General features: G+C 59.9%; 53 protein-coding genes (2 of these 53 cut by a window edge). 38 read left to right on the top strand and 15 right to left on the bottom strand.

All coding sequences use genetic code 11. The features are described 5' to 3' along the window. The 8 genes from PL640_RS11150 to PL640_RS11115 form a co-directional block, all read right to left on the bottom strand. A protein-coding gene (locus PL640_RS11150; RefSeq protein WP_271361905.1) for an agmatine deiminase family protein crosses the window boundary here: on the bottom strand, positions 1-777 show its 5' portion. It extends 330 nt beyond the left edge of the window; 777 of the gene's 1,107 nt are visible here — the first part of the coding sequence; it begins with the start codon at positions 775-777; its stop codon lies beyond the left edge, outside the window. A 264-nt stretch (positions 778-1,041) separates the two neighbouring features. Further along, positions 1,042-1,971: a sugar phosphate isomerase/epimerase family protein gene (locus tag PL640_RS11145; RefSeq protein ID WP_271361904.1), complete on the bottom strand. Its 930-nt coding sequence runs from the start codon at positions 1,969-1,971 to the stop codon at positions 1,042-1,044. 56 nt (positions 1,972-2,027) lie between these two features. After that, positions 2,028-2,969: a sugar phosphate isomerase/epimerase family protein gene (locus tag PL640_RS11140; RefSeq protein ID WP_271361903.1), complete on the bottom strand. Its 942-nt coding sequence runs from the start codon at positions 2,967-2,969 to the stop codon at positions 2,028-2,030. Positions 2,970-3,050: 81 nt separating this feature from the next. Continuing rightward, entirely contained in the window at positions 3,051-4,223 is a 1,173-nt protein-coding gene (locus tag PL640_RS11135; protein WP_271361901.1) for a Gfo/Idh/MocA family protein, read from the bottom strand. A gap of 82 nt (positions 4,224-4,305) precedes the next feature. Further along, entirely contained in the window at positions 4,306-5,208 is a 903-nt protein-coding gene (locus PL640_RS11130; protein WP_271361900.1) for a sugar phosphate isomerase/epimerase family protein, read from the bottom strand. Positions 5,209-5,231: 23 nt separating this feature from the next. Next, positions 5,232-6,053 (bottom strand): ATP-binding cassette domain-containing protein, encoded by an 822-nt coding sequence (locus tag PL640_RS11125; protein WP_271362098.1) that lies wholly within the window; start codon positions 6,051-6,053, stop codon positions 5,232-5,234. Between the two features lie 9 nt (positions 6,054-6,062). Next, entirely contained in the window at positions 6,063-7,067 is a 1,005-nt protein-coding gene (locus PL640_RS11120; protein ID WP_271361898.1) for an ABC transporter permease, read from the bottom strand. A gap of 106 nt (positions 7,068-7,173) precedes the next feature. After that, on the bottom strand, positions 7,174-8,139 hold the full coding sequence (locus PL640_RS11115; RefSeq protein ID WP_271361897.1) for a substrate-binding domain-containing protein: 966 nt from the start codon (positions 8,137-8,139) through the stop codon (positions 7,174-7,176). 148 nt (positions 8,140-8,287) lie between these two features. Between PL640_RS11115 and PL640_RS11110 the strand changes: the two genes are divergently transcribed. Further along, on the top strand, positions 8,288-9,328 hold the full coding sequence (locus tag PL640_RS11110) for a LacI family DNA-binding transcriptional regulator (RefSeq protein WP_271361896.1): 1,041 nt from the start codon (positions 8,288-8,290) through the stop codon (positions 9,326-9,328). 10 nt (positions 9,329-9,338) lie between these two features. On the opposite strand, the gene PL640_RS11105 is transcribed toward PL640_RS11110, so the two are convergent. The 4 genes from PL640_RS11105 to PL640_RS11090 form a co-directional block, all read right to left on the bottom strand. After that, positions 9,339-9,887, bottom strand: a complete 549-nt coding sequence (locus PL640_RS11105) for a sarcosine oxidase subunit gamma (RefSeq protein WP_271361895.1) — start codon at positions 9,885-9,887, stop codon at positions 9,339-9,341. Then, positions 9,880-12,843, bottom strand: a complete 2,964-nt coding sequence (locus PL640_RS11100) for a sarcosine oxidase subunit alpha (protein WP_271361894.1) — start codon at positions 12,841-12,843, stop codon at positions 9,880-9,882. Before PL640_RS11100 ends, PL640_RS11105 begins: the two co-directional genes overlap by 8 nt. After that, positions 12,840-13,115 carry a sarcosine oxidase subunit delta gene (locus tag PL640_RS11095; protein ID WP_271361892.1) on the bottom strand — a complete coding sequence of 92 codons (276 nt, stop codon included), beginning with the start codon at positions 13,113-13,115 and terminating at the stop codon, positions 12,840-12,842. The genes PL640_RS11100 and PL640_RS11095 overlap by 4 nt, the downstream gene beginning before the upstream one ends. A gap of 77 nt (positions 13,116-13,192) precedes the next feature. Further along, on the bottom strand, positions 13,193-14,443 hold the full coding sequence (locus tag PL640_RS11090) for a sarcosine oxidase subunit beta family protein (protein ID WP_271361891.1): 1,251 nt from the start codon (positions 14,441-14,443) through the stop codon (positions 13,193-13,195). Between the two features lie 90 nt (positions 14,444-14,533). Here PL640_RS11090 and PL640_RS11085 point away from each other — a divergent pair, with 90 nt between their 5' ends. The 23 genes from PL640_RS11085 (at position 14,534) to PL640_RS10975 (ending at position 37,049) form a co-directional block, all read left to right on the top strand. Further along, entirely contained in the window at positions 14,534-15,508 is a 975-nt protein-coding gene (locus PL640_RS11085) for a GlxA family transcriptional regulator (protein WP_271361890.1), read from the top strand. Positions 15,509-15,542: 34 nt separating this feature from the next. Then, on the top strand, positions 15,543-16,223 hold the full coding sequence (locus PL640_RS11080) for a helix-turn-helix domain-containing protein (RefSeq protein ID WP_161991349.1): 681 nt from the start codon (positions 15,543-15,545) through the stop codon (positions 16,221-16,223). Positions 16,224-16,319: 96 nt separating this feature from the next. Further along, on the top strand, positions 16,320-17,225 hold the full coding sequence (locus tag PL640_RS11075) for a class II glutamine amidotransferase (protein WP_271361887.1): 906 nt from the start codon (positions 16,320-16,322) through the stop codon (positions 17,223-17,225). 37 nt (positions 17,226-17,262) lie between these two features. After that, entirely contained in the window at positions 17,263-17,949 is a 687-nt protein-coding gene (locus tag PL640_RS11070; protein ID WP_271361886.1) for a GXGXG domain-containing protein, read from the top strand. A gap of 16 nt (positions 17,950-17,965) precedes the next feature. Next, positions 17,966-19,294 carry an FMN-binding glutamate synthase family protein gene (locus PL640_RS11065; protein ID WP_065117324.1) on the top strand — a complete coding sequence of 443 codons (1,329 nt, stop codon included), beginning with the start codon at positions 17,966-17,968 and terminating at the stop codon, positions 19,292-19,294. 84 nt (positions 19,295-19,378) lie between these two features. Next, entirely contained in the window at positions 19,379-20,686 is a 1,308-nt protein-coding gene (glnT, locus tag PL640_RS11060) for a type III glutamate--ammonia ligase (protein ID WP_271361884.1), read from the top strand. 88 nt (positions 20,687-20,774) lie between these two features. Then, positions 20,775-21,659 carry a formyltetrahydrofolate deformylase gene (gene purU, locus PL640_RS11055; protein ID WP_142841608.1) on the top strand — a complete coding sequence of 295 codons (885 nt, stop codon included), beginning with the start codon at positions 20,775-20,777 and terminating at the stop codon, positions 21,657-21,659. A 159-nt stretch (positions 21,660-21,818) separates the two neighbouring features. After that, complete coding sequence (locus tag PL640_RS11050; protein ID WP_065117327.1) at positions 21,819-22,514, top strand: GntR family transcriptional regulator; 696 nt, start codon at positions 21,819-21,821, stop codon at positions 22,512-22,514. Positions 22,515-22,697: 183 nt separating this feature from the next. Further along, positions 22,698-23,558, top strand: coding sequence for a transporter substrate-binding domain-containing protein (locus PL640_RS11045; RefSeq protein WP_065117328.1), 861 nt, complete (start codon positions 22,698-22,700; stop codon positions 23,556-23,558). Positions 23,559-23,633: 75 nt separating this feature from the next. After that, positions 23,634-24,323 carry an amino acid ABC transporter permease gene (locus PL640_RS11040; protein ID WP_046799979.1) on the top strand — a complete coding sequence of 230 codons (690 nt, stop codon included), beginning with the start codon at positions 23,634-23,636 and terminating at the stop codon, positions 24,321-24,323. 29 nt (positions 24,324-24,352) lie between these two features. Continuing rightward, entirely contained in the window at positions 24,353-25,084 is a 732-nt protein-coding gene (locus PL640_RS11035) for an amino acid ABC transporter ATP-binding protein (RefSeq protein WP_110758157.1), read from the top strand. A gap of 98 nt (positions 25,085-25,182) precedes the next feature. After that, positions 25,183-26,361: an iron-containing alcohol dehydrogenase gene (locus PL640_RS11030; protein WP_271361882.1), complete on the top strand. Its 1,179-nt coding sequence runs from the start codon at positions 25,183-25,185 to the stop codon at positions 26,359-26,361. Positions 26,362-26,478: 117 nt separating this feature from the next. Beyond that, on the top strand, positions 26,479-27,081 hold the full coding sequence (locus PL640_RS11025) for an amino acid synthesis family protein (protein WP_271361881.1): 603 nt from the start codon (positions 26,479-26,481) through the stop codon (positions 27,079-27,081). Between the two features lie 11 nt (positions 27,082-27,092). Then, positions 27,093-27,938, top strand: coding sequence for an alpha/beta fold hydrolase (locus PL640_RS11020; protein ID WP_271361880.1), 846 nt, complete (start codon positions 27,093-27,095; stop codon positions 27,936-27,938). Then, positions 27,935-28,873, top strand: a complete 939-nt coding sequence (locus PL640_RS11015; protein WP_271361879.1) for a flavin reductase family protein — start codon at positions 27,935-27,937, stop codon at positions 28,871-28,873. The genes PL640_RS11020 and PL640_RS11015 overlap by 4 nt, the downstream gene beginning before the upstream one ends. Beyond that, entirely contained in the window at positions 28,870-29,910 is a 1,041-nt protein-coding gene (locus PL640_RS11010; RefSeq protein WP_142841603.1) for an LLM class flavin-dependent oxidoreductase, read from the top strand. The genes PL640_RS11015 and PL640_RS11010 overlap by 4 nt, the downstream gene beginning before the upstream one ends. Positions 29,911-29,913: 3 nt before the next feature. Further along, a complete protein-coding gene (locus PL640_RS11005) occupies positions 29,914-31,380 on the top strand; it encodes an aldehyde dehydrogenase (protein ID WP_271361877.1) in 1,467 nt (488 codons plus the stop codon). Between the two features lie 4 nt (positions 31,381-31,384). Continuing rightward, on the top strand, positions 31,385-31,699 hold the full coding sequence (locus PL640_RS11000; protein WP_269698962.1) for an NIPSNAP family protein: 315 nt from the start codon (positions 31,385-31,387) through the stop codon (positions 31,697-31,699). 57 nt (positions 31,700-31,756) lie between these two features. Then, positions 31,757-32,767, top strand: a complete 1,011-nt coding sequence (locus tag PL640_RS10995) for an ABC transporter substrate-binding protein (RefSeq protein WP_174031965.1) — start codon at positions 31,757-31,759, stop codon at positions 32,765-32,767. Positions 32,768-32,874: 107 nt separating this feature from the next. Then, positions 32,875-33,702, top strand: a complete 828-nt coding sequence (locus tag PL640_RS10990) for an ABC transporter permease (protein WP_271361875.1) — start codon at positions 32,875-32,877, stop codon at positions 33,700-33,702. Between the two features lies 1 nt (position 33,703). Then, on the top strand, positions 33,704-34,504 hold the full coding sequence (locus PL640_RS10985) for an ABC transporter permease (protein ID WP_174034618.1): 801 nt from the start codon (positions 33,704-33,706) through the stop codon (positions 34,502-34,504). After that, positions 34,501-35,583 carry an ABC transporter ATP-binding protein gene (locus PL640_RS10980; RefSeq protein ID WP_271361873.1) on the top strand — a complete coding sequence of 361 codons (1,083 nt, stop codon included), beginning with the start codon at positions 34,501-34,503 and terminating at the stop codon, positions 35,581-35,583. Before PL640_RS10985 ends, PL640_RS10980 begins: the two co-directional genes overlap by 4 nt. A gap of 11 nt (positions 35,584-35,594) precedes the next feature. After that, on the top strand, positions 35,595-37,049 hold the full coding sequence (locus PL640_RS10975; RefSeq protein ID WP_271361872.1) for an NAD-dependent succinate-semialdehyde dehydrogenase: 1,455 nt from the start codon (positions 35,595-35,597) through the stop codon (positions 37,047-37,049). 17 nt (positions 37,050-37,066) lie between these two features. On the opposite strand, the gene PL640_RS10970 is transcribed toward PL640_RS10975, so the two are convergent. Next, complete coding sequence (locus PL640_RS10970) at positions 37,067-37,681, bottom strand: TetR/AcrR family transcriptional regulator (RefSeq protein WP_271361871.1); 615 nt, start codon at positions 37,679-37,681, stop codon at positions 37,067-37,069. Positions 37,682-37,980: 299 nt separating this feature from the next. Between PL640_RS10970 and PL640_RS10965 the strand changes: the two genes are divergently transcribed. From PL640_RS10965 to PL640_RS10950, 4 genes are all read left to right on the top strand, one after another. Further along, on the top strand, positions 37,981-39,057 hold the full coding sequence (locus PL640_RS10965; RefSeq protein ID WP_271361869.1) for an efflux RND transporter periplasmic adaptor subunit: 1,077 nt from the start codon (positions 37,981-37,983) through the stop codon (positions 39,055-39,057). After that, positions 39,057-40,142: an efflux RND transporter periplasmic adaptor subunit gene (locus tag PL640_RS10960; RefSeq protein WP_271361867.1), complete on the top strand. Its 1,086-nt coding sequence runs from the start codon at positions 39,057-39,059 to the stop codon at positions 40,140-40,142. Before PL640_RS10965 ends, PL640_RS10960 begins: the two co-directional genes overlap by 1 nt. Next, a complete protein-coding gene (locus tag PL640_RS10955) occupies positions 40,139-43,210 on the top strand; it encodes an efflux RND transporter permease subunit (protein WP_271361866.1) in 3,072 nt (1,023 codons plus the stop codon). The genes PL640_RS10960 and PL640_RS10955 overlap by 4 nt, the downstream gene beginning before the upstream one ends. Positions 43,211-43,372: 162 nt before the next feature. Further along, complete coding sequence (locus tag PL640_RS10950) at positions 43,373-44,089, top strand: FadR/GntR family transcriptional regulator (protein WP_142841591.1); 717 nt, start codon at positions 43,373-43,375, stop codon at positions 44,087-44,089. Here PL640_RS10950 and PL640_RS10945 read toward each other — a convergent pair. After that, entirely contained in the window at positions 44,058-45,485 is a 1,428-nt protein-coding gene (locus PL640_RS10945) for an aspartate ammonia-lyase (RefSeq protein ID WP_271361865.1), read from the bottom strand. The genes PL640_RS10950 and PL640_RS10945 overlap by 32 nt on opposite strands. A gap of 267 nt (positions 45,486-45,752) precedes the next feature. On the opposite strand from PL640_RS10945, the gene PL640_RS10940 reads away from it, so the two are divergent. The 10 genes from PL640_RS10940 (at position 45,753) to PL640_RS10895 (ending at position 56,697) form a co-directional block, all read left to right on the top strand. Further along, positions 45,753-47,213, top strand: coding sequence for an amino acid permease (locus tag PL640_RS10940; RefSeq protein ID WP_271361864.1), 1,461 nt, complete (start codon positions 45,753-45,755; stop codon positions 47,211-47,213). Continuing rightward, complete coding sequence (locus PL640_RS10935) at positions 47,210-48,163, top strand: asparaginase (RefSeq protein ID WP_271361862.1); 954 nt, start codon at positions 47,210-47,212, stop codon at positions 48,161-48,163. The genes PL640_RS10940 and PL640_RS10935 overlap by 4 nt, the downstream gene beginning before the upstream one ends. 149 nt (positions 48,164-48,312) lie before the next feature. Beyond that, entirely contained in the window at positions 48,313-48,468 is a 156-nt protein-coding gene (locus tag PL640_RS10930; protein ID WP_156316058.1) for a hypothetical protein, read from the top strand. A 12-nt stretch (positions 48,469-48,480) separates the two neighbouring features. Continuing rightward, positions 48,481-48,570, top strand: a complete 90-nt coding sequence (kdpF, locus tag PL640_RS10925) for a K(+)-transporting ATPase subunit F (RefSeq protein ID WP_035226808.1) — start codon at positions 48,481-48,483, stop codon at positions 48,568-48,570. Between the two features lie 33 nt (positions 48,571-48,603). Further along, positions 48,604-50,307, top strand: coding sequence for a potassium-transporting ATPase subunit KdpA (gene kdpA / locus PL640_RS10920; RefSeq protein WP_271361860.1), 1,704 nt, complete (start codon positions 48,604-48,606; stop codon positions 50,305-50,307). A 9-nt stretch (positions 50,308-50,316) separates the two neighbouring features. After that, positions 50,317-50,481, top strand: a complete 165-nt coding sequence (locus PL640_RS10915) for a hypothetical protein (RefSeq protein WP_174031935.1) — start codon at positions 50,317-50,319, stop codon at positions 50,479-50,481. A 44-nt stretch (positions 50,482-50,525) separates the two neighbouring features. Continuing rightward, a complete protein-coding gene (gene kdpB / locus PL640_RS10910; protein ID WP_271361859.1) occupies positions 50,526-52,610 on the top strand; it encodes a potassium-transporting ATPase subunit KdpB in 2,085 nt (694 codons plus the stop codon). Positions 52,611-52,622: 12 nt separating this feature from the next. After that, positions 52,623-53,189 carry a potassium-transporting ATPase subunit KdpC gene (kdpC, locus tag PL640_RS10905; protein WP_271361858.1) on the top strand — a complete coding sequence of 189 codons (567 nt, stop codon included), beginning with the start codon at positions 52,623-52,625 and terminating at the stop codon, positions 53,187-53,189. A 55-nt stretch (positions 53,190-53,244) separates the two neighbouring features. Next, positions 53,245-55,947 carry a sensor histidine kinase gene (locus tag PL640_RS10900; protein ID WP_271361857.1) on the top strand — a complete coding sequence of 901 codons (2,703 nt, stop codon included), beginning with the start codon at positions 53,245-53,247 and terminating at the stop codon, positions 55,945-55,947. A gap of 60 nt (positions 55,948-56,007) precedes the next feature. Continuing rightward, the gene (locus tag PL640_RS10895) at positions 56,008-56,697 is read left to right on the top strand and encodes a response regulator transcription factor (RefSeq protein WP_271361856.1); all 690 of its coding nucleotides are present in this window, start codon (positions 56,008-56,010) and stop codon (positions 56,695-56,697) included. Positions 56,698-56,730: 33 nt separating this feature from the next. Here PL640_RS10895 and PL640_RS10890 read toward each other — a convergent pair whose 3' ends face one another. Next, positions 56,731-57,671, bottom strand: the 3' portion of a protein-coding gene (locus PL640_RS10890) for a threonine aldolase family protein (RefSeq protein ID WP_142841583.1). 112 nt of this gene lie beyond the right edge of the window; the window shows 941 of its 1,053 coding nt (coding positions 113-1,053); its start codon lies off the right edge, out of view; it ends in the stop codon at positions 56,731-56,733.

The raw sequence follows: 57,671 nt of genomic DNA, 5'->3' as shown, positions 1-57,671 counted from the left end.
GTCGTGGTCGATCTTGTCTCCCATCTGGATCAGCAGTTGCCCCGGCCTGACGAAACGGGCGAGCGCATCGATGTGGTAATCGGTGATGTCAGCTCCGATGATTCCGGGTGCCCACACCATCTTGCGTGCGCCCATCGTGTCGAGGAGAAGCCGTTCGATTTCTGCCTTGTCGCCGCGGTTGCGATTGGCATTGATGAAGCTGCTTTCATGGGCGATCAACGTACCGTGGCCGTCGGTTTCCACCCCTCCAGCCTCGCCCACCAGCCCTGCATCAAAAACCGGAAGGCCCATACGTTCGGCTATCCGCGCGGCAATCTTTCCATCGGCATTGTGGGTTTGCTTGTTGCCCCAGCCGTTGAAGTTGAACTGCGTGATGGCGAGCCCGCCCTTGCCATTTACAACAAAGGACGGCCCGGAATCGCGGCACCACAGATCATCGGTCGGGATGTCCCATAATTCGACGTTGCGCGACACCTGTTTGCGGATCGCGCCATGGTACTGCGCCGCGGCCAGCATCACGACCGGTTCGAACTCCGAAATGGTATTGGCGATTTTCGCGATGGTTTTTTGAAGGTCATCAAGGAAATCGGGATCGTCATGCACGGCGGGGTTCACCGGCCACTGCATGAAAGTGCGTTCATGCGGTTCGGTTTCCTCAGGATACCAAAATCCGGCGGCACGGGCCGATGGGCCTGTCGTCCGGCCCTGATGGGACGAGGCCGAAAGGCCAGCGGTGGCAGCAGCGGCAAAAAGCAGTGTCTGGCGGCGGGTCATCATCGTATCACCATGAAAACACAAAGAAAACGATCGCTTCAGCTTATGGGTGCGCATCTTGGATTTGCCCAAAGCTGCTGTCAACAAAGCTAATTCGTTCTGAAACTTCTGCTCATATTCCAATGTGGCTTTTACATGGATGTGACGGATAAAAGCATGGGTTTTCAGGCTGAAAGATTCTTATGTGCCGGAAATGACCATTATTTCGATCGCGATAGTGTGTTGGCTAGACCTCACGCGGGGCGTCACGGTTTTACTCCGTTCGGTTCAGAAACCGCTTTTGGCAAGAAACGCCCTGCTGGCCGCCAGATCGTTCAGAATGCTGCCGGCATTACGCGGGTCGCGTTCCTGTTCGATGGTGATATAACCGCCGTAACCGAGTTCCGTTAGAAGGCTGCGGATCGCTGGGTAATCGAGAGAGCCGCGGCCGATCGGGCACATCACGCCCTTGGCGCAGGCGTCGAAGAAGCGGATGTGTTCTGCCATCACCTCCTTGAAAACCGCGGCGTCGATATCCTTGAAATGAATATAGTCGACGCGGTCCCAATAACGGCGAAGCGTGGCGACGGGGTCCATGCCGGAATAGGCCATATGGCCGGTATCGAGGCATAAGCCCGCAAGATTGGCGGGAATGTCCTTGACGATCTGCTGCAACTCGTCGGCAAATTCGATATAGCCGCCAGCATGGGGATGGATGGTGGCGCGCACGCCATAGGTGTCACGGGCAAGCGTCGCAATGGCGCGGATGTTTTCGACCATGCCCCGCCATGCGGCTTCATCGAGGCGTGGTGCGCGGTCGGAATGGCCAGCGGCATAGTCTCGCTCATCATGGCCCCAGTCCATCACCGTCAGGTAGGGGGCGGGAAAACGCTGGCCGGTATGGGTTTCCGGCTTTGGCAGGCGGGTGATCAGTGCGCAGATCTCGTCGGTCTGGCGCAGCAGGTTGTCGCGGTTGTCGGGTGAGACCAGATCGTCGAAGATCGTGCCGGCAACGATCTTCAGGCCGCGCTCGTCCAGCGCCTGTGAAACGCGCTTGAGATCAAGCGGCAGATAGCCATAAGGGCCAAGTTCCAGACCACCGAAACCGGCAGCCTTCGCCTCATCCAGCACCTTTTCCCAATGGGGCAGATGGGGGTTTTTGACGTCATCGACGCCCCAGCAGCAGGGAGCGGTGGTGATGGTGATCGGGTTGGTCATGGCATCCTCGTAGTGCGATTGGTGCCGGGCCGCATTCTGCGGCCCGGGAGCTCGTCTCAGCGGCTGATGGTCGCTTGCAGGGCGTCGATGGAGGACTGGATGCCCGCCTCGGTGGACATGGTGAAATCCTCCATTTCGAGGCTCACCCAGCCATTGTAGCCGGCCATGCGCACGACGGAGAAGAACTCCTTCCACCATTGCAGGTCGCGGCCGGCGCCGACAGCCACATAGTTCCAGCTGCGATTGGCGACATCAGTCACCTCTTTCAGCTCCAGGAGGCCGTTCACATCCGCCAACCCGCGTTCGATGCGGGTGTCCTTGCCATGGCAATGGTGGATCGCGCCGCCGAGTGCCCGGGCAGAGGCGATGGGATCTGCCCCCATCCACATCAGGTGTGACGGATCGAGATTCATGCCCACCGTCGGGCCAACCTCATTGCGCAGCCGAAACAGGGTTTCCGGGTTCCAGACGAGCATGGCCGAGAAATTCTCGAGTGCATATTTTTCAACGCCGGCTTCCTTGGCGAGCTTCACGAGCCCATGCCAGAGCGGGAAAGCGCGGTCTTCCCATTGATAACGGTCGCGCTCCGGCATCTCGGTCGGCCAGCTCTTGGTGTAGACGAGCCAGTTCGGCACCGTATCACCGGGAGCTGCCTCCGGCAGGCCGGACATGGTGACGATCTTCGTCACGCCGATCTCTCCGGCCAGCCGGACGGTGTCCTGCATTTCCTTAAGGTGGCGCCTGCCCATGTCGCCGGGATCGAGCGGATTGGCGGAGCAATTCAGCGCAGCGATTTCGAGGCCGCGGGCCTCGATTTCCTTGAGTTTGGACTTGAGCAGCCCCCTGTCCGCCAGAAGTTCGTCCGCGCGGAAATGCGGGCCGCTGGACCAGCCGCCGCCGGTCATCTCGATGCCCTCGACGCCGAGCGCGACACATTTGTCGAGCATATCGGTGAAGGGCAGGTTTGCCATGACATCAGTACAAATTGCGAGTTTCATCGTGTTGTCTTTCTAAAAAGGCAGGGGACGCGCTTGAGGAGGAGAAGGACGGGAGCGTGGTCCGGCGCGCCCCCAAACTGGTCATGCGAAATCGACCCAGGCGGCGCCGGCATCGGCCGAGCGGACGCAGTTTTCCAGCCAGCGAACGCCTTCGGTGCCAGCCGTGATGCCGGGATAATGGTGGGTCTTCAGAAAGGCCCTGTCACCGCGATTTGCCGCATCGATCGCCTGGGCAATCCAGAGATAGATGTTCGACCAGCTATCACCGAGACCTTCGGTATGCAGCGCGCCCATGCGGTCGACGGCGAGGCTTTCCTGTTCCAGATAGGGCATGCCGTGATGCAGGATGCGGCCGGGTTCGCCCTGAACCTCGTAGATCAGCTGGTCGGGATGGGAATCGGACCATTCAAGCGACGCCTTGGAGCCGACGAAGCGGTAACGCTGCGATCCCATATTGCCGGCATTGACGGAGGAAACCCAGAGGCGGCCGCGTGCGCCATTGTCATAATGCATCAGAACGGTGGCGTGGTCCTCCAGCGGCGCGCGGGTGGGGATGAAAGCCTTGCGGTCGCAGAGCAGGCGTTCGACCTTCATATGCGGCAGCACGACTTCCGAGAGATAATAAAGATGCGTGCCGATATCGCCCAGCACGAAAGTCGGGCCGGCGGTGCGGGGATTGGTGCGCCATTTGACGGCCTCGCCCGCGCCCACATCGTCACCGGCATTAAAGCCGTGGGTATACTGCAGGTCGACGATGCGGATGTCGCCCAGCATTCCTTTTTTGACCATGGCCGCCATCTGGTGGACGAGCGGGTGCCCGGTAAAACCATAGGTAACGCCGACGATCAGGCCCTTCTGTTCGGCCAGCCGCGCCACCTCGTCGCATTCCGCCACGGTGAAGAATAACGGTTTTTCGCAGATGACATGCAGCCCTGCCTCAAGGCAGGCTTTGGTGATCTCGTAATGGGTGAAATTGGGGGTGGCGATGGAGACGACGTCAACACCGTCTTCGCGTGCCGTTTCGCCGGCAATCAGCGCCTTGTAATCCGCATAGCAGCGTTCCGCCGCAACGCCGAGATTGACGCCGAAGTCTCGGCCTCTTTCGGCATCGAGGTCGAATGCGCCGGCGACGAGCTGGTAGTTGCCGTCGCGAAGCGCACCGGTGCGGTGCTTGTAACCCACCTGTCCCGTGCGTCCGCCGCCCACCATGGCCCAGCGCAGCGGGCGTGAAATCAGTCTTTCTCCGTTGATCATGTCGGTCGTCTTTCCATTTGATGTTGCCAATGGCCGTGGCCGTAGGCTGGATCCGCCTCAGCTTCAGCGCCGGTTTGCCGCGTTATTTCTTGAAATAGAGGTCGATATAGTCCTGCATCTTGCTGCGCATGAACCGGCTCGATTCATCCGCCCTGTCTTCCCAGGCGAAGACGCAGGAGGTCATGATGCCGTCGAAGCCGATTTCGGAAAGTGTGCTGAAGAAGTCGTCCCATGGCACTTCACCCTGGCCGATATTGAGATGCTGGTGCACCCGCGCCTGCGTGCCCGGCGGGTTGAGGATATAACGAAGCCCGGAGCTGGCCTTGTGATTGAAGGTATCGCCGACATGCACATGGGCGAGCACATCCTTCGCCTCGCGCAGCATCGCCTTGGTGTCGTCACCGAAATAGAAGGTGTGCGGCGCGCAATAGAGGAATTTGACGTTCTTGGAATTGACGGTGCGGATGATGTCGAGCGCCGGCTGCAGCGTCTCGCACCAGTCTTCCGGATGCGGCTCGACATGCAGGTTGATGCCTTCGCGTTCGAAGATCGGCACCAGTTCTTCCATCGAGCGCCACCAGGCGTCCTCGCAGGCCTCGATCATCGAGCCGGTATGGCAGCAGTAGCAGGAGCCCTTGTCGGGATGCGGTCCGCGGCCGAATTCGGAATTCATCGTGTCGACCTCCAGTTCGATGGCGATCTCGATGGCGCGCTTCCAGTGTTTCACCGCCGCCTGCCGTTCGATCTCGTCATTTGAGGCCCAGCGATACATCGGCAGCAGCGCAGCGATGCCGACATCGGCGTCTTTCAGCGCCTTCTTGAAGGACCTGATGCGCTCGGGAAAGACACGCGGCGCCTTGAACCATTCGAGGAAATCGGCGCGGGGGCTGAGTTCGATCCAGTCGAAGCCAAGCTCCTTCACCTTGGCGGGCAGCTCATCGAGGCTGGTGAAACGGTGCATGTGGGGGTCGATGGCGATTTTCATCGGTCTTGATCCTTCTCTATGTCTTAACTGGATGGCGGCTGCGGCGGATGGCCGTCATGGCTGGCCATGTAATTTTCCACCTCAGCCCCGAGATCGGCGAGCGCTTCACCGCCGGCCATCAGGTCGGTGATCTCCTCGCGGGATTTTTCGCCCTTGCGGAAATTGGCGGCGACTGCGCCGCGGATGAGGACGGCGAAATGGTCGCCGACGGCGATGGCGTGGGTGACCTGATGGGTGATGAAGATCACCGCGATCCCCCGCTTGCGCGCTTCAAGGACGATGCGCAGGACATGGGACGCCTGTTTCACGCCCAGCGCCGCCGTCGGCTCGTCGAGGATCAGAACGCGTGCGCCAAAATGCACCGCGCGGGCGATGGCGAGCGATTGCCGCTCGCCGCCGGAGAGCCCGCCGATAAGGCGGTCGCCGTCATCGATGCGGGTGATGCCGAATTCCTGCACCGCCTTGACGGCGATTTCATTGGCCTTCTTGCGGTCGTAGATGAGGAAAGGCCAGAAACCTTTCGTGGGTTCTGCGCCAATGAAGAAGGAGCGGCCGATGCTCATCAGCGGAAAGGTTCCGCCAAACTGGTGCACGGTGGAAATGCCCATGCGCTGCGCATCGCGCGGCCCGTCGAAATCGACCGGCTTGCCATCCATCAGCAACTCACCGGAACTGGGCTGATAAACCCCGGCCAGTGTCTTGATCAGTGTGGATTTTCCAGCACCGTTGTCGCCCAGCAGGCAGAGCACCTCGCCGGCGCGCACCTTCAGCGAGATATCGTGCAGAACATCGATGGGACCGAAGGACTTGTTGACGTTTTTGAGTTCGAGAATGGGTGTGGTCATCATCCAGCCTCACTTCTTCTTCGGCGAATAGGTGAGCGCCATGACGCGAAAGGTGTTGTTCATCAGCACTGCGAGCAGCAGCATGACGCCGATGATGAGGCTCGACCAGTTGCGGTCAAACGAAGTGAAATAGATGCCCTGGTTGACGATGGCGAAGGTGATGGTGCCGAGAAAAATGCCGATCACCGAACCGAAACCGCCCGTCAGCAGCACTCCACCCACGACGACCGCGATGATGGAGTTGAAGATGAAGGTCATGCCGGCTGAAACCTGGGCGACATTGAAGAGGATTGCCTGACAGACCCCGACGAAGGAGGCGCTGACGGAGGAAAGGACGAAAAGTGTCACCGTCAGCTTGTCTGTGGGAATACCGGCATTGCGGGCACTCACGCGGTCGCCGCCCATGGCGAAGATCCAGTTTCCGAAGGGCGAATAATGGACGTAGAAGATATAGATCGCCGTCAGCAGCAGCCACCAGACGATGCTGACCTGAAAACTGCCGCCGATGAAATGTCCGAAGAGAAATTTAGCAATGGGGCCGGATTGCGCCGGGCTCAGCGCCACGCTGGTCGTGCCGGTCAGCAGCACGGAAAAGCCGAGGATTAGCCCCTGCACCGCAAACAGCGTGCCGAGCGTGACGATCAGTGACGGCACCACGGTCCGTATCACCAGAAAACCGTTGATCAGCCCGACAAGCATCCCAAGGCCAAGCGCGCCGATGATGCCGAGCCAGATTGGCATGCCGTAATAACCGGTGATGATGGCGACCGTCAGAGCGCCGGCCGGGATCATCGCGCCGATGGAAATGTCCAGCTCGCCGGAAATCATGAGAAGGCCGACGGGAATGGCGACGATGCCGAGATTGGCGGCGACATTCAGCCAGCTTGCGGCACCCGCCGGTTTCAGGAATTCGATGCTGCCGAAGACAACGAAGAAGACAAGAACGAAAACAAGGCCGAGAAAGGCGCCTGATTCCGGGCGGCGCAGAAGGTCGCCCAAAGAGAGATTTTTCACGTCGTTCACTCCAATATTGGCCCTAAGTGCCGAGGGGATATCCTTTTGTCGTCAAACCCCGACCCCCGGGTTTCGTTGGGGATCGGAGGTGGCTACGGATAACCGCTCAGCGCGCTCCCTTGGCGACGCCGGCAAGCGTGGTCTGGATGTTGGATTTGTCGACGATGTTCGGTCCCGTTAGCAGCGGGGCTGTCGGCAGATCGGTTCCGAAATCGATGGCCGAGGCCAGAAGCGTTACCGCCAGCAATGATTGCAGATAGGGCTGCTGGTCGATTGCGAAACCCTGCGTCCCGTCTTTGATCCGGTCGAGGCCGGACTGGTTGAGATCGAAAGTGCCAAGCAGGGCCGTTTCGGTTTTGCCGGCCTGCATGATGCCGATGGCGGCGGAATCCGCATCGCCCGCCGAAATGGTCAGGACGCCGTCGATCTTGCTGTCCTGTAGCAATGTCGCCTTGATCGCCTCGGCGACGGCGGTGGCGTCGCCGAAGCTGGTGGCCGGAAGCGGCAGCTGCTTGCCGGCGCCGCCAGCCTTGGTGATGCCGTCGATGACGCCCTTGCAGCGCGCCTCCTGATTGGCGGCGCCCGGAACGGTATTGACGCAGATGACGTTGTTTTTGCCCTGCTTGGCGAAATATTCGCCTCCGGCCACACCCGCCAGATATTCGTCGGAGCCGATATAGTTGATCGCGCCGAGTTCCTTGGCCTTTTCGTGCCCACCGGCATTCATGAGAATGACCTTGATGCCGGCATTAATGGCTTCCCGGATCGCCGGGTCTTCGCCTTCCGGTACCCAGTTCGGGATCACGAGACCATCGACCTTCTGGCTGATGGCGGTCTGGATCAGCTGCACCACATCGGGCGCAAAATTGTCGTAGGTTTGCAGGCGCAGATAATTGACCTTGCCGCCATTTGCCTCGACCACGAGGCGTGCGTCGTCCAGACCTTTTTTGATGAGGTTCCAGAATGCGTCGTCGTTCTTGCCACCGACAACGGCGATATTGGCCGCACACGCGCCGGATGCCATTACCAGCGATGCAGCACCCGCGATGAGAAATTTCCTGAAAAATGCCATTGTTTCCTCCCTGCCCATTCTCCCGATGGGCCAAAATGACAGGATGATTTATATCTTTCATTTTCTTAAGAATGGAATTTATATTTCATTTAATGTTGCATTTCGTATCATTCTATGTCATTCATTGATGATACGATTGTGAGGTGCCATGAATCGCCCGACCATTACCGATCTCGCCAAGGCAGCCGGTGTCAGCATCTCCACGGTTAACCGGTTGCTGCACGGTTCGACCGCCGTGCGTCAGGATACGATCGACCAAATTCTCAAGGCTGCAGAGGAAATCGGTTTTTATGGTCTCGGCACCATCAAGGACCGCCGTCGTGAGGCCATGCCCCATTACAGGCTGGGTTTTCTGCTGCAGCAATCCCATCGGCCGCTCTACCGGTTGTGGGCGGAGGGGATCGTTACCGCCGCACGCCAGAGGCCGGACAGCGTCATCGAGCCGGATGTCGTGTTCGAGGACGATCTCTCACCGGAGGCCGTTTCCGCCAATCTCCTGAAGATGGGGCAATCCTGCAGCGCGATCGCGGTGGTGACGGCCGATCATCCGCTCGTCAGCCAGGCAATCGACGAGCTGCGGGGCAGGGGCGTTCCCGTGGTAACCTACGTGTCTGATCTGTCGGCGGCGAGCCGCGCGGGGTTTGTTGGAACCGATAGCTGGAAACGCGGTCGGACTGCGGCCTGGTTCCTCAGCCAGACGGTAAAGGGCGAGGGGGTGGTCGTGCCGCTGATCGGCAGCAACCGCTATCAATGTCAGGATGTTTCGGATGCCAGCTTCCGCTCTTATATCCGTGAGAATACACCTGAATTGCAGGTGGCGGAAACACTGCTGACCTTCGAAGAGCCTGAAAATGCCTATGTCATCATCCGCGACATGATCGCTTCCGAACCCGGCCTCAAGGGGATTTATGTCAATGGCGGTGGCATATCCGGCGTTCTGCGGGCACTTCGGGAACTGCCCATGGAAAAGCAGCGCGGCATAAAGATCGTCTGCAACGATATCGGCCCGGAAACGCGCAAGGGTCTCAATGAGGGGCTGATTACCGCCTCTCTGCCGCTTCCCCTCGACAGGATGCCGCAGCAATTGATCGACGTGATGTTACGGCGCGTCGAGAATGGCGACACATCCTCCGTCGAACAGCGGATCGTTCCCTTTGAAATCCTGACGCCCGAAAGCATCTGGACCTAGGCCGATAAGATCACTGGAATTCAAGGCTCATCCGGGCAAGATCGTCCCACAGGCTTTCGGCAAAACCGCGTAAAACAATGACTTCGAACACCTGCCCATCAAGCCGGGTGAGATGCGCGGCGATGTGGCCGATCAGCGTCGTGGCGGAGCGTCCCGCCGGAAAAGCCGCGATGGAAAGATCGACCGCCGTTCCTTTTGCCAGCACCCGCTCGGCCATCCTGCCTTCGATACGAATACGCACGCGTCCCTGGCTCTGGTCCACACCCGTCGCCTGCGGCTCAAGCGTTGCAAGAAACGCCTTCATCTCCGCGTGGGACAGCGGCTCTTCGCCGACGATGAACCATTGGCCGGGAGAGACCGCCCGCACATCGCCTTTTGCGAGGCTGCGCAGGCGGACTTCCATATCCGCTGTGCCGGGCGAGGCCAGCACATGAATGATCGCGCCTTCCGGCAGGGGAGAGAGCTTGATGGCGGTTGAAGCAATCGCTGCCTTTTTGCCCAGCACCGGGCGGAGCGTCGGCCGGAAACCAGATTTGAAATCGGGCTTGAAATCAGACATGGAGCTTCTCGTTCTCAGGGTCGAAGAAAACCGGATGGCACAGGCGGGCGGCGGTGAATTCATTGCGCAGACCGTTCCAGACCACGACTTCCTCGCCATGCCGCGCGGGGCCATTCTTGACAAGGGCGAGGCCGATGGTCGAACCGAGATGGGGTGAAAACGCGCTTGAGGTCACATAACCCTGATCGTTTTCCAGCGTTGCCGCCGCATCCCTTTCGAGAATATGCGAACCGGTGCGGAATGACTGGTTTTTATCCAGCGGCACGACGCCGACAAGGCTTGGACGGTCGGCAGCGGAAAGCCCCTCGCGCTCGAGCATTCGACGGCCGATGAAATCGGCCTTGGTGGCGGAGACCATTTTGCCGAAACCGAGATCGGCGGGCACCACCGTGCCGTTTATTTCATTATGGGTGACATGGCCCTTTTCGATTCGCAGCACGCCAAGCGCCTCGACGCCATAGGGCATGATATTCTCCGGCTCGCCGGCTTCCATCAGGGCATCGGCGACGCTTTCACCGTAACCGGCCGGGACGGCAAGCTCGTAAGCCAGTTCGCCGGAGAAGGAAATCCGGAACAGGCGTCCATGCAGCTGCCCGCCAAACAGGGAGACTTCCCGGGCTGCAAGGAAGGGAAAGGCTTCATCGGAAATATCTTCATCGGCGATTCTTTGCAGAATTGTGCGCGCCTTTGGTCCGGCAATCGCCATCTGCGCCCATTGATCGGTGACGGAGGCAAGTCGCACGTCGAGATCCGGCCAGAGTGCCTGGGCGCAGAATTCCAGATGGTTCATGACACCCGCCGCATAGGCCGTGGTGGTCGTCATGAAGAAACGATTCTCCTCCAGCCGGCTGGTGGTGCCGTCATCATAGATCATGCCATCTTCACGCAGCATCAGGCCATATCGCGCCTTGCCGACCGGCAGCTTGAGAAAGGAATTGCAATAGACCCGGTTGAGGAATTCGGCGGCGTCCTTGCCGCAAATCTCGATCTTGCCGAGCATCGATACATCGCAGAGGCCGGCATTTTTGCGGACATTCAGAACCTCACGATCGACACTTTCCCGCCAGTCGTTTTCGCCGCTGCGGGGAAACCAGGAGGAGCGATACCATAGGCCGGTTTCAACGAAGATCGCTCCATTTCTCTCGGCCCAGCCATGCAGCGGCGATTTACGCACCGGCTGGAAATGCTGGCCGTGATAAGCACCGGTGAGCGCGCCAAAGGAGACGGGCGTATAAAAAGGCCGGAAGGTGGTGGTGCCGACTTCGGCCGGCGAAACGCCGCGCGCCTCGGCCAGTAGCCCGATGGCGTTGACGTTGGAAAGCTTGCCCTGATCAGTCGCCATGCCGTTCGTCGTATAGCGCTTGGCCAGTTCCACATGGCCGTAACCTTCGCTGACGGCGAGACCGAGATCCTTGCGATGAACATCATTCTGGTAATCGACAAAGGCTTTGGCCCTGATGCCGGGGATCGACCAGAGCGGCTTTGCGGACGGGGCGACGATATCGTTTTCCACAACGCCGAATGTCGGTGTGGTCGTTGCAAAACCGAGATCCTGCGCAAGCGCCGCACCCTTTCGCGCGCCGTCTTCAAGGCAGGCGGCGATGCCATTGATCGCGGATACCGCGCCGGCGAGTTCGAGCCCCTTGAGATTTGCGGGGGCAAGGAAGGCAACATTGTCTTCCGACCAGACCGGCTTTCCGCCGCGATGGCAGGCAAGATGGATGACGGGGCTGAAACCGCCCGACATGGCGAGCGCATCGATATTCATGCTTTCCGTGCGGCCATTGGCATAAATTTCCATGGCGGAAAGTGCCTTGCCGCCCCTTGCGTTCGAGACGACACCACCCTTGATGACACGCGCCTTGCCTTCGTAGCCCGGATTACTTTGCTCGCGGCTGTCGATGATGGCGGCAAGAGTGACACCCTGTGCTTCCAGATCGCGGGCAAGCGCATAACCGCTGTCATTGGTGGTGAAAATTGCCGTCGCCGTGCCGGGGCTTACGGCATAACGGTTGAGATAGCTGCGCATGGCACTGGCCATCATCACGCCGGGAATATCATTGCCACCGAAGACCAGCGGCCGCTCTTCCGCGCCCGTGGCGAGCAGCGCACGTTTGGCGACGATGCGCCACAGGCGCTCCACCGGCACGTGGGCTTCCGGGTTGGCCACATGTTTTTGCACACGCTCCAGCGCGCCAAAGACATTACCATCGTACCAGCCGAAGGCCGTGGTCCGCGTCAGCATCGTCACATTCGGCAGGGTTTCGAGTTCGGCGACGCATAGCGCCGCGAAATCCGTAGCGCTCTTGCCGCCGATGGTCGCGGTTTCGGAAAGGAGCCCGCCGCCCGCCACGGAATGTTCATCGACAACAATGACGCGTGCGCCGGCGCGCCCAGCGGCAAGGGCTGCGGCAAGCCCTGCCGCGCCGGAGCCAATCACCAGCAGGTCGCAATGCGCCCAGCATTTGTCATAGGCGTCCGGGTCTGCCGCGTAGCTTGCCTTGCCGAGACCGGCCGCCTTGCGGATGAAGGGCTCGTAAATTTTTTCCCAGAAGGCGGCAGGCCACATGAAGGTCTTGTAATAGAAACCCGCGCCAAGGAAGGGCGAAAGAAGGCCGGTCAATGCGCCGATATCGAAATCGAGAGAGGGCCAGCGGTTCTGGCTTTTCGCTTCCAGCCCGGCATAAAGCTCCTGCATGGTGGCGCGCGTGTTCGGCTCCGTGCGCCCGCCGCTGCCGATCGTCATCAGGGCGTTCGGCTCGGCGGCACCCGCCGTCAATATGCCGCGCGGGTGGTGATATTTGAAACTGCGGCCGACGAGCTGCTGGCCATTGGCGAGCAGGGCGGAGGCGAGACTGTCGCCTGCGAAACCCTGCATCACCTTGCCATCGAAGGTGAAGGAAAGCGGCTGGGTGCGGTCAATCAGACCGCCGGTCTTCATGCGGCTGGATGTCATGCGCTTGTCGCTTCCTTCTCTCCGGCGGCGTCCCGGCAGGCGGACATCTCATGGGTGACGGTGTCGCGGGCGACGATCAGCCAGCGGCGGCAGCCGGAGGTGTGGTGCCAATATTCCTCATAGGCGCCGCGCGGATTGTCACGCAGATAGACATAATCGAACCATTCCTCAGCACCGGCATCCGCTGCCGGTCGCTGAAGGGCAGCGCCCTTGATGGTGAATTCTTGCCTGGGTCTTGGCCCGCAATGCGGGCAGGGCACGAGACTTGCCATTTCAGATGTCCTTGATCCGCCAGATAGCGGGATGCCGAAAAGTATGGGCGGTTTTCGCCTGAAATCCCGCGACAGATTTAGTGAAGGTTGGGCTGTGCGCCCTGACCCTTTTCATCGATGAGATAACCGCGTCGGAAGCGGTCCAGCCGGAAGGCCGTTGCCGTTTCCTGCGATGTGCCGCGCGCCAGAAGATGGGCGAAGCAAAAACCTGAAGCGGGCGTCGCCTTGAAGCCGCCGTAACACCAGCCGGCATTGAGATAGAGATTGTCGATCGGGGTTTGGTCGATGATTGGTGAACCATCCATCGACATATCCATGATGCCGCCCCAGGAGCGCAGGACCCGGACGCGGGAAAGCGCCGGTATCATCGCCTTACCGGCTTCGGCGACATGTTCGACCGTCGCCAGATTGCCGCGTTGGGCATAGGAGTTGTAGCCGTCAATATCACCGCCGAAGACGAGGCCGCCCTTGTCCGATTGCGAAACGTAAAAATGGCCCGCCCCGAAGGTGACGACGCCATCGATGAAGGGCTTCAGCCCTTCCGACACAAAAGCCTGCAGCACATGGCTTTCGATCGGCAGTTTCAACCCGGCCATGGCGGCCGCCTGCGATGAATTGCCTGCTGCCGCCAGCGCCAGCTTGCCGCAGCCGATGAAGCCGCGGCTGGTCTCCACACCCACGACCATGCCGTTTTCACGGCGAATACCCGTCACCTCGCAGCCCTGAATGATATCGACGCCCCGGCTATCTGCACCGCGGGCATAACCCCAGGCAACGGCATCATGCCGCACCGTGCCACCGCGCTTTTGCAGCAGGCCGCCCTGAACCGGAAAGCGGGCATTGTCGAAATCGAGAAACGGCAGCATTGCCTTGACCGAGGCGCGGTCCAGAAGTTCGGCATCGACGCCGTGCAGCCGCATGGCATTGCCGCGCCTTGTATAGGCATCGCGCTGTGCATCCGAATGGAAAAGGTTCAGTACGCCGCGCTGGGAAACCATGGCGTTGAAATTGAAATCCTGCTCCAGCCCTTCCCAGAGCTTCATTGAAAGCTCGTAGAATGGGTTGTTGCCCGGCAGCAGGTAATTGGAGCGGATGATGGTGGTGTTGCGGCCGACATTGCCGGAGCCGATATAGTTTTTCTCCAGCACCGCGACATTGGTGATGCCGAATTCCTTGGCAAGGTAATAGGCCGTCGCCAGCCCGTGCCCGCCGCCGCCAACGATGATGACGTCATAATGCGGTTTCGGTAATACATCCCGCCATGCGGGCTTCCATGATTTATTGCCAAGAAGGCCATTCATGAAAATGGAAAAGGCGGAATAGCGCATCTGGCGTACCTCGAACGATATCACGCAAGCTTACCGACACGGTTCAAAAGGAGATTGCAGGAAAGGGACATTATGAATTAGAAAAGAGACATGACCGTCATCGAGCAAAAAAATACCCAGCATATCGGTTTTGTCCTCGTCCCGAATTTTGCGCTGATGTCCTACGCCTCGGCGGCGGAGCCGCTTCGGGCCGCCAATCTCATTGCCGGGACTGATCTCTATGAGGTCGTGCCTTTGTCCTTCGGCGGTGAAGCCGTCAGAAGCTCGTCGGGAATCCTCGTCGATTGCCAGTCACTCGCCATGGTGGGCGAGCGATGCCATACGATCTTCGTCTGTGCCGGCGGTGGGCCGCAGGACTGGGTGGTGGGGGAAGGTTCTTTTGGCATGCTGCGGCGGCTGGCGCGCCAGGGCGTCAGGATTGGTGGCATTTCCAGCGGTGCTTACCTGCTGGCGGCGGCGGGCCTGCTGGATAATCGCGATTTCACTATCCACTGGGAACACGCGCCGGTACTCCGGGAAGCCTTCGCCCATCTCACGCCCAGACAGGCCCGCTTCGTCATCGATGGGGACCGCATTACCTGCGCCGGCGGCGTTGCGCCCCTCGACATGATGCATGCGATGGTTTCGCAGAGAATGGGCGCCCATTTCGCAAGGCGTGTCAGCGACTGGTATCTGCACACGGCGGTCGCCGAACCCGGCGCGCCGCAGCGTGGCTCCTCGGCGGAACGTCATGGCACCCACCATCCGGCCTTGCTGACCGTGCTGGAAAAAATGGAAACGACCATCGAAAGCCCGCTTGACCGGCAGACCATGGCAAAGCTCGCCGGAACCAGCGCGCGGCATCTCGACCGGCTTTTCGCGAGCCATCTGAAGTCGACATTTCTGGAGACCTACCGCGCCATTCGCCTTGACCACGCCCGGCGATTGCTGGAGCAAAGCCCACTTTCCATCGCGGAAGTGGCCTTCGCCACCGGTTTTTCCAGTGCGGGCCATTTTTCGGGTTGCTTCAAGGCCCGCTTCGGTCAAACACCGAATGCCATGCGACAAAGATTTCCCCGGAATTAAAATAGTTTTCCTGTAAAGAAGGGAAAACACGAAAATGCCGGAGGAACCGATGGCCAAGGATACCACCAAGACCGAGCAGGCGCAGTTCCTGTCGCAGGACCCGCATGCCGTTCGCGAGCCGAGGGTCAACAATCTGGAAATGGCGATCGGTCATGAAGTGCGCGCCTATCGCAAGAAACTCGGCATTACGGTCACCGATCTTGCATCGGCCACCGGTGTTTCCGTGGGCATGCTTTCCAAGATTGAGAACGGTAATATCTCGCCATCGCTCACCACGCTGCAGACGCTTTCAAAGGCGCTGGGCGTGCCGATCACTGCGTTCTTTCGCGGTTTCGAGGAGCCGCGCAGTGCGACCTTCGTCAAAGCGGGGCAAGGGGTGAATATCGAACGCAGGGGCACCCGGGCCGGCCACCAATACAGCCTGCTCGGCCATATCGACAACAATACCAGCGGCGTCACCGTCGAGCCCTATCTCATCACGCTCACCAAGGATTCGGATGTGTTTCCGACCTTCCAACATGAGGGAATGGAGTTTCTCTACATGCTGGAAGGCGAGGTGGTCTATCGCCACGGCGAGCAGCTTTTCACCATGCAGGCTGGTGACAGCCTGTTTTTCGACGCCGATGCGCCGCACGGGCCGGAGGAATTGGTAAAGCTCCCCGCCCGTTATTTGTCGATCATTTCCTATCCGCAAAGGCGCGTGACCAGTGATTAAAAATTTGCCTTAGAAGAAAAAAATATTCCTGATAGTTGACGAATTGGAATTCCATATGTTAGCCCTTCATTCAGAAACGAATGGAGGTGCCTGTCGATGTGCGGCATTGTTGGACTATTCCTGAAAGACAAAAGCCTTGAACCGCAGCTGGGTCAGCTGCTCTCGGACATGCTCGTCACCATGACCGATCGCGGCCCGGATTCGGCCGGGATTGCGATCTATGGCAGCGCTGCCAATGGCCGCGCGAAAGTAACGATCCAGTCGGCCGATCCCATCGCCGATTTCTCCGACCTCGCTGAAGTGCTGAAGGAAAATGGTGTTGACGCCGTGGTCACGGTGAAAAGCACCCATGCTGTTCTCGATATTCCCGCCGAGAAGCTGGATGGTATTCGTCCGGTTCTTTTGGCCACCCGACCAAATGTACGGGTCATGGGCTCGGGCGACAGTGTCGAAATCTACAAGGAAACCGGCCTGCCGAAGGACGTTGTCGCCCGTTTCGACGTGCGCTCCATGGCCGGCAGCCATGGCATCGGCCACACCCGCATGGCGACGGAATCGGCGGTGACGACGCTTGGCGCGCATCCCTTCTCCACCGGTGCAGACCAGTGCCTCGTGCATAATGGCTCGCTTTCCAATCACAATAATCTGCGCCGCGAACTGGTGCGCGAGGGCATGACGTTCGAGACCCAGAACGACTCGGAAGTCGCCGCCGCCTATCTCACGGCTGAGATGGCCAAGGGCAAGGATCTGGGCGAGGCGCTCGAGGGTGCGCTCGATGATCTCGACGGCTTCTTCACCTTCGTCGTCGGTACCAAATCCGGCTTTGGCGTGGTGCGTGATCCCGTCGCCTGCAAGCCCGCTGTCATGGCCGAGACCGACCAATATGTCGCTTTCGGCTCGGAATATCGGGCGCTGGTTAATCTGCCCGGCATTGAAAATGCCCGCGTCTGGGAGCCGGAACCGGCAACCGTCTATTTCTGGGACCATGAAAAGGCTGCCTGAGACCCGTCATCGGCGCCTGTTTTGAAAGTCATAATCCATGCCAGTTTTCGATCTCTCCCACACGCCATTGCGTGAACTCAACAATGCGCTTCACGGTCTTTCCTCTGGAGCCAACGACACTGAATTCGAAGTGGTCAATCCGCGCGGCCATCATGCCGTAGCTGTCGGCATCGACAGCCCTGTGATCGTCGATGTACGCGGCTCGGTCGGTTATTATTGCGCGGGCATGAATGATGGCGGCACCGTCACCGTGCACGGTTCGGCCGGGCCGGGCGTTGCGGAAAACATGATGTCCGGCACCGTCGTCATCGAGGGTGATGCTTCGCAATATGCCGGTGCCACCGGTCGCGGCGGGCTTCTGGTTATCAGGGGCAATGCCGCCTCCCGCTGCGGCATTTCGATGAAGGGCATCGATATTGTCGTGAAGGGTAATATCGGCCACATGTCCGCCTTCATGGGCCAGTCCGGCCATCTCGTCGTCTGCGGCGATGCGGGCGATGCGCTGGGCGATTCTCTTTATGAGGCGAAGCTCTTTGTGCGCGGTTCGGTGAAAAGCCTGGGTGCTGATTGCATCCAAAAGGAGATGCGGCCCGAACATCTCGAAAAGCTTGCCGAACTCCTCGAAAAGGCCGGCGTCACCGATGTCAGCCCCGGTGAGTTCAAGCGCTACGGCTCGGCCCGCACGCTCTACAATTTCAACATCGACAACGCCGACGCGTATTGAGGCAAGGGATATTCCGATGAGCTATCACAACCCCTTCACCCCGCCGCGCAAATCCGCAACCTTCGATGATCACACGCTGGCGGAAATCCGCCGCGCGGCGGCGACCGGCATCTATGACATTCGCGGTGCGGGCACCAAGCGCAAGGTGCCGCATTTCGACGACCTGCTGTTTCTCGGTGCGTCGATCTCGCGTTATCCGCTCGAGGGTTACCGTGAGAAATGCGATACGACCGTCACGCTCGGCACGCGTTTCGCCAAGAAGCCGATTACGTTGAAGACGCCGATCACCATTGCCGGCATGAGTTTCGGCGCGCTTTCAGGTAACGCCAAGGAAGCGCTCGGCCGTGGCGCGACCATCGCCGGCACGTCCACCACGACTGGTGATGGCGGCATGACGGATGAGGAGCGAGGTCATAGCCAGACGCTGGTTTACCAGTATCTGCCCTCTCGTTACGGCATGAACCCGAAAGACCTGCGCCGTGCGGACGCCATCGAGGTCGTGGTCGGCCAGGGCGCGAAGCCGGGCGGTGGCGGCATGTTGCTCGGCCAGAAGATTTCCGATCGTGTCGCCAACATGCGCAACCTGCCGAAGGGTATCGACCAGCGCTCCGCCTGCCGCCATCCCGATTGGACCGGCCCGGATGATCTGGAAATCAAGATCCTAGAACTGCGCGAAATCACTGACTGGGAAAAACCGATCTACATCAAGGTCGGTGGTGCACGCCCCTATTACGACACGGCCTTGGCGGTGAAGGCCGGTGCCGATGTGGTGGTGCTTGACGGCATGCAGGGCGGCACGGCCGCCACGCAGGATGTCTTCATCGAAAATGTCGGCATGCCAACGCTTGCCTGCATTCGCCCCGCCGTGCAGGCGTTGCAGGATCTCGGCATGCACCGCAAGGTGCAGCTCATCGTCTCCGGCGGCATTCGTTCAGGCGCTGATGTCGCCAAGGCGTTGGCGCTCGGTGCCGATGCGGTTGCGATTGGAACTGCGGCGCTGGTGGCGTTGGGTGACAATGATCCGCATTGGGAAGCGGAATATCAGAAACTCGGCACCACCGCCGGCGCTTATGATGACTGGCATGAGGGCAAAGACCCCGCCGGCATTACCACGCAGGACCCGGAATTGGCAGCACGCCTTGATCCCGTTGCCGCCGGCCGCCGCCTCGCCAATTACCTGAAGGTCATGACACTCGAGGCGCAGACCATCGCGCGCGCCTGCGGCAAAAACCATCTCCACAATCTGGAGCCCGAAGATCTGGTGGCGCTGACCATGGAGGCTGCGGCAATGGCGCAGGTTCCGCTGGCGGGAACGAGCTGGTTCCCGGGGAAAGGCAGCTTTTAAGCATAAAGAACGGACGGGCGCATTTGGGAGGATGTGCCCGTCTTTTTTCAATGAAGTGTCTGATACCAAAAAAAGGGGAATGACGTGACACTGGACCTCTCCAAATTTGCTGCCGAAAAGGGCATCAAATATTTCATGATCAGTTATACCGATCTCTTCGGCGGCCAGCGCGCCAAGCTGGTTCCTGCGGAAGCCATTGCCGATATGCAGAAGGGCGGGGCGGGTTTTGCCGGTTTTGCCACATGGTTCGATCTGACGCCTGCTCATCCCGATCTTTTTGCCGTGCCCGATGCCTCGTCGGTCATCCAGCTTCCGTGGAAAAAGGATGTCGCCTGGGTCGCTGCCGATTGCGTTATGGAAGACCAGCCGGTGGAACAGGCGCCACGCGTGGTTCTGAAAAAGCTTATCGCGGAAGCGGCAAGCGAGGGGCTGCGGGTCAAGACCGGCGTTGAGCCGGAATTTTTCCTGATTTCGCCTGACGGGGCGAAAATCTCCGACGAATACGATACGGCGGAAAAGCCGTGCTACGACCAGCAGGCGGTGATGCGCCGTTACGATGTGATCGCCGAGATTTGCGATTACATGCTGGAACTGGGCTGGAAGCCCTACCAGAACGACCATGAGGACGCGAATGGCCAGTTCGAGATGAACTGGGAATATGATGACGCGCTGCAGACCGCCGACAAACATTCCTTCTTCAAGTTCATGGTCAAATCCGTCGCCGAAAAGCACGGGCTGCGCGCCACCTTCATGCCGAAGCCTTTCAAGGGCCTGACCGGCAATGGCTGCCATGCCCATATCTCGGTCTGGGATCTCGACGGCAAGATCAATGCCTTTGCCGACAAGGCAATGCCTTTCGGGCTTTCCGCCAAGGGCAAGACCTTTCTCGGTGGCATCATGAAACACGCGTCGGCTCTTGCCGCGGTTACCAATCCGACGGTCAATTCCTACAAGCGCATCAACGCACCGCGCACCATTTCGGGCGCGACCTGGGCGCCGAACACGGTGACATGGACCGGTAATAACCGCACCCATATGGTGCGCGTACCGGGGCCGGGGCGGTTTGAACTGCGCCTGCCGGATGGCGCTGTGAACCCCTATCTGCTGCAGGCCATCATCATCGCCGCCGGCCTCTCCGGCGTCCGTTCAAAGGCCGATCCCGGTCCGCATCACGACATCGACATGTATCGCGAGGGCCACAAGATCACGGATGCTCCGAAGCTGCCGCTCAATCTTCTCGATGCGCTGCGCGAATATGAGAAGGATGCGGAATTGCAGCAGGCGCTGGGCGTTGAATTCTCGAAGGCCTATCTCAAGCTCAAGCAGGGTGAGTGGAACAGCTATTGCTCGCAGTTCACCGCCTGGGAGCATCAGACCACGCTCGACGTTTGACCCGGTTTTCCCCGCCGCCCTTGCGGCTCTTCCCGCGCTCGTCAAACGGCGCGGGTTTTTCCCTTATTGATGACAGAGAGAACGCCAGATGACGAATTTCGTCCTGACCGTAACATGCAAGTCCACCCGTGGCATCGTCGCTGCCCTTTCAGGCTTTCTGGCTGACAAGGGCTGCAACATCATCGACAGTTCGCAGTTCGATGATCTGGGCACAGGTCGCTTCTTCATGCGTGTGGGTTTCATTTCGGAGGAGGGAGCAAAACGCGACGAGCTTATGACCGGGCTTGCACCGATCTCGGAAAAGTTCGGCATGGAGGTGGCGCTGCACGACCAGTCCGAACGGATGAAGGTTCTTTTGATGGTGTCGCGCTTCGGCCATTGCCTCAACGATCTGCTGTATCGCTGGCGCATCGGCGCCCTGCCGATCGATATTGTCGGCGTGGTCTCCAACCACTTCGAATACCAGAAGGTCGTCGTCAACCACGACATTCCCTTCCACCACATTCCGGTGACGAAAGAAAACAAGCCGCAGGCCGAAGCGCGGATCATGGAGATCGCTGAAAGCACCGGAACGGAGCTCATCGTGCTCGCCCGTTACATGCAGGTGCTATCCGACAGGATGTGCGCGGCGATGTCGGGAAAGATCATCAATATCCACCACTCCTTCCTGCCATCCTTCAAGGGCGCCAACCCCTATAAACAGGCCTATCAGCGCGGTGTGAAGCTGATCGGCGCGACGGCGCATTATGTCACTGCGGATCTGGATGAAGGCCCGATCATTGAACAGGATATCGTGCGCATCACCCATGCGCAGAGTGCGGAGGATTACGTGTCGCTTGGCCGCGATGTGGAAGCACAGGTGCTGGCCCGCGCCATTCACGCCCACATCCACCGGCGGGTATTCCTGAACGGCAGCCGAACCGTGGTGTTTCCGCCCGGTCCCGGCTCCTATGCCTCGGAAAGAATGGGATAAGGTTTCCCGGTGCTGCGGCAGGCTTGTCCTGCCGCGCGGTCTGCTGTTGCCATAAAGATGATGCGCGGCTAAATAAGTTGGTACGCCATAATATCAAGAGCCAGAACCTGCTTTGGCGTGCGGCGAGCCGAAGCGGAATGTGCCAAACGAGGTGATACCATGACCGGTGCTTTGCAGGGAACTGCCATTCGCGTTGAGCGTCCGACGAAGACGCTGAGGGAACTTGCGCTCGACAAGGTGCGGGATGCCATCGTGAATGGTTATTTCCGCCCGGGAGACCGTCTGGTGGAGCGTGATCTCTGCGCCCAGCTCGGCGTTTCCCGCACCATTGTGCGTGAGGTCCTGCGGCATCTGGAATCCGAGGGGCTGGTGGCGAATTTGCCCAACAAGGGGCCCATGGTCGCGCTGCTTGATTTGGATGAGGCCAAGCAGATTTACGAAATTCGCGGTGCACTGGAGGGAATGGCGGCACGCCTTTGCGCCGAACGCCGCGATCCCGCCATCGTCGAGGCGCTGGAGGTTTCGCTCAGGCACATCCGTGAAAGTTATCTCGCGAAGGATATGCCGGGCGTGCTGGCACATACCTCGTCCTTTTACCAGACCTTGTTCAGCAAGATCGACCGGCATGTCGCCTGGGGCGTCGTCAATCTGCTGACGGTTCGGATCAACCATCTGCGCTCCATGACCATCAAGACGAAAAGCCGCGACACTGACGGTCCGGCGCAGATGGAAAAGATCGTTGAGGCCATCCGAAAGGGTGACGGTGACGCTGCCTACAAGGCCGCGCTTGATCACGTCACAAGCGCCTGCGCCATCGCCGAAGCCGTTCTGACGGCGCAAAAAACCGCCGACTGACGGTTTTCGGCACTCCGATTATCTCGCCCTTGTGGTTACCCTGCCGGGAGCCGCAAGGTTGCGATTATTATGTTTATCGTTGTTTTTCAGTAATTTAGAAAAATCCTCGACCGCTTCTTGACAGGGTAAACCGTTTGGTGTGATGGTATGCCATAATAAATAATATAAAGAGCGGAGCTTAATATGAACTGGAATCCGATTTCCCGGAAATGCACAGCCGTGCGCGCCAAAACCTTTCTGGCGGGCGTTGCCATCACTCTTTTTGCCGGTGCTGCTGTTGCTCAGGACTGCACACCGAAAATATCAGACGATCACCTCATCAAGCCCGGTCATCTCGTCATGGCCACCAGCCCGACCCTGCCGCCCATGGCCTATGCCGATCAGCAGGGTGTCCTTAAAGGGCTGCGCATTGAGCTGGGTTATGAAATCGCCAAGCGTCTGTGCCTGAAGCCGGAATATATCAGCACCGAATATGCGACCATGGTGCCGGGCCTGCAGGGTGGCCGCTGGGACATGATCAATGCCGGCCTGTTCGTGACGGCAGAGCGACGCAAGATCCTGTTCATGATCCCCTATGAAAACCTCGCCATCAGTATTTCCACGGCGGTCGGCGCGTCCGATCCCATCACCAAGGTCGATGATCTCGCCGGCAAGGCCGTCAGCACCGATATTGGCGGTTATGCCGAGCGCAAGATCAAGGAACTGAACGAGGACTTCAAGAAGCGCGGTCTGGCGCCGATGACGATCAACCTCTTCGACAATTACGCGACGGTTTATCAGGCGTTGCGCGCCGGCCAGGTGCAGGCAGCGGTATCGATCGATCCGGTTGCCAAGCAATATCAGGATCGTGGCGAATTCACCCATGCGCTTTCCGGCATGTATCCCACACCCGGTTCGCTTTCCTTCGGTAACAAGGATGTCGCCGACGCAGTTTCTGCCGCTCTGAAGGAGATGAAGGCCGATGGTGCACTCGAGAAGCTGATGGGCGGGTATGGCGTCAGCATTGCGCCGGGCGATCTCGCCGTTCTCGGCCCGGAAGGCTGAATTCCATCCATCTGAACAGTCATCGCGGCGGGAAAGCTCTCGCCGCGACCGTTCCCGCATGAATTGGAGAAAGACGTGAAGGGTTGGAACTGGGAAGGTTTCTTCGAATATCTGACGAATTATTATCTGTTCGAGGGCGCGCTGGTGACGCTCGGCCTCACTGTTTTCGCCATGACGGCGGGTCTGGCGCTAGGCTTCGTTATTGCGGTGATGCGTATGTCGAAATACCGGTTCCTGTCCGGGCCGGCCTATTTCTACACCTGGATCTTTCGCGGCACGCCGCTTCTGGTGCAACTCATCATCATCTATACCGGTCTGCCGCAGATCGGCATCAAGCTGACGGTTCTGCAATCAACGCTGATAGGCCTGTCGCTCTGTGAAGCGGCCTATCTGTCGGAAATCGTCCGGGCGGGCATTGCTGCTGTTCCGAAGGGGCAGATAAATGCTGCCCGCGCCATCGGCATGACCGAGGCGCAGGTGATGCGTTACATCGTTGCACCGCAGGCTTTCCGCATCATCATTCCGCCGCTCGGCAATTCCGTCAACGGCGTGCTCAAGACGACGTCGATCGCTTCGATCATTTCCATGGAAGAGCTTCTGCGCCGCACGCAGGTGCTCATTCAGGAAAAGTTCCTGGTTCTCGAACTCTTCATGGTCGCAGCCCTTTATTACCTCGCCATGACGACCGCCTGGGAACTGATCCAGCGCCGGATCGAAAAGCGGTTCGGCAAGGCCTATGGCCCCATGTCGACTGACGTGCACTAAGGAGCGGTCCGATGTCGCAAGCAATCAGCATGATCGAACTACAATCCGTCAACAAATGGTACGGTCCGAATTTTCAGGTTCTGACCAATTGCAGCCTGAATGTCGCCAAGGGGGAAGTCGTCGTGATCTGCGGGCCTTCCGGTTCCGGAAAATCGACCCTGATCAAATGCGTCAATGCGCTGGAGACGATTGGCAACGGCGTCATCACGGTCAACGGTGTGGAAGTGACAGATCCTAAGACCGATATGCCGAAACTGCGCTCCAGGGTGGGCATGGTGTTTCAGCATTTCGAACTTTTCCCGCATATGACGATCCTTGAAAATCTCTGCATCGGGCAGGAGAAGGTTCTGGGCCGTTCACCGGCGGAAGCGCTTGCCAAGGCCAATGCCCTTCTCGAACGGGTGGGGTTGACGGCGCATGCCAGGAAATATCCCGGGCAGTTGTCGGGCGGTCAGCAACAGCGCGTCGCCATTGCCCGTGCGCTGGCGATGGACCCGGTCGCGATGCTGTTCGATGAGCCGACATCGGCGCTCGATCCGGAAATGATCAACGAGGTCCTCGACGTCATGGTCTCACTCGCGCAGGAGGGCATGACGATGATGGTGGTGACGCATGAGATGGGTTTTGCCCGCAAGGTGGCGGACCGCATCGTCTTCATGGATGGCGGCGAAATCGTCGAAATCGGTGAGGGCGACAGTTTCTTCACCGATCCGAAGACGGAGCGTGCCCGCTCCTTCCTGTCGAAAATCCTGGCGCATTAGGCTCGTCTCGGCCTGAGCGGGATCACGATATTCCGCTTCAGGTCATCGGGCCTTCGGCCTTTCCGAACAATGCAGAATGAGAGTGGCGGAGAACTGCAATGATAAACCGTGTCTTGATGCCCCGCGAAATGTTGATCGGCGGCGGCAGCCGTTTCCGATTGCCAGCCATGCTGAAATCGCTCGGCGTCAATCGTCCTCTGCTCGTCTGTGACCCCGTGATGCAGAAGCTCGGCCATGCCGATGCGCTTTTGCAGGCACTTTCAGGTGAAGGCATAAATGGCGCGATTTTCTCCGAAGTCGTTGAAGACCCGACGGACATATCGATCGCTGCTTTGGTGAAGCGCATTTCCGATGGCAGTCATGACGGTCTTGTCGCCCTTGGTGGCGGCAGCGCCATGGATACCGCAAAGGCAGGCGCCATCGTCGCGACCAGCGGCGAAGAGTTGCGCACCCTGAAGGTGCCGCGGATCGTGGATTTTGCCGTCATGCCGGTGATTGCTATCCCCACCACCGCCGGCACCGGATCGGAAGTGACACGCGCCGCCGTCGTCACCGATACGGCGGCAAGCGAAAAAATGCTGATCCTTGGCACCGCCGCTTTGCCTGTCGCCGCCATCATCGATTACGAACTGACGCTGACCTGCCCCTACCGCGTCACCGTCGATACCGGCATCGATGCGTTGACCCACGCGCTGGAGGCGCTGGTCAATCGTAACGGCAACGCCCATTCCGAAGCGCTGGCGCTTTCCGCGCTGAAGCTGATCGGCGCAAATCTTGAAAAAGTGGCTGATAATCCTGATGGCCGGGATGCGCGCGAAGCGATGATGCTGGGCGCAACCCATGCCGGGCTTGCCGTCTCCAACACATCGACTGCGCTTATCCATGGTCTCAGCCGGCCGGTCGGTGCTTTTTTCCATGTGCCGCATGGCATGTCGAACGCGATGGTGCTGCCTCTGGTCACGCAGTTTTCGCTGAATTCCGCTTTGCCGCATTATGCCGCCGCCGCCCGTGCGCTGGGTTGTGCCAGCGCGGCGGATAGCGACCAGATTGCCGGCACAAAGCTGGTGGAGGCCTTCATCGGCCTGAACAGGCGGCTGAAGGTGCCGACCCCGCAAGAGTTCGGCATCGACAGGAGCCGCTATCTCGAACTGTTGCCGGAAATGGTGCGTCAGGGCCTCGCGTCCGGCACGCCCGCCAATAACCCCCGGGTGCCCACAATTGCCGAAATGACGCGTCTGTACGAGCTCGCCTATGACGGAAGAATCGCGGAATTTTAAGCTATAACATACTGTTAAAATTAATGATTTTCGATTCTGAAAACGAAAATCATCTGGCCCTTGACAGTAATGTATTATGGCATACCATAAGACATCATATTTACGGAGAGAACGCCCATGTCCATCCAGATCCGCAAGACCCTGCTGCAGGTCGAAACGACGTTGATTGAGGGAGGCAAGGCTGCCGCTACGCCCTTGAAGCTGTTCAGCGCGATTGCGGTCGTGAAAAATCCCTGGGCGGGAAAAGGCTTTGTCGAAAACCTGAAGCCGGAAATCCATACCGGTGCGCCCGTGCTTGGCGAGTTGCTGACGAAGATGATCCTTGATGCCGTCGGCTCGGGCGAAGCTGTGGAGGCCTATGGCAAGGCGGCAGTCGTCGGGCTGGATGGCGAGATCGAGCATGCGTCCGCACTCATCCACACGCTGCGGTTTGGCAATCATTATCGCCAGGCGGTTGGCGCGAAATCTTACCTGGCCTTCTGTAACACCCGTGGTCCGGGCAATGCACCGATCATGATCCCGCTGATGGACAAGAATGATGAAGGCCGCCGTTCGCATTATCTGACCATTCAGACCGCCATTCCCGATGCCCCGGCTGCCGATGAGATCGTCGTCGCACTCGGCGCTTCGGTTGGCGGCCGGCCCCACCACCGCATTGGCGACCGTTACCAGGATCTGCGGGATCTCGGTCAGGACGTTGCCAATCCGGCCGGCGTTTGAGGGCGCAGCCAATGCACGAGGCCGCCGCTACCTCACGGGTCAATGTCGCAAAGGCAGGTGCTGCCGCGCTCCCTCGCAAGACGACCGAGGGCGGGGCGGCTTATTTCGAAGCCGGTGCGGGTGAGGATCTGATCCTCATCCACGGCGTTGGCATGCGGCTTGAAGCATGGGAGCCGCAGATCGAAGTTTTTTCCCGGACGCACCGTGTCATCGCAGTCGATATGCCGGGCCATGGCGGCAGCGCATGCTTGGCTGCGGGCAGCACGCTTACGGATTTCGTCGGCTGGTTCGGCCGTTTTCTTGACGATATGCGGATCGCACGCGCCAATGTTGCCGGCCATTCCATGGGTGCACTGATTTCCGGCGGAGCGGCAGCAACCTTCGGAGATCGGATTGCGCGTGTCGGTTACCTGAACGGCGTCTATCGCCGTGATCCGGTGGCAAAGGCAGCGGTTCTTGCCCGTGCGGCGGCAATCCGCACCGAGGGCGTGGACAAGGAAGGTCCACTGCTGCGCTGGTTCGGCGATGACGCCAAGAGCCAGCATGCGCGCGAACTGACACGCGGTTGGCTGGAAATGGTCGACCCGGAAGGCTACGCAGTTGCCTACACGGCCTTTGCGGGCGGGGATGAGACCTATGCGGATCGCTGGCCTTCGGTCGCTTGCCCCGCGCTTTTCCTGACTGGTTCTGATGATCCGAATTCGACGCCGCAGATGGCCGAGCAGATGGCGGCAATCACGCCGCGCGGTTACGCTCGCATCGTCGAGGCGCACCGGCATATGGTCAATCTGACCGCACCTGAAACTGTCAATGCACTGATGGCCGAATGGCTGGCTATTGAGGAGGAGCCGCAATGACTGTTGCAAACCTTGACCCGCGCGCCTTGCGCGACGCATTCGGCGCTTTCGTGACGGGAGTAACGATCGTGACCACGCGGGATGACGCGGGAAAGCCGGTGGGCTTCACCGCAAATTCTTTCACGTCCGTTTCGCTCGATCCGCCGCTGCTATTGATCTGCCTCGCACGCACCTCGCGCAATTTCGCGACGGTGACCGGCGCGAAAAACTTCGCCGTCAACATTCTGTCGGAAAACCAGAAGGACCTGTCCAACACCTTCGCTCGTCCGGTGGAGGATCGTTTCGCCGCCGCCGCGTGGTCGGATGCGCCGCAGGGATCGCCAGTCTTCGCTGATGTTGCGGCCTGGTTTGAGTGCACGATGCAGGAGGTTATCGAGGCGGGTGACCATGTCATCCTGCTTGGGCGCATTGGTGCTTTCGACAATAGCGGCCTGAACGGTCTGGGCTATGCGCGTGGCGGTTATTTCACGCCGATGCTGGCCGCCAAGGCGGTCTCGGCGGCAGCCGAGGGCGAAATTATGGTTGGCGCGGTGCTGGAGCGGCGCGGCGAGATTTACCTCGTTGGTGATGACGTGCTGTCGCTGCCCGGCTGCGTCGTCGCAGGCGGTGATCCCGTTGCGGCGCTGACATCGCGCCTTGAGGAGCTGACGGGCCTCTCCGTCAGGACGGGCTTCCTCTACTCCGTTTATGAAAACAAGGCGGATGGACGCCAGCATATCGTCTATCACGCGCTTGCCGAGGGTGACGACGCGCCGGAACAGGGTCGTTTCCTGTTGCCGAATGCGCTTGGTTCCACAAAATTCGATTCCGCCGCGACTGCGGATATCGTCAATCGTTTCGCGCTGGAAAGTTCCATCGGCAATTTCGGTGTCTATGTCGGCAACGAGACCGCCGGCAAGGTCCATCCCATTTCCATGAAGGGGGCAAACCCATGAAATTTTCGCTCTTCGTCCACATGGAACGGCTGGACGCCTCGCAGGATCACAAGACGCTTTATGAAGAGTTCGTCACCCTTTGCGAAATCGCCGACCGTGGCGGCATGCATGCCATCTGGACCGGCGAACATCACGGCATGGATTTCACCATTGCCCCGAACCCCTTCGTAACGATTGCCGATCTCGCGCGCCGCACGAAGACGGCACGTCTCGGCACCGGCACGGTCATCGCGCCCTTTTGGCATCCGATCAAACTGGCGGGTGAAGCGGCGATGACGGATCTCATCTGCGATGGCCGCCTTGATATCGGCATTGCCCGCGGTGCCTATTCCTTTGAATATGAACGGCTGCTTCCCGGCCTCGACGCCTGGGGTGCCGGCCAGCGCATGCGCGAGCTGATCCCGGCCGTTAAAGGCGTCTGGGCGGGCGATTATGCCCATGACGGCGAGTTCTTCCAATTTCCGGCTACCACGTCGGCCCCGAAGCCCTTGCAGCAACCCTTTCCGCCGATCTGGGTGGCGGCGCGTGATCCGAATTCGCATGAATTCGCCGTTGCCAATGATTGCAACGTGCAGGTGACACCGCTGTGGCAGGGCGATGACGAGGTGGAAACCCTGATGGGCCGCTTCAACGATGCATGCGCCAAAAACCCGGAAAAACAGCGGCCGAAAATCATGCTGCTGCGCCACACCTATGTGGGTTCCGATGCAGCCGATATCGCCCAGGCGGCGCATGAAATGAGCGTTTATTACAATTACTTCTTCGCCTGGTTCAAAAACGAGAAGCCGGTTCATCAGGGCCTCATCGAGCGCATTGCGCCGGAGGATATTGCTGGAAACGCCATGCTTTCCGGCGATGTCATGCGCAAGAACAATGTCGTCGGCGATGCCGATGAAGTCATTACCCGGCTTAAAGCCTATGAGGCCATGGGGTACGACGAATATTCCTTCTGGATCGACACCGGCATGAGCTTCGAGCGGAAGAAAGCCTCACTGGAGCGTTTCCTTTCCGATGTCATGCCGGCTTTCAAGGAGTAGGTGATGCGCCGTTTTCAGTGCTATATCGACGGACGTTTCGAGGATGGCGAGGCTAGCTTTTCAAGCCTTGATCCGGCAACCGGCACGGCATGGGCCGAAATGCCGGAAAGCCGGGAAGCGGATATCGGCCGCGCCGTCAATGCCGCGCACCGGGCGCTTTATGAGGATGTGGCCTGGTCGAAGCTGACGGCGACGCAGCGCGGCAAGCTGCTTTACCGGCTGGCCGATCTGGTTGCGGAAAATGCAAAGACGCTGGCCGAGTTCGAAACCCGCGATACCGGCAAAATCATCCGGGAAACCTCCGCGCAGATCGCCTATGTCGCGGATTATTACCGCTATTATGCCGGGCTCGCCGACAAGATCGAGGGCGCTTATCTGCCGATCGACAAGCCGGATATGGATGTCTGGCTGCGGCGCGAGCCGGTTGGCGTGGTGGCGGCGATTGTGCCGTGGAACAGCCAGCTGTTTCTCGCCGCCGTCAAGATCGGCCCGGCGCTCGCCGCCGGCTGCACCATCGTCGTCAAGGCCTCAGAAGATGGACCGGCACCGCTGCTGGAATTTGCCCGGCTGGTGCATGAGGCCGGTTTTCCGGCTGGCGTCGTTAATATCGTTACCGGTTTCGGTGCGTCCTGCGGCACCGCGCTCACTACACATCCGAAGGTGGCGCACATCGCCTTTACCGGCGGGCCGGAAACGGCGCGTCACATCGTACGTAATTCGGCTGAAAACCTTGCCTCGACATCGCTGGAACTCGGCGGCAAGTCGCCGATCCTCGTTTTCGCCGATGCCGATCTTGAGAGCGCCGCCAATGCGCAGGTGGCGGGCATTTTTGCCGCAACCGGCCAGAGCTGTGTCGCCGGCTCGCGGCTGATTATCGAAAGAAGCGTCAAGGACCGTTTCCTCCAGATTCTGGCGGCGAAGGCCGAGGCGATCCGTATCGGTTCACCGCTGGAGATGGCGACGGAAGTGGGGCCATTGGCGACGGAGCGCCAGCGCAAGCACATCGTCTCACTGGTTTCCGCTTCCGTGGATGCCGGTGCGAAAGTGGTTACCGGTGGTAAGCCTCTGGATGGTGACGGCTATTTCTATCTGCCGACCATTCTTGATTGTGATGGCATCCGTTCGCCTTCCATGGAAAAGGAATTTTTCGGTCCCGTTCTTTCGGTCGTTTCCTTTGAGACCGAGGCCGAAGCCATCGCGCTCGCCAATGATACCGTCTACGGCCTCGCCTCCGGTGTTTTCACGCAGAACCTGACACGCGCCCATCGGCTGATGAAGGCGATCCGTGCCGGCATCGTCTGGGTGAACACCTATCGCGCGGTCTCACCGATAGCGCCCTTCGGTGGCTTTGGCCTCTCGGGTGATGGACGCGAAGGCGGGCTTGCGGCGGCGCTCGATTACACGCGTACCAAGACCATATGGCTGCGTACCTCCGATGACCCGATCCCTGATCCTTTCGTGATGCGGTGAGCCGATGTTTTACGAGATCCGCACCTACAGGCTGAAGAACGGCGCCATCCCGGCCTATCTCAAGGTCGTGGAGGAAGAGGGTATCGCAATCCAGAAAAGCCACCTCGGCGAACTGGTGGGTTACTTCTTTTCCGAGATCGGCCCAATCAACGAAATTGTCCATATCTGGGCTTTTGCAAGCCTTGATGACCGGGAGGAGCGGCGCGCAAAGCTGATGGCCGATCCGCGCTGGTTATCGTTTCTGCCGAAAATTCGCGACCTCATCGAAGTCGCCGAAAACAAGATCATGAAGCCGGCGCGTTTTTCTCCGCTTGTGTGAAAGCCACCGGCCGCGACGTGCATGCCAACGACAAGCTCTAAAACGGAGTAAGGGAACATGAGATCGAAACTGGTATTGACGACATGCGCAGCACTTTTCGCCCTCGGCACGGCCGCACAGGCGAATGATCTGGTCTTTTCCAGCTGGGGAGGAACCACGCAGGACGCCCAGAAGGCGGCCTGGGCCGAAAAATTCATGGTGTCGAGCGGCATCAATGTACTTCAGGATGGCCCGACCGACTATGGCAAGCTGAAGGCCATGGTTGAGGCAAACGGCGTGACATGGGATGTGGTCGATGTCGAAGGCGACTATGCCGCACAGGCTGGGCCCAAGGGTCTGCTTGAAAAGCTGGATTTCAGCGTCATCGACAAGACGAAACTCGATCCGCGTTTCGTGACGGATTATTCCGTCGGCAGCTTTTATTATTCCTTCGTCATCGGCTGCAATGTCGATGCAGTGGCAGCCTGCCCGAAAAGCTGGGCCGATCTGTTCGACACGGCAAAGTTTCCCGGCAAGCGCACCTTCTACAAGTGGTCCGCACCGGGCGTGATCGAAGCTGCCCTTCTGGCCGATGGTGTAGCCGCCGACAAGCTTTATCCACTTGACCTCGATCGCGCTTTCAAGAAACTCGATACGATCAAGTCCGATATCATCTGGTGGTCGGGCGGCGCGCAGTCGCAGCAGCTGATCGCATCGGCGGAAGCGCCCTTCGGCAGCGTCTGGAACGGCCGCATGACGGCGCTTGAGAAAAGCGGCGTGAAGGTGGAGACCTCGTGGGAACAGAACATCACCGCAGCGGATTCCCTCGTCGTGCCCAAGGGAACGAAGAACAGGGATGCGGCGATGAAGTTCATCGCACTCGCCACCTCCGCGCAGGCGCAGGCGGATATGGCGACCGCGACCGGTTACGCCCCTGTTAATATCGAATCCGCCAAGCTGATGGATCCGGAAACGGCAAAAACCCTGCCGGACCAGCAGACCGCGAGCCAGGTCGATGCCGATATGAGCTACTGGGCACAGCATCGTGATGAAATCGGCGAACGCTGGTACGCCTGGCAGGCGAAATAAGATAACGGCGCGGGCAGCGAAGCGCCCGCGCGATTTTCCACGTCCGGGGAGGTTTGGACATGGTCTCGCTAACCGATGAAACAGTCAGCACGAAGGTGAGAGCTCGAATGCCCTTTCGGCCCGGCAATTTTGCCGCCACCCTGCCGGCGCTGGTTCTGCTTGTCCTGTTCTTCGTCGTGCCGGTTCTGATCCTGCTGTCGCGCAGCGTTACCGAGCCTGTCTTCGGCCTTGGCAACTATGCGGCACTGCTGGGCAGCTCCACCTATCTGAAGATCTTCTTCAACACCTTCGTGGTGTCGGCGCTGGTAACGGTGGTCTCGCTGGTGATCGGTTTTCCCGTCGCCTGGGCGCTTGCCATCATGCCGGCGCGGCTTGCCTCCATCGTTTTCGCTATCCTGCTGCTCTCGATGTGGACCAATCTTCTGGCGCGCACCTATGCCTGGATGGTGCTGTTGCAGCGCACGGGTGTGGTGAACAAGACGCTGATGAGCCTTGGCATCATCGATCAGCCTCTGCCGCTGGTCAACAATCTCACCGGGGTTACCATCGGCATGACCTATATCATGCTGCCCTTCATCATCATTCCGCTCTACGGCGTCATTCGCAAGATCGACCCGGCCATTCTGCAGGCGGCTTCGCTGTGTGGGGCAACCCGCTGGCAGGCGCTGACCCGTATTCTCATTCCACTTGCCGCACCCGGCATGATCTCTGGCGCGCTGATGGTCTTCGTCATGTCGCTCGGTTATTTCGTCACCCCCGCGCTCCTTGGCGGCACGGCAAACATGATGCTGGCCGAACTCATCGCGCAATTCGTCCAGTCGCTCGTCAACTGGGGCATGGGCGGGGCCGCTGCGCTGGTGCTTCTGGTGGTGACGCTCACTCTCTACGCCGTGCAGCTCAAATTCTTCGGCGCGGCCGGGGCAGGGGGGCGCTGACATGCTTTTGAACTATAACAGCCTCGGCCTCTGGAAATGGCTGCTCCTCCTCATCACCGTGCTGACCTCGGCATTTCTGATCCTCCCGATCATCTTCATCGCCGCTTTGTCCTTCGGTTCGTCACAATGGCTGATCTTTCCGCCGCCCGGCTGGACGCTGAAATGGTATGCGGATTTCTTCGCAGACCCGAGATGGCTGGATGCTGCCTGGACGAGCCTGCGCATCGCGCTGATGGTAACCGTGCTGTCCGTGCTCATCGGTCTTGTCGCCTCCTTCGGGCTGGTGCGCGGCCGTTTCATCGGGCGCGGCACTTTGCGGGCACTGTTCATGACGCCGATGATCCTGCCCGTCGTGGTGCTGGCGGTGGCGCTTTACGCTTTTTTCCTGAAATTCGGTCTTGCAGGCACCACGACCGGTTTCGTCATCGCCCATCTCGTCGTGGCGCTGCCGTTTTCCATTCTGGCGCTGACCGGTGCGTTGGAAGGTTTCGACAAATCGATCGAGGATGCGGCGGTGCTGTGTGGTGCAAGCCCGTTACAGGCGAAAATCCGCATCACGCTGCCCGCCATCAGTCACGGCCTGTTTTCGGCGGCGATCTTTTCCTTCCTCACCTCCTGGGATGAGGTGGTGCTGGCGATCTTCATGGCAAGCCCGACATTGCAGACGCTGCCGGTGAAAATCTGGGCGACGCTGCGTCAGGATCTGACGCCTGTCATCGCCGCTGCCTCCACGCTTCTCATCGCGGTGACCATCATTCTCATGCTGCTTGTCGCGGCTGTGCGAAAAGGACTGAAAACATGACCAAACCGCTCCTGCAAATTCGCGGCATCCGCAAACAATATGGGCCGGTCGTCGCCGTTCAGGACGTCAATCTCGACGTGCAGCCGGGCGAGTTCATGACATTTCTCGGGCCGTCCGGCTCGGGCAAGAGCACGACGCTTTATATTCTGGCCGGCTTCGAGCAGCCGACCGCGGGCGACATCCTGCTGAACGGCGAGAGCTTGCTGTCCACGCCATCACACAAGCGCAATATCGGCATGGTCTTCCAGCGCTACACCCTGTTTCCGCATCTGTCGGTCGGGGAGAACATCGCCTTCCCGCTGAAGGTCCGCCGCAAAAGCAAGGCGGAAATCGATGCCAAGGTGAAGGAAATGCTGCGGCTTGTCCGCCTCGAAGGTTTCGAGGACAGGAAGCCCGCGCAGATGTCCGGTGGCCAGCAGCAGCGCGTGGCGCTGGCGCGGGCACTTGCCTATGATCCGCCGGTACTTCTGATGGATGAGCCGCTTTCGGCGCTCGACAAGAAGCTGCGCGAAGAAATCCAGTTCGAAATTCGCCGCATCCACCAGCAGACGGAAGTGACGATCCTTTACGTCACCCACGATCAGGAAGAGGCCTTGCGTCTTTCCGACCGGATCGCCGTGTTTTCGAAAGGGGTGATCGACCAGATCGGCACGGGGCCGGAGCTTTATGCCCACCCCACCACCCGCTTCGTGGCCGAATTCATCGGCGACAGTGATTTTATCGCCTGCGATCTCCTCGCCGCATCGGGTGGCAAGGCAACGGTTTCACTGGGCCGGGATATCGTCTTCGATCATATTCCGATGCATGGCGAGGCCGCGCCGGGCAAGAAGGCGGCGTTGATGCTAAGGCCGGAGCGCCTGCAGCTCAGCCGCAACCGGCCGGGGTCCTCCGCCGGTTTTCAGGCAACGGTCAGCGACATCACCTTCCTTGGCAACAACGTCCACGTGGTTGCCCATACCGGTTCCGGTGAACCGCTTGCGGTCCGTCTGCCCTTCGGCCACGAAGCGATTTCCGGTCTTAACCGGGGCGATCTCGTGCATCTCGCCTTCGATCCAGCGTCGGCTCAGGTTTTCTGTTGAGGGATTTGCCCATGCATCTGAATGATCCCACACTTCTGGGTGAAAAAGTGCCTGTGGCTGGCCGCTGGATCGGCTGCGATGGCCGCGAAACCGCGACCATTCATAACCCCGCGACGGGGGAGATCGTCGGGCAGGTTCCCGAACTCGGCGCAGCGGAAACGCAGGAGGCTATCGCTGCCGCCGTGATTGCCCAGAAGGCATGGGCGCGCCGCACCGCCGGTGAGCGTGCGACTATTCTCAAGACGTGGCACCGGCTCGTCATGGAAAACCGCGACGATCTCGGCATGATCCTGACGCTGGAACAGGGAAAGCCGCTTACTGAGGCCAAAGGCGAAATCGCCTACGGCGCGAGCTTCATCGAATGGTTTGCCGAAGAGGCACGCCGCATCAATGGCGAAACGGTGCCCGGCCATCAGCCGGACAAGCGCATTCTGGTCCTGCGCCAGCCGGTTGGCGTGGTTGCGGCCATTACGCCGTGGAATTTTCCCAATGCCATGATTACCCGTAAAGTCGGCCCGGCGCTGGCCGCCGGCTGCGCGGTGGTGTTGAAACCTGCGCCGCAGACGCCGTTTTCGGCCATAGCACTTGCCATTCTCGCCGAGCGCGCCGGCCTGCCGCTCGAACTTTTCAGCATCGTGACCGGTCCTGCTGCTGAAATAGGCGGGGTGCTTACGGCAAGCCCGGATATCCGTCTTCTGACCTTCACAGGCTCTACCCGCACGGGAGAACAGCTTTACAGACAATGCGCGCCGACCATCAAGAAACTGGGGCTGGAGCTTGGTGGCAATGCGCCCTTCATCGTTTTTGACGATGCGGATCTCGATGCCGCCGTAGAAGGCGCTATCCTTGCGAAGTTCCGCAATAATGGCCAGACCTGCGTCTGCGCCAACCGTCTTTATGTGCAGGGCGGCGTGTATGAGGCCTTCGCTGAAAAATTCGCACACGCCGTCTCGCAGTTGAAAGTCGGTAACGGGCTGGAGGAAGCAAGCATTCTCGGTCCGCTTATCGATGGCAACGCCGTTGCCAAGGTGGAAGCACATATTGCCGACGCGCTTTCGAAAGGCGCCGAGATCGCCACAGGCGGCAAAAGACACGCGCTCGGCGGCAATTTTTTCGAACCGACGATCCTGCGCAATGTCGATGCCGGCATGCAGGTAGCGCGTGAGGAAACTTTCGGGCCGCTTGCCCCGCTCTTCCGTTTTGAGGATGAAGCGGATGTGATCGCGCAGGCCAACAATACCGATTTCGGCCTCGCCTCCTATTTTTATGCGCGTGATCTCTCGCGCGTCTTCCGGGTTGCCGAGGCGCTGGAATACGGCATGGTCGGCGTCAATACGGGGGCGATTTCCACTGCGGAAGCGCCGTTCGGCGGGGTCAAGATGTCGGGGCTCGGACGGGAAGGGTCTCGCCACGGTATCGAGGAATATACCGAACTCAAATATGTCTGCATTGGTGGCATCAGCTGAAAGCAGGCTGCCGGGGGTTATGCCAGCAGTCCGCGCATGAGCAGGTCGAGATGAACTTTCAGAACCGCCTGCCTGTCCAGACTGCGCCGATCATCGAAAATCAGCCGGAACACCAATGTTCCGACCATGGGTGACATGACGACCTTGGCGAGTTCGGGCGGATTGGCCCTGAACCTTTTTTTCGCCACGCCCTCATCGAGGATCATATTGATGCGTTCCAGCACCGGCGCCATCAGAACATCATGGTGGTGGTCGATGAGATCAGGAAACTTCGCGCCCTCCGCAACGACGAAGCGGAACAGTTCCCGCATTCGCCTGTCATCGACAAGGGTTTCGAACAGGAATTCGAGCAGCATGCGAAGCTCGTCGACGGGGTCGTCGGAGGTGCGGGCATAGGCTTTGAAAGCCTCCTGAAAAGGCCGGCCGACATGCTCGATCATCGCGGCAAACAGGGCTTCCTTGGTTTCGAAATAGACATAGACCGTCCCCTTCGTCACCCCCACCCGGTCGGCAATGTCCTCGACCCGCGTCGCCGTAAATCCTCTCTTGGTGAATTCCTCAAATGCGGCATCGAGAATTTGCAACGGACGTTGTATCTTCTGTTCTGCACGTGTCAGTTTTGTTTTCGTCATGACCCCGGCTCCTCAGGTATTTTCGGCGCGTGCCCTTCTATCCGTCGTGAGCGGCGGACGTCATTGGTGGCCTGCCTATCGCACCGGCACAAAAACCGGAATCGATTTTTGCAGGTGGTGCGTGGTTCATTCTGTCAGCCTATTCCCGGTGTCTCCCAAGAACGCCCGGGTAAATCTTCGATAATCATCCGGGAGCCCGGCGGTAAGCCCGAACGGTTCCCGGATTGGCGGCATAAGAATTTCATTGACTATTCAGTCAGTCAAATATTATAGGATGGGGCGAAGATCAAGAGGTCACCATGAAAACCATTCTTATCGCGCTTGCGGTTGGCGGTGTTTTTGCCCTGTCGTCCTGCAGCAATGAAGAGCCGCCGGCCGAAAAGCCGCTGCGGACCGTCGACGTGGTCACGGCGGTGAAAAAGCCGGTCGATCGCGGCAGCGTCATCACCGGCGAAGTGAGGGCAAGGGGTCAGACGGACCTTTCCTTCCGGGTCAGCGGCAAGATCACCGAGCGGCTTGTGGATGTGGGTGCGCGGGTAACGACGGGGCAACTGCTCGCCCGCATCGATCCCGAAGAGCAGAAGGCCGACATCGATGTCGCGCTCGCCAACCTGCAATCGGCCGAAGCGCAGCAGACGCAGGCGCAACTGACGTTTGATCGCCAGCAGAGCCTGTTCAAGACACAGGTGACCTCGCGTTCGGCGGTCGATAAGGCCCAGGAAACCCTGCTCACCACGCAGGGCGCGGTGAGATCGGCGCAGGCGCAGCTCGATACGGCCCGCGATGCGCTTTCCTATACCGAACTCAGGGCCGATGCTGACGGAGTGATTACGGCGCGTAATGTCGAGGTCGGCCAGGTGGCGCAGGCTGCGCAACTTGTTTTCACGCTGGCGCATGACGGGCCACGCGATGCGGTTTTCGATGTCTACGAATCGCTGTTCCTTGAGCGCGATATCGACAATCTCGTCAATGTCAGCCTCCTCTCGGATCCGTCCCGCACGGTTGCGGCACCGGTGCGGGAGATTTCCCCGACGATCGATCCGGACAATGGGACGATCAGGGTCAAGGTTGGCCTCAACGGCGATCTGACCATGCCACTCGGCGCGCCCGTATCCGGCCATTTCCGCTTCAAACAGGTCGATGCCATCGAGCTTCCATGGTCGGCGATGACATCGCAGAACGGCCTTCCCGCCGTCTGGGTTGTCGATCCGCAATCGTCGGAAATCGCCATGCGCCGGATCGCCATCGCCGACTATGAGACCGGCCAATTCGTCGTCGCGGATGGGCTCAACCCCGGCGATATCGTCGTCACCGTCGGGACCAAATTTCTGCGGGCCGGTGAAAAGGTCGCCTATGAAAAGGGGCAGGCACAATAATGTTCAGGATAAACAGAAGCTTGTTTTTGCTCACTGCGGCAATCGCGGTCTCGTCCTGCCAGGAAAAACAGGAAGCCGCCGCGGAGGCACCGCGCCCGGTACTCTCCGTTGTGGTGGAGGAGAAGTCGCCCGATGCGCTGCGGCTCACCGGCACGGTGGAATCGCGCATCCAGACCGATCTCGGTTTTCGCGTTCTCGGCCGGATCATCGCCCGCAATGTTGATGTGGCGGATCTGGTCAAGAAAGGTGATGTGGTCGCTTCGATCGATCCGCTGGCACTCGAACTGTCGGTGAAAAGCGCGCAATCCGATCTTTCCAATGCCGAAGCGCAGCTCGCCAATGCGGTGACGACCGAACAGCGCCAGCGTGTGCTGGCCGAAGCCCGCAGCGGCACAGAAGCCGCGCTGGAAGAGGCCGAACAGGCCACGCGCACCGCCAATGCCGCTGTTGCCAAGGCTCGGGCAAATCTGGACAAGGCCGAAGAGCAGCTGGGCTATGCGCAGCTGCGTGCGGAATTTGACGGCGTGGTCACCGCCACATCGGGCGAAATCGGCCAGGTCGTTTCGGCCGGTCAGACGGTCGTGACGATCGCCCGCCCGGAAGTGCGTGATGTGGTGGTGGATGTTCCGCAATTTGCGGCGCAGCGGCTGGAGATCGGCTCGACCTTCGATATCGCCCTGCAGCTCGATCCGAAAATCCGCACCACGGGTGTGGTGCGCGAGATTGCTCCCGAGGCCGAAACGGCGACGCGCACGCGCCGTACGAAGATCAGCCTGCAGGATGCGCCCGCGGCCTTCCGGCTGGGCTCCGTCGTCACGGCCTCGGCGCTTGCCGCATCCGAACCGCAGATTGCGCTTCCCACATCAGCCCTGCTGAAAACCGACAATGGATGGGGCGTCTGGATCGTCAATGCCGATACGGCAACGGTGACGCTGCGCCCGGTTACGATAGCGGGCGAGCCGGTTGACGGCGGCAGCGTGCGCATTACCGGCGGCGTCAAGCCCGGCGAGCGTGTTGCCAGCGCCGGCGTTCACAAGCTTAAGGATGGACAAGCCATCAGGATCGATCAGGAGGTCCGTCAGTGAAGAAATTCAATCTTTCCGACTGGGCGCTCGAACACCGTTCGCTCGTCTGGTACTTCATGGTGGTGTTCGTTCTCGCCGGCGTTTTCTCCTATTTCAACCTTGGCCGTGAGGAAGATCCGAACTTCACCATCAAGACGATGGTGATCAGTGCGCAATGGCCCGGTGCCTCGGCAGAAGACGTGGCCCGGCAGGTGACCGACAGGATCGAGAAGAAACTCGAGGAACTCGACAATCTCGACCATCTGCGCAGCCAGACGGTGGCCGGCCGCACCACGATCTTCGTGGAGCTGGTGCCGGAAACCAAGGCCAGGAACGTTGAACCGACATGGGTGCGGGTGCGCAACATGATCGGTGATATCAAGGGCGAGTTCCCCTCGGGCGTCGTCGGCCCCTTCTTCAACGACCGTTTCGGCGATGTCTATGGCAATATCTACGCTTTCACCAGCGATGGCCTCAGCCAGCGGCAATTGCGCGATCTGGTGGAAGATGCCCGCGCAAAAGTTCTGACCGTCGACAATATCGGCAAGGTGGATGTCATCGGCGCGCAGGACGAGGCGATCTATCTGGAGTTTTCCACGCGGCAGATCGCGGCGCTCGGCATCGATCAGCAGTCGATCATCAAGACGCTGCAGTCCCAGAATGCCGTTACCCAGTCTGGTTTCGTTAATGCCGGACCTGAGCGTGTGGCGTTGCGGGTCAGCGGCCAGTTCACCTCGGAAGAAAGCCTGCGGTCCATCAACCTGCGCGTCAACAACCGGTTCTTCCCGCTGACGGAAGTGGCGACGATTCGGCGCGGTTATGTCGATCCGCCATCTTCGCTGTTCCGCTTTAATGGCCAGCCGGCCATCGGTCTTGCCATAGGCATGAAAACCGGTGCGAACCTCGTGCATTTCGGCGAGGCGCTGGATGCGCAGATGAAGCGCATCGTCGCGGACCTGCCAATCGGCGTCGATCTGCACCGGGTATCCGATCAGCCGGCCGTGGTTGACGAGGCGGTATCGGGCTTTACTTCGGCGCTCTTCGAAGCGATCGCCATCGTTCTCGTCATCAGCTTCATCAGTCTTGGCCTCAGGGCCGGCATGGTGGTTGCCGTCTCCATCCCGCTCGTGCTGGCGATCACCTTCGTTTACATGGAATATACCGGCATTTCGCTGCAACGCATCTCGCTCGGCGCCCTCATCATTGCGCTGGGGCTGCTTGTCGATGACGCGATGATTGCCGTCGAGATGATGGTCGCGCGGCTGGAAGTCGGCGACGATCTCAGAAAAGCGGCGACCTATGTTTATACCTCGACCGCCTTCCCCATGCTGACGGGCACGCTGGTCACCGTCGCCGGCTTCATTCCCGTCGGTCTCAACAACAGCGCGGCGGGTGAGTTCACCTTTACGCTCTTCGTGGTGATTGCGGTTTCGCTGATCGTGTCGTGGATCGTCGCGGTCCTGTTCACGCCGCTGCTTGGCGTGACGATTCTGCCGAAGACGATGAAATCGCATCATGAAAAGAAGGGCCGTTTCGCCTCCGGCTTTTCCTGGCTTCTTGGCCGGGCGCTGCGCTGGCGCTGGGTGACGATCATTTTGACCATTGCGCTGTTCGGTCTTTCCGTCGGAGGCATGAGCCTCGTGCAGCAGCAGTTCTTCCCGTCATCCGACCGCGTGGAACTGATTGTCGACTGGAACCTGCCGCAGAACAGTTCGATTGCCGAAACCAACCGGCAGATGGCGCAGTTCGAACAGGAGATGCTGGCCAAGAATACGGATATCGATCACTGGACGACCTATGTCGGCGAAGGCGCGCCACGTTTCATCCTGTCTTTCGATGTGCAGACGCCTGATGTGACTTTCGGCCAGACGGTCATCGTCACCAAGGGGCTCGATGTGCGTGACAAGGTGCGTGCCGAGTTGCAGGATTACCTGAACCGGACCTTCACCGGCACCGATGCCTTCGTGAAATTGCTTGATATCGGCCCGCCGGTCGGGAAACCGGTACAATATCGCCTGAGCGGTCCCGATATCCAGAAGGTTCGTGACCTTGGACAACAATTGTCGGGTATCGTCGGCGAACATCAGCTGCTGTCCAACATGGTCATGGACTGGAACGAGCCGACGCGTGTGGTCAAGGTTGACGTTCTGCAGGACAAGGCCCGCCAGCTTGGCGTCTCGTCGGAAGACATCGCCAATGCCATGAACAGTATTGTCGAAGGGTCTACGGTCACGCAGGTCAGGGACGATATCTATCTCGTCAATGTGGTGGCGCGGGCGCAGATGTCGGAGCGCGGCTCCATCGAGACATTGCAGAACCTGCAATTGCCGGCGACCAACGGCAAGGCCGTGCCGCTGTCGGCCATCGCCAATTTCCGCTACGAGCTGGAACAGCCGACCATCTGGCGCCGCGACAGGATCCCGACGATCACGGTCAAGGCCGCCATTATCGGCCCGACGCAGCCCGCAACGATCGTCGAGCAGCTGAAGCCGAAGATCGAGGCGTTCCAGAAAACGCTTCCCGTCGGCTACAAGCTGGAAACGGGTGGTTCGGTGGAATCGAGTGCGGATTCGCAAGCGCCGATCATTGCCGTGGTACCGCTGATGCTGTTTGCGATGGCGACCATCCTGATGCTGCAGCTGCAAAGCTTCAGCCGGCTGTTCCTCGTCTTCGCCGTGGCGCCGACCGCATTGATCGGCGTGGTGGTGGCGCTGCTTCTCTCCAATGCTCCGATGGGCTTCGTCGCCATTCTCGGTGTGCTGGCGCTGATCGGTATCCTGATCCGCAACTCCGTCATCCTCGTCGTCCAGATAGAGCATCTGAGAAGCGAGGGCGTCTCGGCTTGGCGCGCGGTGGTCGAGGCGACCGAGCACCGCATGCGGCCGATCATGCTGACGGCGGCGGCGGCCACCCTTGCCCTCATTCCCATATCGCGGGAGATTTTCTGGGGGCCGATGGCTTATGCCATGATGGGCGGCATCGTGGTCGGCACGGCGCTGACGCTGCTTTTCCTGCCGGCGCTTTATGTCGCCTGGTTCCGCATTCCGCGTGAGGATGACGAGCCCGAGGGACAGGAAGTGAAGGCGTAATACTGGAGGGAAGCGGCCGCCGCTTCCTTCCTCCGATAAAAATATCCGCCGTCGTTGTTCCATCCGGCCGGATAGTGTTAGGAAGGTCGGCTTAGCCGCGTGTGCGGCAGCCGTCCTTTCATACTGGATGGCAGGCATATTGAGGGTGCGGAGGGTTTAAAGATGGGCGGGTTGTCGGATTGGCTTGCGGATGCACAGCCGATCAATCGCAAGAATGCCGCGGAAGCGGTGTTTGAAGATATCCGCTCAGCGATTACTTCGGGGCAGATTGCGGTCGGCACACGGCTGCCGTCCGAGGCGCATCTGGCACAAAGATACGGCGTCAGCCGGCCGATCATTCGCGAGGCGTTGCGGTCTCTCCAGACTTTGGGGCTGACGCAGACCCGCACTGGAAGCGGCACCTATGTAATGACGCCGACGCCGCCTTCCGAACTGAATTACGGTGCTTATTCTGCCCGCGATCTGATCGAGGCCCGCCCTTTCATTGAAGTGCCGGCGGCCGGCTGGGCGGCGCTCAGGCGCACGGATGCCCAGTTGCAGGTTTTGCTGCACCTCTGCGACCGGATGGACGCCGAAGAAAGGCCGCACCCCTGGGTGTTGCTGGACGGGCAGTTCCACTGCGCCATCGCGGAAGCTTCCGCCAATGCTCTCTTTGCCAAGGTGGTCGCTGATGCGCGCGAGGCTGTGTCCCAGCAATCCGAGATGGTCAATCTGATGGCGGGCCGTCGCGTTGCGTCGAATTACGAGCACCGCCGGATCGTTGAGGCGATCCGGCGAGGTTCAGCACCTGAGGCGCGCGAGGCGATGGAGCTTCACCTCGGGCAGGTGAAGCAGGTGGTGACGACGATCATTGGAGAAGATCGGGCTCGTCAACCGTAAGTGCTGGCAGGTTGGCAAGGTGCCGCGGGCTCAGCGCCTGCTGCAATTGCGCTTCCGTCAAATATCCACGTTCCAGAACCACCTGCGGCACGGTGCGGCCACTGGCGAGCGCCTCCTTGGCCACTTCCGTTGCCGCGTAGTAACCGATCAGCGGATTAAGTGCGGTGGCAAGGCCGATCGATTCTTCCACACGCTGCGCCATGATGGTGGGGTTGGCGACGATGCCGTCAACGCAGCGTTCCGCCAGTGTGCGGCAGGCGGCGCTGAGCTGGCTGATGCTCTGGGAAAGGGCACGCACGATGATCGGTTCGAAGGCGTTCAGCTGCAGCTGCCCGGCTTCGGCGGCCATGGTGATGGTGATATCGTTGCCGATGACCGCATAGGCGACCTGATTGACGACTTCGGGAATGACCGGATTGATCTTGCCCGGCATGATGCTGGAACCCGCCTGAACTGACGGCAGGGTGATTTCTCCGATGCCGGCGCGCGGGCCGGAGGAGAGCAGGCGAAGGTCGTTGCAGGTTTTCGACAGCTTGACGGCCACGCGTTTCAACACGCCGGACAGATGCACGAATGCGCCGGGGTCCTGTGTCGCTTCAATAAGGTCTACCGCGGTCACCAGCGGCCGTCCGGTCAGCGCTGCCAGATGCTGGCAGGCAAGCGCCGCATAACCGCGCGGCGCATTAAGGCCGGTGCCGATGGCGGTGGCGCCAAGATTGATCTCGTGCAGCAGGGCCGCGGATTCGATCAGGCGGGCCTGATCTTCACCCAGCATCACCACGAAAGTGCGGAATTCCTGGCCGAGCGTCATCGGCACGGCGTCCTGCAATTGCGTGCGCCCGATCTTGATGAAGCCGGCAAATTCCTGCGCCTTGCGGTCAAAAGCGTCCTTCAGCACGCCCATGGAGACCGCCAGATCGTCGATTGATTCGATCAGGCCGACATTGACCGCCGTCGGATAGGCGTCGTTGGTGGACTGGCTGAGGTTGACATGGTCGTTGGGGTGAAGGCGGGCATAATCGCCTTTCTGGTGGCCGAGCAGTTCAAGCGCCCGGTTGGCGATGACCTCATTGGCATTCATGTTGGTGGAGGTGCCGGCTCCGCCCTGGATTTCATCCACCACGAATTGCTCGTGCAGCGCGCCGGCGCGGATTTCGCGGCAGGCCGCAGCGATTGCTTCCATTCGCTCGGTATCGAGCAGACCGAGTTCGTGATTTGCGCGCGCCGCCGCCTCCTTCACATAGGCTAATCCCTGCACGAGATAGAGGTTGTGGCCGATGGTCACTCCGGTGATCTGAAAGTTTTCTACCGCGCGTGCGGTGTGCACACCCCAATAGACATCAGCCGGAATTTCCTTCGTTCCGAGCAAATCATGCTCCCTGCGCGTCACACTCACTTTTTCCTCCACTGGCTTTTAAGTGTTGCTATATCTGTAAAGCTGTCTTACAGATTTTTTGACCTTAATCTGGGCGGAGGAGAAGGTCAATCATATCGAATACCCTTGACGAACGGCATTATCTGCCATTATGAGGGGCGAAAATCTGTCATGCAGCTTTACAGCATGCATGCGCATGCTGGCCATATTTCCAGCACGGACTGTGCCAGTTTCATTTTGATTTCCGGCTTATCGCCGACTAAAGCAGTTTATCGGGAGGATAAATCCATGCATTCTGGGAAAACGGCGCCTGCCGAACGTGAGGTCTTCGTCGAAGAGGAACTCGGTTACCACAAGGCCCTCAAGCCGCGTCAGATTCAGATGATCGCCATTGGCGGCGCGATCGGCACCGGTCTGTTTCTTGGCGCCGGCGGCCGGTTGGCGCAGGCAGGTCCGGCGCTGGTGTTTGTTTATGCGCTCTGCGGCTTCTTCGCATTCCTGGTGCTGCGCGCGCTTGGCGAACTGATCATGCACCGCCCGAGCTCCGGTTCCTTCGTATCCTATGCCCGTGAGTTCTACGGCGAGAAAATGGCCTTTGCCGCCGGCTGGATGTATTGGCTGAACTGGGCGATGACTTCGGTGGCGGATGTGACCGCCGTTGCCCTCTACATGAATTTCTTCAAGCAATATGTTCCGTGGCTGGCGGGCATCGACCAATGGGTCTTCGCCATGACTGCGCTTCTGGTCGTGCTGGCGATGAACATGCTGTCGGTGAAGGTCTTTGGCGAGCTTGAATTCTGGTTCAGCCTGATCAAGGTTCTGGCGCTTGCCATTTTTCTCGTCGTCGGCGTTTATTTCGTCATCTTCGGCACGCCCATCGAGGGCCATGTTACCGGCTTCAGCCTCATTACCGATAATGGCGGCTTTTTCCCGAACGGCATTCTGCCGGCCTTCGTCATCATTCAGGGTGTCGTTTTCGCTTATGCCTCGATCGAGCTGATCGGTACGGCGGCGGGTGAAACCGAAGACCCGCGCAAGGTCATGCCCCGCGCCATCCGCGCCGTCGTTCTGCGCCTTGTGGTGTTTTACGTCGGTTCGGTGCTGCTGTTCACGCTGCTTCTGCCCTATACCGCCTACAAGGCCGGTGAGAGCCCCTTTGTCACCTTCTTCGGCTCCATCGGCGTAGAGGGTGCCGACGTGATCATGAACCTCGTGGTTCTGACCGCCGTGCTCTCCTCGCTCAACGCCGGTCTTTATTCCACCGGCCGCATTCTGCATTCCATGGCCGTTTCGGGCTCGGCTCCGGCAGCGTTGGCGAAGATGAACAAGGCCGGCGTGCCCTATGGCGGCATTGCGGTCACCGCCGTGGTCACCGTTCTCGGCGTGGCCTTGAACGCCGTCGTTCCCGCTTCGGCCTTCGAAATTGCCCTTAACCTCTCGGCACTTGGTATCATCTGCGCATGGGCCGTCATCGTGCTCTGCCAGCTGAAGCTCTGGCAACTTTCGCAGCGCGGCGAACTGGCGCGTCCGGATTTTCGCATGTTCGGCGCGCCTTACACCGGCATTCTCACGCTCGTCTTCCTGTTCGGCGTACTTGTGCTGATGGCGTTTGATTATCCCGTCGGCTCCTGGACCATCGCTTCGCTGCTGGTCATCATCCCGGCGCTGATTATTGGCTGGTATCTGCTGCGCGATCGTATCCACCGTCTGGCGGCTGAACGTGCGGCCGGCGCGGGGCCGTCGCATTGAGCGGGCAGGGTGAAACTTCACTGGTGGCGGTCATCGCCACCGGTGGCACCATCGCCAGCCGGCGTGGTGCCGATGGCGCCAGTACGCCCAGCCTTTCCGGCGAGGACCTACTGTCGCTGGTGCCGCAGATCAGCGCCCGGCTGAAGCCGGTCGATCTGATGGCCAAGGATTCCTCCAGCCTGACATTGGCAGACATGCAGCGCATCAGCGATGCGGTAGGCTTGGAACTTAACGACCCCGCGGTGGCGGGCGTCGTTGTTTTGCATGGTACCGACGCCATGGAAGAATCCTCGCTACTCGTCAATCTGCAGCAGAGCCTCACCAAGCCGGTGGTCTTCACCGGTGCACAGTTTACGGCAGACCACCCGGATGCAGACGGACCGGCCAATCTGGCGCAGGCCATAGAAACGGCGCTCGATCCGCAGAATGTGCAAAAGGGCGTGCTCCTCTCCTTCGGCGGTCGTTGTCTGCCGGCCTGGGGGCTTTACAAGCTGAGTGCGGATGCGGCGGACGCCTTTCGCTCGGCGCGACCGGTGCTTCAGGCCTCAGCGCCGAACCTTGCTGCTCCCGTCACCGACATCAGGGTTGATATCGTCGCCATCCATCCCGGCTGTGACGCCACCCATATTGATGCGAGCCTGCAGGCGGGCGCTGGGGGTATCGTGCTCGCCGCGCTCGGTTCCGGTAACGCCAATCCTGATATTGCCGAGGCGGTGAAACGCTGCGCGGAACGTGGCGTCCCTGTCGTCGTTTCCAGCCGTGTGCCGGAAGGCCGTCTTGTCGCAAGTTATGGCGGCGGCGGTGGTGGACATGACCTTGTCGCGGCCGGTGCCGTGCACTCTTCCACGCTTCGCCCGGGCCAGGCCCGCATTCTGCTGGCGGCGCTGCTGGCCGGCAAAAACACCGCGGAAACCATCGTTTCCGCTTTCGGCGAGCCGCTTTCTCTCTAAGAAACGGCAGCGGTGCCCGCGTCTGCGGGCATCGAAATTCCTATAGGATTCCTATTTTATTCCCATTTTGGCCGTCTCGAACCTTTATGCGGTTCGGGTGCATTCTTCTGTTCGGGAAGGGATGGTGTTCCTTTCCTGAGCCAGAAAGAATGAAAAGCGACGTCCCACATGGCGGCGCTTTTCTTCCTGTCAGGCTCCTCGTGGAAAAAAGGAGTCCCATCATGATGGACCTTGTTCTGATCGGCGCAGCGACGGTGTTCTTCGCCCTCTGCTTTGCCTATACGCGCGCCTGCGACCGGCTTTAGACGGAGGCTGCGATGATATTCGACTATGTCCTCAGCGGTGCCGTCACCGTCTTTATCGCCGCCTATCTCACCTATGCTCTCATTCGCCCCGAACGCTTCTGATCGGGAAGCGGCGGCTATTGAAAGTCCAATACAATGACCCTCAATGGATGGTTTCAGATTCTGCTGTTTTGCGGGATCATTTTTGCGCTGGTGAAGCCGCTCGGCTTCTATATGGCGCGTGTCTTTAGTGGTGAACGCACCCTGCTTTCGCCGGTTCTTGTCCCCGTCGAGCGCGGCCTTTATGCCCTTGCCGGAACAAGCGAGCGCGAGGAACAGCACTGGACGACCTATGCGTTCTCCATGCTGCTCTTCAACCTCCTTGGTTTTGCCCTGCTTTACGCGCTGATGCGTTTTCAGGCCGTGCTGCCTTATAATCCTCAGGCAATGCCGGCCGTCGGGCCAGAACTGTCGTTCAACACGGCGGTCAGCTTTGTCACCAATACCAACTGGCAGAATTATGGCGGCGAAAGCACCATGTCTTATCTGACCCAGATGGCTGGTTTGACCGTGCAGAATTTTGTTTCCGGCGCCACGGGCATGGCAATCGCCATCGGCCTCATCCGCGCCTTTTCGCGCGCTTCGGGCAAGGCCATCGGCAATTTCTGGGTGGATATGATCCGTGCGACGCTCTACGTGCTTTTGCCCCTCTGCATCGTACTGACCCTTGTCTATGTGTGGCTCGGCGTGCCGCAGACGCTCGGTGCCTATGTCACGGCACAAACGCTCGAAGGTGCGCAGCAGACGATTGCGGTCGGCCCGGTGGCATCGCAGCTGGCGATCAAGATGCTCGGCACCAATGGCGGCGGTTTCTTCAACGCCAATTCCGCGCATCCGTTTGAAAACCCAGATGCCTTTTCCAACATGATCCAGATGGTTTCGATCTTTGCGATCGGGGCGGCCTTCACCAATGTCTTCGGGCGCATGGTGGGCAACCAGCGCCAGGGCTGGGCGATCCTTTCGGCCATGGGCGTTCTGTTCATCGCCGGTGTCGCCGTCACCTATTGGGCGGAAGCGGCCGGAAATCCGCTGATGCACAGCTTTGGTCTTGCGGGCGGCAATATGGAAGGCAAGGAAGTTCGCTTCGGAGTGGCGCTTTCGTCGCTGTTTGCGGTCATCACCACAGCCGCGTCCTGCGGCGCGGTCAACGCCATGCATGGCAGTTTCACGGCGCTCGGCGGTCTCGTCCCGCTCATCAACATGCAGTTGGGTGAAGTGATCGTCGGCGGTGTCGGCGCGGGTTTCTACGGTATTCTGCTATTCATCATCATCGCCATCTTCGTGGCGGGTCTGATGGTTGGCCGCACACCGGAATATCTCGGCAAGAAGATCGAGGCCAAGGAAATGAAGATGGCGATTCTGGCCATTCTCTGCCTGCCGCTCGCCATGCTGGCTTTCACCGCCACGGCGACGGTCCTGCCATCGGCGGTGGCGTCGATCGGCACGGCTGGACCGCACGGTTTCTCCGAGATCCTCTATGCCTATACTTCGGCAGCCGCCAATAACGGCTCGGCTTTCGGCGGTCTCACCGGCAATACCACCTGGTACAACATTACCCTTGGTTTCGGCATGCTGATGGGGCGTTTTCTGGTGATCATTCCGGCACTGGCCATTGCCGGTTCGCTGGTCACCAAGAAGACCGTTCCGGCATCGGCCGGCACCTTCCCGACGGACGGTCCGCTGTTTGTCGGCCTGCTTGTCGGCACGATCCTGATTGTCGGTGGCCTCACCTTCCTGCCGGCGCTGGCGCTTGGTCCGGTGGCGGAACACCTGGTGATGGCCGCGGGCCAGGTCTTTTGAGGTGGCACGATGACCAATGACACCCCTCGATACCGCCGCAACCTTCCTGTCCGCACTGGTGCTCCCGTCAAAAGGAGCGCCGGTCCCGGCGGCTGGTGCGCGTCCAATCTCATTCTTGCGATGATGGCGGCCCTGTTCGCCGCCGTCGTCGCTCTCGAAGTTCTCACGGGCTGATCGACCCTTATCGGTCGCCCTGTTTCAAACGCTGGAGCCTCTTCATGAGCCAGTCCAAACAAGCGAGCATCCTCGATTCTCGCATTCTCGTGCCGGCCATTGCCGCCGCATTCAAAAAGCTCAATCCGCGCACGCTTGCCCGCAACCCGGTCATGTTCGTGGTGGCGACGGTCTCGGTGCTGACGACCGTGCTCTTCATCCGCGATCTGATCATCGGCAGCGGCAATCTCGGCTTTTCCTTCCAGATCAACCTCTGGCTCTGGTTCACCGTGCTGTTTGCCAATTTTGCCGAAGCCGTTGCCGAAGGGCGCGGCAAGGCGCAGGCGGATTCGCTGCGCCGGACCCGAACAGAAACCCAGGCGAAATTGCTGACCGGCGATGACCGCAGCCAGTACAAGATGGTGGCGGGCACCAGCCTGAAGGTCAACGATGTCGTGCTGGTGGAAGCCGGCGATATCATCCCCTCCGATGGCGAAGTCGTTGAAGGTGTGGCCTCCGTCAACGAGGCAGCGATAACAGGTGAATCCGCCCCGGTTATCCGCGAATCCGGCGGCGACCGTTCGGCCGTCACCGGCGGCACGCAGGTTTTGTCGGACTGGATAAGGGTGCGCATCACCGCTGCTGCCGGCTCCACCTTCCTCGACCGGATGATTTCCCTGGTCGAAGGTGCCGAGCGCCAGAAGACACCGAACGAGATCGCGCTCAACATCCTGCTTGCGGGCATGACACTGATCTTCGTTCTGGCCACCGCGACGATTCCAAGTTTCGCGACCTATGCCGGCGGCTCCATCCCGATCATCGTGCTGGTGGCGCTGTTCGTGACGCTCATCCCGACAACCATCGGCGCTCTTCTGTCCGCCATCGGTATTGCCGGCATGGACAGGCTGGTGCGCTTCAACGTACTTGCCATGTCCGGCCGCGCCGTCGAAGCGGCAGGTGACGTCGATACGCTGCTGCTGGACAAGACCGGCACGATTACGCTCGGCAACCGGCAGGCGACCGAGTTTCGGCCTATCGCCGGCGTTTCCGAGCAGGAGCTTGCCGATGCCGCACAGCTCGCCTCGCTTGCCGATGAGACGCCGGAAGGCCGTTCCATCGTCGTTCTCGCCAAGGAAAAATACGGCATCCGCGCCCGCGACATGCAGAAGCTGCATGCCACCTTCGTGCCCTTCACCGCCCAGACCCGCATGAGCGGCGTCGATTTTGAGGGCGCCTCCATTCGCAAGGGTGCGGTCGATGCCGTGCTGTCCTATGTCGATGGCGGCGTTGCACAACAGGGCAATGCGGCGTTGGCCGTCAAAACCGAAACCGATGCCACGCGTGGAATCCGTGCCATCGCGGAAGAGATCGCCAAGGCTGGCGGTACGCCGCTTGCCGTGGTGCGGGACGGAAAACTGCTCGGCGTCGTGCAGTTGAAGGATATCGTCAAGGGCGGCATTCGCGAACGCTTCGCCGAGCTTCGCCGCATGGGCATCCGCACCGTCATGATCACCGGCGACAATCCGATGACGGCGGCTGCCATTGCGGCGGAAGCAGGCGTCGATGATTTCCTCGCCCAGGCAACGCCTGAAAACAAGCTGGAACTGATCCGCGAGGAACAGGCCAAGGGCAAGCTCGTCGCCATGTGCGGCGACGGCACCAACGACGCCCCGGCGCTGGCGCAGGCCGATGTCGGCGTCGCCATGAACACTGGCACGGTGGCGGCGCGCGAGGCGGGCAATATGGTCGATCTCGACAGCGACCCGACCAAGCTCATCGAGATCGTCGAAATCGGCAAACAGTTGCTGATGACACGCGGTGCACTGACGACATTCTCCATCGCCAACGATATCGCCAAATATTTTGCCATCATCCCGGCTATGTTCCTGGTGCTCTATCCGCAGCTTGGCGTCCTGAACGTCATGGGGCTTTCGACGCCGCAAAGCGCGATCCTTTCCGCCATCATCTTCAATGCGCTGATCATCATCGCGCTCATCCCGCTATCGCTGAAGGGCGTCAAATATCGTCCGATCGGCGCCGGTGCGCTGCTGTCGCGCAATCTGGTCATTTATGGCCTCGGCGGCATCATCGTTCCCTTTATCGGCATCAAGGCCATCGACCTCGCCATTACGGCGCTCGGTCTTGCCTGAGGAGTAAAGACAATGTTCAAACAGTTTCGTCCCGCACTGGTGCTGATCCTTGCCACCACCGCCATCACCGGCCTTGCCTATCCGCTGGGCATGACGGGCCTTGCGCAGGCGCTCTTTCCCTTTCAGGCCAATGGCAGCCTGATCGAGAAAAACGGCAGCGTGGTGGGTTCGCAATTGATCGGACAGGCCTTCACGGGTGAGAAATATTTCCACGGCAGGCCGTCGGCCGCTGGTGACGGATATAATGCCGCCGCCTCTTCCGGCTCCAATCTTGGCCCGACCAGCGCCAAGCTGATCGACCGGGTGAAACAGGATTATGAGACGGCGAAAGCCGAGAACCCGGCAGCCGAAGTGCCGGCCGATCTGGTGATGGCATCGGGTAGTGGTCTTGACCCGCATGTTTCGCCTGAGGCCGCCTATTTTCAGGTTGCGCGCGTCGCAAAGGCAAGGGGCATGGATGAAACCGCGTTGCGTGCCATCGTCCAGCGCCATGTCGAGGGACCGGAACTGGGCTTCATGGGGGAACCCGTCGTAAATGTACTGGTGCTCAACATGGCTCTTGACGCAGCCGGCTCATGAACTGAAATGGCTATGGCTTCTTCGGAAGCCATAGCTTCGACCACTGGTGGGTTATATGCCTGACGATATCAGTAATATGCCGAGCCGACCGTCGCCCGATGCGCTGCTGGAGAATGCCCGGCGCGAGGCGCGGGGCCGGCTGAAGATTTTTCTGGGTGCAGCCCCCGGCGTCGGCAAGACCTATGAAATGCTGATGTCCGGCCGTGCGAAGCTTGCGGATGGCGTCGACACGATCATCGGCGTCGTGGAAACCCATGGCCGTCGAGAAACCGAGGCGCTGGTTGAAGGGCTGGAGGTGGTCGCCCGCAAGCGCATCGATTATCGCGGTCAGATGCTGGAGGAGATGGATCTCGATGCGATACTCGCCCGCCGCCCCGCGCTGGTGCTGGTCGATGAGCTTGCCCATACCAATGCCGCCGGCAGCCGCCACCCCAAGCGCTATATGGATGTTCAAGAAATCCTCGCACAGGGAATAGACGTCTATACGACGTTGAACATCCAGCATGTCGAAAGCCTGAATGATGTGGTGGCGCAGATCACCCGCATTCGCGTCCGCGAAACCGTGCCTGACAGCATCATCGACAGGGCCGACGATGTCGAAATCATCGACATCACCCCCGATGATCTGCTGAAACGCCTGCAGGATGGCAAGGTCTACATGCCCCGCACCGCGCGGCGCGCCATCGAGAATTATTTTTCGCGCGGCAACCTGACGGCGTTGCGTGAACTGGCGCTTCGACGCACGGCGCAGCGGGTGGATGAGCAATTGCTCAACCACATGCAGTCGCACGCCATTTCCGGACCATGGGCCGCGGGAGACCGGGTTCTGGTCTGTCTGGACCACGGCGGCAATGGCCCGGGTCTGGTGCGTTATGCCCGAAGGCAGGCAGACCGGCTGCGCGCGCCATGGACGGCGCTGCATCTCGATACGCCGCGTTCGCAGCAATTATCGGAAGCGGAGAAGGACCGGCTGGCCGGCACCATGCGGCTTGCCGAGAAGCTGGGCGGCGAGACGGTAACCCTGCCAGCACTTGATCTGACACGCGAGATCATTGCCTATGCAAACGCCAATAATTTCACCCATATCATCATCGGTCGTCCGAAAAAGAACTGGTGGCAGCGCCTGTTCCAGCGCTCGCTCACCCATGAACTGATCGACCATGCGGGCGATATCAGCGTTCACGTCATTTCCGGCGACAAGACGGCGGAAAAGCCGGCGCCGACGGTAAAGCAGGCATCTCCGCGCCTTGGCAATCGGATCAAGGCCTATCTCAGCAGTACGCTGCTGGTGGCGGTGGCTATCGTTGTCGGCATCGGGCTGGACCAGATGCTCGACGTCCGGAACCTGGCGCTGGTCTTCCTGATGGCGGTTCTGGCTGCGGCCGTGCGCGGCGGGCTGGGGCCGGCACTTTATGCCTCGCTGCTTGGCGCCTTCGCCTTCAATTTCTTCTTTCTGGAGCCGCGTTACACGCTGACGGTGAGCGCGCCGGACAGCGTCGTGGCGCTGCTGTTTTATTTCGGGGTGGCCCTGGTTGCCTCCAATCTGGCCGTCGCGGTGCAGCGGCAGGCGGCGTCGGCGCGGGCGAGGGCACGCACGACCGAGGACCTCTATCTGTTTTCGAAAAAACTGGCGGGCACGGGCACGCTGGATGATGTGTTGTGGGCAACCGCTTACCAGATGGCTTCGATGCTGAAGGTCCGGGTCGTTCTGCTGCTGCCGGAAAACAATACGATTACCGTCAAGGCGGGTTATCCACCGGATGATACGCTGGCGGATGCCGATATCGCCGCTGCGCAATGGGCATGGGAGCATAACAGAGCCACGGGTCGCGGCGCGGATACGCTGCCGGGTGCCAAGCGCCTTTATCTGCCGTTACGCACCGGCAGCGGCGCCATCGGCGTGGTGGGGCTGGATGACGACAGGGTGGGCCCGCTTTTGACACCCGAACAGCAGCGGCTGTTCGATGCGCTTGCCGATCAGGCGGGGCTTGCCGTTGAACGTATCCAGCTTGTCTCGGACGTCGACAGGGCAAGGCTCGCGGCGGAAACCGACCGGCTGCGCACCGCTCTCCTTACCTCCATTTCCCACGACCTGAAGACGCCACTTGCCGCCATTCTGGGGTCTGCCGGAACGCTCAAGGATTTTGCCGACGACATTCCGCCAGATGCGCGCACTGAGTTACTTTCGACGATCATTGAGGAGTCCGAGCGGCTGAACCGTTTCATCTCCAATCTGCTGGATATGACAAGAATTGGCTCAGGCGCGATGGAACCGAATTACGGGCTGCATTTTGTTGGTGACATGGTCGGCACGGCGCTTTCGCGTGCGGCGAAAATCGTCGTCCGGCATGAGATCGTTCTCGATATTCCCTCCGATCTGCCAATGCTGAAGGTCGATCCGGTGCTTTTCGAGCAGGTGTTGTTTAATCTGATCGACAACGCAGCCAAATACGCACCTGAACAGACGGCAATCGAGATCAGAGGGTGGCGACAGGGCAGGCATGTCCTCCTGTCCGTTGCGGATGAGGGACCGGGTATCCCCCCTGATGATACAGAGCGGGTGTTCGACAGTTTCTACCGGGTGCGCAAGGCGGACCATGTGCAGGCCGGCACGGGTCTCGGGCTATCCATCTGCAAGGGTTTCATCGAGGCCATGGGCGGGTTGATCCGGGCGGAGAACAGGTCAGGTCGCTCAGGCGCGCAATTTATCATAAGCCTGCCCGCTTCCCCTGACGCTCCCGTGCTAGATCATGATTAGGGCGCGATTTCAGAAGAGAATCATTCACGTGCTTCGTCGTGCCGCTACAGGAGATCGGGAATGACCAATTCCGCCGTCCGCATTCTGATCGTCGACGATGAACCGCCGATCCGCAAGCTTTTGCGGGTGGGGCTGTCGACGCAAGGATATGCGGTGAGCGAGGCCATGAATGCCAAGGTGGCGATGGAGCTCGTCGAGCAGGACAAGCCCGATCTCGTCGTTCTCGATCTGGGCCTGCCTGACATGTCGGGGCATGATCTTCTGGCCAAATGGCGTGGCGAAGGACTGGCGTTGCCGGTCATCATTCTCTCCAGCCGCACGGATGAGGCGGGTATCGTCAAGGCGCTGGAACTGGGGGCGGATGATTACATCAGCAAGCCCTTCGGCATGAACGAGCTTGTCGCCCGCATCCGCGTCGCCCTGCGCCACCGCCTGCAGAGCCAGGGGGAAAGACCGGTATTTCAGACCGGCGACCTTTCGGTCGATCTCGTCCGGCGTATCGTCAAGGTGGAGGACCGTGAGGTGAAACTTTCGCCCAAGGAGTATGATATTCTGCGGGTTCTGGTGCAGCATGCGGGCAAGGTGTTGACGCACCGATTTTTACTTGAGCATGCGTGGGATGAGTTGACCGACGTGCAATACTTGCGGGTCTATGTGCGCCAGCTCCGCCAGAAGATCGAAAAAATCCCGGACCAGCCACGTTATATCCTGACGGAAACCGGTGTCGGTTACCGGCTTCAGGAGGTTTGAGGGCGCCGTTATGGGACGCCCTCAAATGTTGTGTCAGACAGAGGCGCAGATCGACAGGAATTCGTCCACGTCGGCCTCGGTCGTCGCAAAGCTGGTGACCATGCGGATCAGCATTTCGTCCTTGCCGACCTTTTCCGGCATGTCGCGCGGCTCCAGCCAGTCATAGAACTTCGCACCCTTGGCCGTTGCGGCTTCGGCGGCTGCCTTCGGCAGAATGGCGAACACTTCGTTGGCCTGTGTCGGCCAGGCGAGGCGGGCGCTGTTGAGCGAGCCGAAGCCGGCGCGCAGCCGGTTGGCCATGGCATTGGCGTGGCCGGCGAGACCGAGCCACAGATCGTCCTGCAGATAGGCTTCGAACTGCGCGGCGATGAAACGCGATTTCGAAAAAAGCTGGGCGGTGCGCTTGCGCAGGAAGGAGAAGTCCCGGGCGAGCGAGGGATCGAAGAAGACAATCGCTTCCGCGCACCAGCAGCCGTTTTTCGTGCCGCCGAAAGACAGGACGTCGACGCCGCGTTTCCAGGTCATTTCGGCCGGCGTGGTGCCGAGTGCGGCAAGCGCATTGGCAAAACGCGCGCCATCCATATGCAGTGGCAGGCCGTTGTCCTTGGCGATCCTGGCGATGGCGTCGATTTCATCGAGCGTATAGACCGTGCCGGCTTCGGTTGCCTGGGTCATGGTGATGGCGGCGGCGCGGCCATGGTGAACGGCGTCCTGCGGATAACGCGCGATACGTTCGATCAGGTTTTCCGGCAGCATCTTGCCATCCGGCCCTTCGACGGCGACCATGCGCATGCCGCTGAAGAAATCAGGCGCGCCGCATTCATCTTCGATCACATGGGCTTCCGAATGACAGAAGGTCAGGCCGCCGGGGCGGGCGATGCTGGCCAGCGAAAGCGAGTTGGCCGCCGTGCCGGTGGCGACGAAAAACACCGCGACCTCGCGCTCGAATATCTCGTTGAAGCGTTTTTCGATGG

The organism is Agrobacterium sp. ST15.16.024, from assembly GCF_027956545.1.
GTDB classification, from domain to species: Bacteria; Pseudomonadota; Alphaproteobacteria; order Rhizobiales; family Rhizobiaceae; genus Agrobacterium; species Agrobacterium cucumeris.
Note: the sequence above shows the minus strand (reverse complement) of the source record. Positions and strands in the feature narration are given on the sequence as shown.

Excerpts from the sequence above, each read along its gene's own strand:
- PL640_RS10965 (WP_271361869.1), top strand. The coding sequence starts at position 37,981 with ATGAAAACCATTCTTATCGCGCTTGCGGTTGGCGGTGTTTTTGCCCTG.
- PL640_RS10970 (WP_271361871.1), bottom strand. The coding sequence starts at position 37,681 with ATGACGAAAACAAAACTGACACGTGCAGAACAGAAGATACAACGTCCG.
- PL640_RS11145 (WP_271361904.1), bottom strand. The coding sequence starts at position 1,971 with ATGACCAACCCGATCACCATCACCACCGCTCCCTGCTGCTGGGGCGTC.
- PL640_RS11000 (WP_269698962.1), top strand. The coding sequence starts at position 31,385 with ATGTTTTACGAGATCCGCACCTACAGGCTGAAGAACGGCGCCATCCCG.
- PL640_RS10990 (WP_271361875.1), top strand. The coding sequence starts at position 32,875 with ATGCCCTTTCGGCCCGGCAATTTTGCCGCCACCCTGCCGGCGCTGGTT.
- PL640_RS11105 (WP_271361895.1), bottom strand. The coding sequence starts at position 9,887 with ATGTCTGATTTCAAGCCCGATTTCAAATCTGGTTTCCGGCCGACGCTC.
- PL640_RS11005 (WP_271361877.1), top strand. The coding sequence starts at position 29,914 with ATGCGCCGTTTTCAGTGCTATATCGACGGACGTTTCGAGGATGGCGAG.
- purU (WP_142841608.1), top strand. The coding sequence starts at position 20,775 with ATGACGAATTTCGTCCTGACCGTAACATGCAAGTCCACCCGTGGCATC.
- PL640_RS11115 (WP_271361897.1), bottom strand. The coding sequence starts at position 8,139 with ATGGCATTTTTCAGGAAATTTCTCATCGCGGGTGCTGCATCGCTGGTA.
- PL640_RS11075 (WP_271361887.1), top strand. The coding sequence starts at position 16,320 with ATGTGCGGCATTGTTGGACTATTCCTGAAAGACAAAAGCCTTGAACCG.
- PL640_RS10950 (WP_142841591.1), top strand. The coding sequence starts at position 43,373 with ATGGGCGGGTTGTCGGATTGGCTTGCGGATGCACAGCCGATCAATCGC.
- kdpA (WP_271361860.1), top strand. The coding sequence starts at position 48,604 with ATGACCCTCAATGGATGGTTTCAGATTCTGCTGTTTTGCGGGATCATT.
- kdpF (WP_035226808.1), top strand. The coding sequence starts at position 48,481 with ATGATATTCGACTATGTCCTCAGCGGTGCCGTCACCGTCTTTATCGCC.
- PL640_RS11035 (WP_110758157.1), top strand. The coding sequence starts at position 24,353 with ATGATCGAACTACAATCCGTCAACAAATGGTACGGTCCGAATTTTCAG.
- PL640_RS11125 (WP_271362098.1), bottom strand. The coding sequence starts at position 6,053 with ATGACCACACCCATTCTCGAACTCAAAAACGTCAACAAGTCCTTCGGT.
- PL640_RS11010 (WP_142841603.1), top strand. The coding sequence starts at position 28,870 with ATGAAATTTTCGCTCTTCGTCCACATGGAACGGCTGGACGCCTCGCAG.
- PL640_RS11095 (WP_271361892.1), bottom strand. The coding sequence starts at position 13,115 with ATGGCAAGTCTCGTGCCCTGCCCGCATTGCGGGCCAAGACCCAGGCAA.
- PL640_RS10915 (WP_174031935.1), top strand. The coding sequence starts at position 50,317 with ATGACCAATGACACCCCTCGATACCGCCGCAACCTTCCTGTCCGCACT.
- PL640_RS10930 (WP_156316058.1), top strand. The coding sequence starts at position 48,313 with ATGAAAAGCGACGTCCCACATGGCGGCGCTTTTCTTCCTGTCAGGCTC.
- PL640_RS11110 (WP_271361896.1), top strand. The coding sequence starts at position 8,288 with ATGAATCGCCCGACCATTACCGATCTCGCCAAGGCAGCCGGTGTCAGC.
- PL640_RS10975 (WP_271361872.1), top strand. The coding sequence starts at position 35,595 with ATGCATCTGAATGATCCCACACTTCTGGGTGAAAAAGTGCCTGTGGCT.
- PL640_RS10940 (WP_271361864.1), top strand. The coding sequence starts at position 45,753 with ATGCATTCTGGGAAAACGGCGCCTGCCGAACGTGAGGTCTTCGTCGAA.
- kdpB (WP_271361859.1), top strand. The coding sequence starts at position 50,526 with ATGAGCCAGTCCAAACAAGCGAGCATCCTCGATTCTCGCATTCTCGTG.
- PL640_RS11085 (WP_271361890.1), top strand. The coding sequence starts at position 14,534 with ATGACCGTCATCGAGCAAAAAAATACCCAGCATATCGGTTTTGTCCTC.
- PL640_RS10980 (WP_271361873.1), top strand. The coding sequence starts at position 34,501 with ATGACCAAACCGCTCCTGCAAATTCGCGGCATCCGCAAACAATATGGG.
- PL640_RS11045 (WP_065117328.1), top strand. The coding sequence starts at position 22,698 with ATGAACTGGAATCCGATTTCCCGGAAATGCACAGCCGTGCGCGCCAAA.
- PL640_RS11100 (WP_271361894.1), bottom strand. The coding sequence starts at position 12,843 with ATGACATCCAGCCGCATGAAGACCGGCGGTCTGATTGACCGCACCCAG.
- PL640_RS10895 (WP_271361856.1), top strand. The coding sequence starts at position 56,008 with ATGACCAATTCCGCCGTCCGCATTCTGATCGTCGACGATGAACCGCCG.
- PL640_RS11050 (WP_065117327.1), top strand. The coding sequence starts at position 21,819 with ATGACCGGTGCTTTGCAGGGAACTGCCATTCGCGTTGAGCGTCCGACG.
- PL640_RS10995 (WP_174031965.1), top strand. The coding sequence starts at position 31,757 with ATGAGATCGAAACTGGTATTGACGACATGCGCAGCACTTTTCGCCCTC.
- PL640_RS11135 (WP_271361901.1), bottom strand. The coding sequence starts at position 4,223 with ATGATCAACGGAGAAAGACTGATTTCACGCCCGCTGCGCTGGGCCATG.
- PL640_RS11065 (WP_065117324.1), top strand. The coding sequence starts at position 17,966 with ATGAGCTATCACAACCCCTTCACCCCGCCGCGCAAATCCGCAACCTTC.
- PL640_RS11090 (WP_271361891.1), bottom strand. The coding sequence starts at position 14,443 with ATGCGCTATTCCGCCTTTTCCATTTTCATGAATGGCCTTCTTGGCAAT.
- PL640_RS11140 (WP_271361903.1), bottom strand. The coding sequence starts at position 2,969 with ATGAAACTCGCAATTTGTACTGATGTCATGGCAAACCTGCCCTTCACC.
- PL640_RS11015 (WP_271361879.1), top strand. The coding sequence starts at position 27,935 with ATGACTGTTGCAAACCTTGACCCGCGCGCCTTGCGCGACGCATTCGGC.
- PL640_RS11030 (WP_271361882.1), top strand. The coding sequence starts at position 25,183 with ATGATAAACCGTGTCTTGATGCCCCGCGAAATGTTGATCGGCGGCGGC.
- PL640_RS11080 (WP_161991349.1), top strand. The coding sequence starts at position 15,543 with ATGCCGGAGGAACCGATGGCCAAGGATACCACCAAGACCGAGCAGGCG.
- PL640_RS11025 (WP_271361881.1), top strand. The coding sequence starts at position 26,479 with ATGTCCATCCAGATCCGCAAGACCCTGCTGCAGGTCGAAACGACGTTG.
- PL640_RS11020 (WP_271361880.1), top strand. The coding sequence starts at position 27,093 with ATGCACGAGGCCGCCGCTACCTCACGGGTCAATGTCGCAAAGGCAGGT.
- PL640_RS11130 (WP_271361900.1), bottom strand. The coding sequence starts at position 5,208 with ATGAAAATCGCCATCGACCCCCACATGCACCGTTTCACCAGCCTCGAT.
- PL640_RS10960 (WP_271361867.1), top strand. The coding sequence starts at position 39,057 with ATGTTCAGGATAAACAGAAGCTTGTTTTTGCTCACTGCGGCAATCGCG.
- PL640_RS10985 (WP_174034618.1), top strand. The coding sequence starts at position 33,704 with ATGCTTTTGAACTATAACAGCCTCGGCCTCTGGAAATGGCTGCTCCTC.
- kdpC (WP_271361858.1), top strand. The coding sequence starts at position 52,623 with ATGTTCAAACAGTTTCGTCCCGCACTGGTGCTGATCCTTGCCACCACC.
- PL640_RS10900 (WP_271361857.1), top strand. The coding sequence starts at position 53,245 with ATGCCTGACGATATCAGTAATATGCCGAGCCGACCGTCGCCCGATGCG.
- PL640_RS11070 (WP_271361886.1), top strand. The coding sequence starts at position 17,263 with ATGCCAGTTTTCGATCTCTCCCACACGCCATTGCGTGAACTCAACAAT.